Source organism: Escherichia sp. KTE96, from assembly GCF_000408525.1.
Lineage (GTDB): Bacteria > Pseudomonadota > Gammaproteobacteria > Enterobacterales > Enterobacteriaceae > Escherichia > Escherichia marmotae.
This window is the reverse complement of sequence record NZ_KE137146.1, coordinates 230,189-287,859: the sequence shown is the minus strand read 5'-3', so window position 1 is coordinate 287,859 and position 57,671 is coordinate 230,189. Positions and strand designations below refer to the sequence as shown.

Here is a 57,671-nt window from a genome sequence, read left to right as displayed (position 1 = left end):
TGATTTCTTTACCGTCAACAACGATGGTCAGAACTTCGCTGTAAAATTCAGCTTTAACTTGCATGTTCATGACTTTGTCGTGATCCAGCTCAATTGCCAGCGGCGCTTCGTTGCCACCGTAGATGATTGCCGGGAATTTGTTAGCGGCACGCAGGCGGCGGCTCGCACCCTTACCCTGCTCTTTACGTACTTCTGCGTTGATAGTAAACATTTCTTTCTCTCTTAATTGATTCCTGCTACAGGCGACCCAGCAACAGGTAAGTGATCTGCTTTGCGTATGCAAAAGCGGGCGAGATTCTATACTCAAACGCCTTTCACATCAATCAAAACTACCATTAACCGCGTAATTCGTGCGCCCGACGAAAACGGCCTTCGTAATCGAACACTTTTTCACGAACCTGCCAGTACTGGCCTTTCATTCGTGCAACGACAAAATCCGGGTGGCGCAGCAACGCTTGCTGGGCGAGGATATCGGCGGCGGTTATCCAGCGCAGAGGGATGCCCGGTGTGCGCGTATGCGGGCGGATAAAAAGCTGCTCGAAGGCGGTTCGCTGGGCGGGTGTTTGCAGACGGAAGCGCTCACTCACATCAGCACCATCTTCATCGTAATAGGTGATTTTCAGCCATTCGCCTTTTTCATCGTGCCCATGCTGTAAAGACATGCCGCTACAGCGTAGCACCAGAGCATCTTTCAACCGTAGCGCCGCTTTTAACATATCATCCGGATCAACCAGAATGGTGTCGCACTCGCGGCAGCGGCGCGCGGCAATGTCATTTTCTGCATTGCACTGGGGGCAGTTTTTAAAGCGGAAGCGAAAATCACACTGTTCGCGATGCCCGTCGTCATCTTCGAACCATCCCTGACAACGGCGACCAAAGTGTTCAATCAATGTGCCGTCGGCGGTTGTTTTACCCCAAAACGTGTTGGCAAAGCCGCAGGCAGGGCAGAAAACCTGCACCGGGACGTTGTCACTTTTGCCTTTCGGCGTACCTACTTCCGGGGCGTAGAGATCGTGAGGGTTACCTGCATAATCAAGAATTAAGCAATCTGTCTTACCCGGAGCCAGACGCAGACCACGCCCGACAATTTGTTGGTAAAGACTTACCGATTCGGTAGGGCGCAGAATGGCGATAAGATCGACATGTGGCGCGTCAAATCCGGTGGTCAGTACCGCAACGTTGACCAGGTAGCGAAAACGCTGGGCTTTAAAATCTTCAATTAATACATCACGTTCAGCGCCGGGCGTGTCGCCGGTAATAAGCGCGGCATCTTCGGCGGGCAGTAGACCAACGATCTCTTTTGCGTGTTCGACCGTCGCGGCGAAAATCATCACCCCTTTGCGCGTTGCGGCGAACTCCATAATCTGGCTAATAATGTGTGGCGTAATGCGTTGCTGTTTTTTCAGCTCGCGGTTGAGATCAGCTTCGCTGAACAGCCCGTTGCTCTGTGCCTGTAAGCGGCTGAAATCATATTGCACTACCGGCATATCCAGCCGTTCCGGTGGTGTCAGATAACCGTGTTTAATCATATAGCGCAGCGGTAACTCATAAATGCAGTCCCGGAAAAGGGCTTTCTCGTCGCCGCGCACCATGCCGTGATAATGAAACTGATAGATCCAGCCTTTCCCCAGCCGAAAGGGCGTGGCAGTCAGCCCCAGCAGGCGTAAGTGGGGATTCACTTTTGTCAGGTGAGTAAGGATTTGCTGATACTGGCTCTCTTCGTCGTCGCCAATACGATGGCATTCATCGACAATCAACAGTGAAAATTCACTCTGAAAGGCGTCGAGATTGCGGGCGACCGACTGTACGCTGCCAAATACTACTTTACCGAGGCTCTCTTTGCGCTTTAGTCCGGCAGCAAAAATATCCGCTTCCAGCCCCAGCGCCTGATATTTTGCATGGTTTTGCGCTACCAGTTCTTTGACGTGTGCCAGCACCAGCACGCGACCACGCGCCAGCCGTGCCAGTTCCGCTATCACCAGACTTTTACCCGCACCGGTAGGGAGTACGATAACGGCAGGAGTTTTATGACGACGAAAATGGTTGAGCGTGGCATCCACGGCTTCTTGCTGATATGGACGGAGTGTAAAAATCATGGTCTCGCGTAGGTAGATTATTCTGCTAATAGTATGCCACGGATCTTTTTCCCTTGAGGGAAGTTATTAGACCGCTATACTGGGCAGACAACAGTTCAGATTTTCGGGTCAATGCCCGACCTCCGTTTTTACAGGCAAAATCACACACATGCGACTTGATAAATTTATCGCACAGCAACTCGGCGTTAGCCGTGCTATTGCCGGGCGTGAAATCCGCGGCACTCGTGTCACCGTCGATGGCGAAATCGTCCGCAATGCAGCGTTTAAACTGCTTCCTGAACACAGTGTGGCTTACGATGGTAACCCGTTGGTACAGCAACATGGCCCACGTTACTTCATGCTCAATAAGCCTCAGGGCTATGTTTGTTCCACGGATGACCCGGATCACCCAACGGTGCTCTATTTTCTTGATGAACCTGTAGCATGGAAACTGCATGCGGCAGGGCGGCTGGATATCGATACTACCGGTCTGGTGCTGATGACCGACGATGGTCAGTGGTCGCACCGCATTACTTCTCCACGTCATCATTGCGAGAAAACGTACCTGGTGACGCTGGAATCACCCGTAGCGGACGACACGGCAGAGCAATTTGCTAAAGGTGTACAACTGCATAACGAAAAAGATCTCACTAAGCCTGCGGTGCTGGAAGTGATTACCCCAACGCAGGTTCGTTTGACCATTAGTGAAGGGCGTTATCATCAGGTGAAACGTATGTTTGCCGCTGTGGGTAACCACGTGGTTGAACTGCACCGTGAACGTATTGGCGGCATTACGCTGGATGCAGATTTAGCACCCGGTGAATATCGTCCGTTAACTGAAGAAGAAATTGCCAGCGTCGTTTAACACTTTAATGACTTTCAGGAGCCAGTTGTGACCACCCGACAGCATTCGTCGTTTGCTATTGTCTTTATCCTTGGCCTGCTGGCCATGTTGATGCCGCTGTCGATTGATATGTATCTGCCTGCGCTGCCGGTGATTTCTGCCCAGTTTGGTGTGCCTGCGGGCAGTACGCAGATGACTCTGAGTACTTATATTCTGGGGTTTGCGTTGGGGCAGTTAATCTACGGACCGATGGCGGATAGCTTCGGGCGCAAGCCGGTTGTCCTCGGTGGTACATTGGTGTTTGCCGCGGCGGCGGTGGCGTGCGCGCTGGCGCAAACCATCGATCAGTTGATTGTGATGCGTTTCTTTCACGGTCTGGCGGCGGCAGCGGCCAGCGTCGTTATCAATGCCCTGATGCGCGATATTTACCCGAAAGAAGAGTTCTCGCGGATGATGTCGTTCGTTATGCTGGTGACCACCATCGCGCCGCTGATGGCACCGATTGTTGGCGGCTGGGTGCTGGTGTGGTTGAGCTGGCATTATATTTTCTGGATCCTCGCTGTAGCGGCGATTCTGGCTTCGGCAATGATCTTCTTCCTGATCAAAGAAACCTTGCCGCCAGAGCGTCGCCAGCCGTTTCACATCCGTACCACCATTGGTAACTTTGCCGCGTTGTTCCGCCATAAGCGTGTCCTGAGTTATATGTTGGCCAGCGGTTTTAGCTTTGCCGGGATGTTCTCGTTCTTAAGCGCCGGACCGTTTGTCTACATTGAAATTAACCATGTCGCACCGGAAAACTTCGGTTATTACTTTGCGTTAAACATTGTTTTCCTGTTTGTGATGACCATTTTTAACAGTCGCTTTGTTCGCCGCATTGGCGCGCTGAATATGTTCCGCTCGGGGCTGTGGATTCAATTTATTATGGCGGCGTGGATGGTCATCAGCGCATTACTGGGGCTAGGATTCTGGTCGCTGGTAGTGGGTGTGGCGGCGTTTGTTGGCTGCGTATCGATGGTGTCTTCTAACGCGATGGCGGTAATTCTGGATGAGTTCCCTCATATGGCGGGAACCGCGTCGTCGCTTGCAGGAACTTTTCGTTTTGGCATTGGCGCAATTGTTGGCGCGCTGCTTTCGCTGGCGACCTTTAATTCCGCATGGCCGATGATTTGGTCAATCGCATTCTGTGCAACCAGTTCAATTCTCTTCTGTTTGTACGCCAGCAGACCCAAAAAACGGTGAACTATTGCTCAACAGGGAAGCTAAAAGGCTTCCTTTGTTGATGTATATCAACCACAAATCTATCAATCCCCCGTCATTTGTTTGTTTTATGTAAAATCAATTTATGTAAAAAGTCACATCATTGTAGTTAAAAAGGTTGAGTTAGATCTCAGAAACGGGTACATATAGCCCCGCAAACGTGACCACGCCCGCAGATATTATTTAAATCAGAGCCATAGAGGCCACGCAGGCGAGGCATCAATCTTTACGATCTGTTTAAAGACGGGTTGTTGATGATGTGTTAAAATTAATGTAAATAAATTGTGAATTAAATGTGCTTCCGGGGAAAATAAGTGACTTCATTACAACTCTCAATCGTCCATCGACTGCCGCAGAACTATCGTTGGTCTGCTGGTTTCGCAGGTTCAAAAGTTGAACCGATTCCGCAAAATGGACCGTGCGGTGACAACAGCCTGGTGGCGCTTAAATTGCTTAGCCCGGATGGCGATAACGCATGGTCGGTGATGTACAAACTCAGCCAGGCATTAAGCGATATTGAAGTTCCGTGCTCGGTACTGGAGTGTGAAGGTGAGCCATGTCTGTTTGTTAATCGGCAGGATGAGTTCGCCGCCACCTGTCGACTGAAAAATTTTGGTGTGGCAATTGCCGAACCTTTCTCAAACTACAATCCTTTTTAAGCATCAGCTCAACGCCAGTAGCTGACGCGTATACTCCTGTTGTGGTGCGGCAAACACGCGCGCGCACGGTCCTTGTTCCACTACTTCTCCCTGTCGCAGCACGATAACCTGATGACATAATGCGCGAACAACATGCAAATCATGGCTGATAAACAAATAGGCTAGTTGGTGCTTTTGTTGCAATGATTTCAATAGCGCCAATATTTGCGCCTGTACCGTTTTGTCGAGCGATGATGTTGGTTCATCAAGAATGATCAGCGAAGGTTTCAGAATCAATGCTCGGGCAATCGCAATACGTTGTCGTTGACCTCCCGAGAACTCCGCCGGATAACGGTGGCGCGTTGCAGGATCTAACCCCACTTCCTGCATTACGGCTTTCACTTGCTCTTCGCGTTGCGTGGCTGAAAGGGTGGGTTGATGCACACGTAACCCCTCCTCAATAATCTGCAACACGTTGAGTCGTGGGTTGAGTGAGGAGTTTGGATCCTGAAATACCACCTGAATGCGATGGCGAATGGGCAATAGCTGGCGACGAGTTAGATTTTGCAATGGCTGACCGTCAAAAACGATGCTGCCCTGAGAGTCAATTAATCGTAGCAACGCCAGTCCTGTGGTGCTTTTGCCGGAGCCGGACTCGCCCACTAAACCCAGCGTTTCACCCGCCCGAAGCGTAAAACTGACGCTTTTCACCACCACGTTATGATCGACGACGCGTTTCAGGAGTCCCTTACGAATGGGGAAAGCGACCTGAAGCTGTTCAACATCAAGCAACGTTGAGGCTGGCTCTGGCAACGGCACTGGATCGCCTGACGGTTCGCTGTTGAGTAGTTTTTGCGTGTAAGGATGAACGGGGGAGGCAAAGAGCGCAGTGGCGCGATTTTCCTCCACACAGCGACCGTTTTGCATCACTGCCACGCGGTGGGCCAGTTTTCTGACAATGCTGAGGTTATGAGTAATAAATAACATGCCCATATTCAGTTCATGTTGCAGTTCGCGTAATAATTGCAAAATCTGCGCCTGGACAGAGACGTCCAGCGCGGTAGTCGGTTCATCAGCAATCAATAATTCCGGTCGAGTGAGTAGCGCCATTGCAATCATCACCCGCTGACGTTCGCCGCCGGAGAGCTGATGCGGGTAGTCTGTCAGCCGTTTTGCTGCCTGGCGGATACCGACGCGATCGAGGCAATTAAGGATTTCACCACGCGCCGCTTCCCGACGCATCCCGCGATGCAGTGAAAGCACTTCATAAAGCTGTTTTTCCAGAGTATGCAATGGGTTTAACGATACCATCGGCTCCTGGAAAATCATGGCAATCTTATTTCCCCGCACACCACGCAACGTTTGCTCGCTGGCATGAAGCAGCGATTCGCCATGAAAACGAATATCGCCAGAGAGATATTCAACAGGCGGGGAAGGGAGAAGACGTAAAATCGACAGCGCAGTAACGCTCTTGCCGGAGCCAGACTCACCCACCAGCGCCAGCGTTTCGCCAGCTTCAATGCGTAGCGAAACATCATTCACTACGGTGCGAACGGTTTGCTGATGGCGAAAAACCACCGACAAATTTTCAATCGCTAACAGAGTTTGCGTCATGCTACACCGCCTTATTAGGATCAAATGCGTCGCGGACTGCTTCACCAATAAAGATCAGCAATGACAATAATATCGCCACCGACAAGAAGGCGGTGATCCCAAGCCACGGTGCCTGAAGGTTATTTTTCCCTTGTAACAGCAGTTCTCCGAGCGATGGTGAACCGAGTGGCAAGCCGAAGCCGAGGAAATCGAGCGAGGTCAGGGTGGTGATCGAGCTACATAAAATAAACGGTAAAAAGGTGAGGGTAGCGACCATTGCATTTGGCAACATATGACGCAGGATAATACTGCGATCGCTGACGCCAAGCGCCTGCGCCGCGCGGATGTAGTCGAAATTACGGGTACGCAAAAATTCCGCACGCACTACGCCCACCAGACCCATCCAGCCAAACAAGACGGTAATCGCCAGCAGCCACCAGAAGTTAGGTTGAACGACACTGGAAAGCAGAATTATCAGAAACAGCGTCGGCATCCCCGACCACACTTCAATGAAGCGCTGCCCCCAGAGATCCACTTTTCCGCCGTAATAACCTTGCAGCGCCCCCGCCAGCACGCCCATCACACTGGAACAGAGTGTCAGCATCAGACCAAACAGAACCGAGATCCGTGTGCCATACAGAATACGCGCCAGCACATCGCCGCCGTTGGCATCCGTCCCCAGCCAGTTTTGTGGTGAGGGTGGGGAGGGGAAGGGCTTATCGGTCGCAAAATTGATACTGGTAGCACCAAAGCGAATCGGTGCCCACAGTACCCAGCCTTTATCCTCCAGTCGTTGTTTTAGCCACGGATCCTGATAATCCGCCTGGCTTGCCAGCGGGCCGCCAAAATCACTTTCACTGTAGTTTTTCAGCAACGGGAAATACCAGCTACCGTCATAACGTACCAGCAACGGTTTATCGTTGGCGATCAGTTCAGAACACAAACTCAAACTGAATAAGAAGAGGAAAATCCATAACGACCAGTAGCCGCGACGATTATGACGAAAACGCGCCCAACGGGCCTGATTGACGGGGCTGAGTTGCGGCATTAGCGTCCCTCAAAATCAATACGAGGATCGACCAGTGTATAGCTGATATCACTGACGATATTCAGGAGCAGGCCAATCAGGGTGAAAATATACAAGGTGCCAAACATCACCGGATAATCGCGCGAGACGGTCGCTTCATAGCCCAGCAAACCGAGGCCATTGAGTGAAAACATCACCTCAATCAACAGCGAACCGGTGAAAAACATGCTGATGAAAGTCGCTGGAAAACCGGCAATCACCAGCAGCATGGCGTTGCGGAACACATGTTTCCAGAGAATGTTTTTCTCACTCACTCCTTTCGCGCGCGCGGTAACCACATATTGCTTGCGCACTTCATCAAGAAAGGCGTTTTTTGTCAGCATGGTGAGCGCCGCAAAGCCGCCAATCACCGTCGCCAGCACGGGTAGCGTGATGTGCCACAGATAATCGGTGATTTTCTGATACCACGGTAGTGAATCAAAATTAGCGGAAACCAGGCCGCGCAGAGGGAACAGGTCGAAATAACTGCCGCCCGCGAAGAAGACAATCAGCAGGATTGCAAACAAAAAGGCCGGAATAGCGTAGCCGATGATAATAAATGCGCTACTCCAGACATCAAAGCGACTACCGTTATAAACGGCTTTGCGAATACCCAGCGGAATTGACACCAGATAGATAATCAGCGTGCTCCACAATCCGAGGGTGATGGAAACCGGCAGACTGTCTTTAATCAATGTCAGCACTGAGGCGCTACGAAACAGGCTGTCGCCAAAATCAAAACAAATGTAGTCCCGGAGCATTTTGAAGTAACGTTCGTGGATCGGTTTATCGAAACCGTAGCGATGGGTGATCTCTGCGATCACTTCTGGATCCAATCCGCGTCCACCGCGGTAGTTGCTGTCGCTGATGTTGCCGACGCCCGTTTGTGCATGGCTGGCACGCACGCCTTCGCCGCCTGCACCCGGTAATACTCCGGCATTACCAAACTCAATGGCGGCGATGGCCTGGTCGACCGGACCGCCAGGCGCAATTTGCACGATAAAAAAGTTGATGGTGATAATCGCCCATAACGTTGGGATCACCAGCAACAGACGGCGAATCAGGTAAGCGCCCATCTACTCTCCCTGTTGTCTGGCTGACGGCAGTTTGGCCGCTTTATTGACGTCATACCACCAGGTATCAATACCGAGACTATAAACGGGACGCACTGCCGGGCGGGAGAATTTATCCCACCAGGCGAGACGGTCTTCCGCCATGTACCACATCGGCAACATGTAATAATTCCACGTTAATACGCGATCCAGGGCGCGCCCCAACGGCAGTAATTTTTCTTTATTTCCCTGGGCGGCAATAATTTGGTTGATCAGCGAGTCGATGACCGGACTTTGTACGCCGGGAGCATTATAAGTAGAGTTGATATATTCCGATGACCAGGAAATCTGTAAATCGGAGCTGGGCCACGGCATCGCCCGCCACACGCGTGGCATCATGTCATAGTCGCGGCTGCGCATTCGGTTGGTGATTTGTGAGTTATCCACCTTGCGAATGTCCATGTTGATACCAAGCCGTTGCAGGCTGTGCTGGAACGGCAATACCCACTGGCTATTACTGCTGGCTGGAAGCAATAATTCAAAGCTGAGAAGCTGACCCGTCGTAGCGTTAACGCGTTGCTGACCCTTCAGTACCCAGCCTGCTTCGTTGAGAAGTTTGTCGGCTTTTAACAGATTATCACGGTCGTAGCCATCGCCTTTGGATTCTGGCGGCTGGTAGATTTGTGTGAACACCTCTGGCGGTAGATCTTTTTTCATTGGTGCCAACAGCACCAGTTCCGCAGCGTCGGGGTAATTTCTGGCAGCGTATTCGGTATTCTGAAAATAGCTGTTAGTGCGACTCCAGGCATTGTAAAACAAGGCCTTGTTCATCCATTCAAAGTCGAAGGCGAGGGTGATGGCTTCCCTAACCCGGCGATCGTTGAATACCGGGCGCTGAATATTAAACGCCAGCCAGCGTGTATCCTGGGCTGATTCGTTCTTTTGCTCATCTTTGATAATGTATTTTTTGTCGAAATTTTTACCGGTATAGCGCGTGGCCCAGTTTTTGGCGTCGTTTTCCATGCGCAAATCAAAGGCACCAGCTTTAAATGCTTCAAAAGCGACGTTATCGTCAAGGTAATAATCGTAGCGAATGGTGTCGAAATTCCAGCGTCCACGGTTTACCGGTAAGTTTGCCGCCCAGTAATCTTTCACGCGGGAATAGACAATATTTTGCCCCATTTTCCAGGCCGTAATGCGATACGGACCACTGGCAAGTGGAGGCGTAGCGAGCGGGTCGCTCAGTTTGTGACCCTCCCAGTATTTTTCTGGAAATACCGGCAGTGAAAACAGGCTAAGCATATCTTCTTTGCCGGGTTTAGCTAATTCGATGCGCACGGTTAACGGCGCAATGGCTTTAACTGTGGTGCCTTTGTATACCAGGCGAAATTGCGGCACGCCTTCAGTCATAAACTTTTGAAAAGTGAACTCAACATCGCGGGCAGTAATGGGCGAACCATCATGAAAACGGGCGCGTGGATTAATAGCAACTTCAACCCAGGAATAATCGTCGGCATAGCGCGCGCTTTCGGCAATTAGCGGGTAATAACTGCCCGGCTCGTCATCGGAGGTGGTAAATAGTGTGTCGTACAACTGCTCGGTACGTGCACCGGGGTTTCCGCGTAGTGCATAGCGGTTGAAATTATCGAAGGTGCCAATGGAGGATAACGTTATCTGCCCGCCTTTTGGCGCGGCAGGATTAACATAATCAAAATTGTTGAAATTAAAGGCATATCTGGGTTCTCCCAGTACTGCAAAGGCATAGCTTTCCTTAATAGCCTGCGCCTGCACACCGAAGGTGAACAGGGTGATAAACACCAGCAGTATGCGCACAATCATCTGCAATGGATTTCCTTTTACTCATCATTAGCCGCAATCCGGCATGCTTTCTCTATGAATAATAAGGGACACAAGCACTCCTTACCACTGCGGCGTATGCGGTTTCTCCAACCAGCGGATAAAATCATCCAACGGCAGAGGGCGACTAATCCAGTAACCTTGCAGGAAATTAACACCACGTTCGCGTAACCAGCGTGCCTGTTCCGGCGTTTCAACCCCTTCAGCAACTGTCAGCATATTGAGACGCTTCGCCAGCGTCAGCACCGCGTCAAGCACTGGTGAGGTGACCGTTTCCGTACCTATGGCATTGATGAAACCGCGGTCAATTTTCAGGTAATCGAGCGTGAAACGTTCCAAATAGATAAGCGCGCTGTGTCCGGTGCCGAAGTCATCAATGGCAATTTCCACGCCGACAGAATGCAGCCATGCGAAGAGTTGTGACGCTTCATGTTCTTTCAACATATCGCGCTCGGTAATTTCCAGCACAATCTGGAAATGGTGAGCGGGCAGGGAGGCAAGCAGTCGATGTATATCGGCTTTAAAGCTCTCGTTGTGCAAATGGTCCGGCGCAATGTTAATACCAAACTTTACGCCCACCGGCAGTACGTTGTGTAATTCTGCCGCGTCACGAGCAATCAGCTCAAACAGGTGCTGGGTCAGTGGCACAATCATCTTTTGCGATTCGGCATAATGAATGAAGGCATCCGGGGGGATTTCACCCACTACCGGATGACGCCAGCGCAGTAACACTTCCAGACCCGTTACCCGCAGCGTTTGTGTATCAACCACCGGTTGATACACCACGTAAAACTGCTCACGCTTGATGGCCATCATAATCTCTCTGCCAGGGCGCATACGCACGCTCATCAGGTAATAGCAGAGCAGGCCAACGACAGTTCCACTCATTCCACCCAGTAAAAACGCGTACCACACATCACTCCATGTCCAGTCGTTAGCATAAAGTCGAACAGTCAGCGGAATGCCTGCGATTTTGGTTTCACGTACCGGCGTGCCGGTTAACTCGCGGACGTTCATCAAATGCGGCGTAAAGGTCGATATCGCAGTATTACCAATAATGAGTGCTATACCATCGAAATCTTGCTGGTGAGAGCTATAGAGAAGATACGGCGTCAGGTTCAGGTTCAATGCTGCAAAAACGCCGCTATTTTTTAATAAAGGATTGCGATACCAGATGACGATCGTGGGTTTGTTGGGCACCATCGGTGTGCCAGGCAACATTGCCATATCAATATTTTTACTAATGTCGAGCGCCGGAATCAGTTCATTGAGCGGAATGTCCATCTCACCAGTCGCAGAAGAACAGAAACTCTTTTTATCCTTTACCAGCACAAACGTTCGTACATTCATACTGAATGCCGCACGTGCAGTCAGTTCAGGGTTGGCTTGCTGACAGGTATCTAAGGTGAGTGGCTGGAGGTGATCAGTAGTGGACTTCAGCTCGGTGAAATAGGTGTCGAGATATTTTTGTACGTCGGTAATCAAGGTGTCGTATTTGACTTCATGTTTATGCCAGGCCACTAAAAACTGAAGGCAACTGACAAGTATCGCGATCATCACGCCCGCAATAATGCAGGTAAGCAGGATCTTACGTCCGGAAGAGGGAGCGCGTATGAACATAGTTCCGTTAATATTCCTGAGATTACGATAACGCTGAAGTAGAAGAGAATGACGGGACTATAGCCTGGATCAAGGCATGGAAACATCATTTTCTATAATGGATGAAAATAAAAAAGCACTGCTTAAGCAGTGCCTTCAGTTAACTCGTCAGGATAGCCAAGGGATTGCATCCAAACGGTTTATTAGCTGCGACTAAGAACCCGACGTGCTTCGTTGTAACGCTTTTTCCAGTACGGCTCATTCATGCTGGAAATAATAACACCACTGCTGGTGGAAGCATGAACGAACTGATTATTGCCGATATAAATACCGACATGGCGTCCCGTTGAACCGGCACGGAACAGAACTAAGTCACCTGTACGCAAATTACTGCGGGAAACTGACTTGCCCATTTCCTGTTGTTCATAAGTTGAACGAGGGAGTTCTAAGCCAAATTGTTCGCGGAATGTACGCTGTACGAAACCAGAACAATCGATACCTTTTTTGGTGCTGCCGCCCAGACGATAACGCACGCCTTTCCAGTCAGCATACTGATCCATAATTCGCGATTTTACGTCGACATTACGAACCAGGTTTTCAAATTCATCCTGAGAAGCTTGCAGTGATGATGTTTCACTACCCACTGCACGTGTCTCAGGATGCATATTCTTTGCGGTGTTGTTTGCACTACATGCAGAAAGCAGAACCGCTACTGCAATCGCGGGAATGCCGCGCAAGATATATCTCAAAATCGGTTGAGATTTGACCATGTTGTTTGTTTTCCCTTGAAGTCCTTAACGACAAATATCGTTATAAAAAAATGCCAAGCGAGACGAGACTAATTACCTGGGCATGTTGAAACAATTCCCTAAGGCCAAATCTGTGGACTAACACACAAAATTATATGCTGTGAGGATAATTTACCGCCGAGGCAAAACGAGTTCGAGATTACCCGATTGGCGCGGTCTTGGCGAGGGGTTTTACATGATTTTTTATAAGAAAAAGTGATACAGAAAGTTAATAACCGGGATTGGTCAATTAAAGAACGATTGAGCAAAAAGCATGCAATCCATTCATTTCGTTAGAGAATGACTATTTTACTCGATGAACGAAAGCAACGCAGTGCATCATCAGGATTATCCGGTCTATGAAAATAAACCTGATGATGTTAATTACTGTGAGTTATTTGTTTTAGGAATGTTTTCTTTTTCCTGGCAATGATTTGTCAAAGAAGGTGATTAATCGATCACTTAATGGCGTCATCAACCACCAGGGCAAACCAATCAATATCACAGTCAGGGAACCGACAATGATATCGGTAAACCAGTGTGCGCCAATCATCACTCTGGGAAATGCAAATACCACAAAAATAATAAGGGCGATGACGCCTGCGACTTTTCCGAAATAACGCCACATGAATGCAGAAAAAATAAGCAACATCATGCCATGATCGCCAGGAAAACTATCTCGCGAGGCATCTTTTGTTGGCACAGATAACAGTTCGCTGACGCGGTTAATATTCGCAAATGTTAATGTCGGGCTGGCTCGCTTTACCGGAATTAATGCCTGGCCCAACTGGTTTAATACCACTGCGGTTAACAGCATGACGAGACCGATAATCATGATATGGCGTCTGCCGGAGGCGTTTTCTTTCAGCCAGAAACTCAGCATCAGCAGTCCCATTGCCAGCAGTGAACAGCCGTCAAAAGCGCGATTATTGGTCAATGCGACCAGCCATAAAAAAGCCTTGCTTTCGACCAGTTTCTGATTAAAAAAATAGAAAATATCCGCGTCAATCGGCAACCAGAATCCATGATTGACGGGAATGTACCAGGAAAGAAACAGCGCGAGGCCGACAACGTTTAACAACGCTATTTGCGGCAAATTTTTAATCATATTTTCTCTAATCATCTTACTGAAAAACGCAAGCAACCTTACGCGTTGGTCACTAAACGAAGCTTCAACAGCGCGCTCTGTAAGGCATTCCAGTCAGTTTCGCTGCTGGAAATCAGCTCAACGCGACTGTCCGGTGGTGCCACGTTTTGCGTTTCAATGTGCAAGTCATCGCCCTGACGGTTGATTCGCACCAGTCCTTCAGGAATACGCATCACGCCTTTCACGCGTTCCACTGGTGCAAGCCGCGCCCATTCCAGAATGCCAACGGTGTCGAACACCGTATCAGCATCGAATATCCAACCGCAGGCCTGATGCCCTTGTCCGCTGTTGAGACTGCGACGCCAGCGTTGATGCTCTGGCAGGCTTAACGCGGCTAACCCTTTTTTCACGGTATGCTGATGTGAATGGGCGGCGCTGGCGGGTAATTTGATTAAATTGCGACGGGGTAAATCCAGAAGATGACCATCAATTTGCCCATGTTCGCTGTGAATTAATTGCCGATCGCCACCATTTTGTTGCCACCAGCGTTGCAACGCTTGCTCGCTTTCGGACGTCGCTCGGTCGGATTTATTGGCGACAATAATGTCTGCGGCAGCCAACTGGTCACGGAAATTTTCATTATTGACGCTTTTTTCATCCAGCAGCAGGCGAGGATCGAGAATACATAACGTGGCGCGCAGATCGATCCACGGTTCATAAACCGGAGCGGTTAACAGATCGAGGATCTGTTTTGGATGGCCCAGCCCTGTAGGCTCTATCAGCAAGCGGTCTGGTTTTCCCTGGCGCAGTAAGGTATTCAGCCCCACCTGCATCGGTAAGCCATTAACGCAGCACATGCAGCCGCCGGGGATCTCTTTTAGTAATGCACCGCTGTCAGCGAGCAAAGCACCATCTATCCCGACTTCACCAAATTCATTAACCAGCACCGCCCATTTTTCTTGCGGATCTTTGTGGGCTAATAAATGAAGAATTGACGTCGTTTTCCCGCTGCCGAGAAAACCGGTGATGAGGTTGGTCCTGGTCACAACGGCTCCGCAATAATCAGATTAGTTAACTGTGCGTTAATCCTGGCTAAAAAAGCTGGAAAAGAGAAGAGAAGGAGCGGACGAAGCATGCCTCCGTCCACCTTAACCGCAGAAATCGTTAAATTTTGAGGGTATTTAACAGTGCCTGATGCGCTCCAAACTGCGCTATTTGTTGCCAGGCATTTTTGATTGTCTGCACAAAATGCGGGTTATTGGGCAGGTCATCACCGAAAACTTCACGCAGAGAAAGCAGGGCGCTAACGCGTTGTTCATTGCTACTTTCCGCAACCAGATCGCGAATTTTATCGCTGAGCGGATCGCGAACATCAATGGCATTTCCGGCATCATCAACGCCGCTCACATAGTGCATCCAGCCTGCGACTCCTAACGCCAGTAACGGCCAGTTTGTTTCGCGCGCCAGATGAATGCGAATGCTCGCCAGCATGCGTTGCGGTAATTTCTGACTGCCATCCATCGCGATTTGCCAGGTTTTATGTTTCAGTGCGGGATTGGCAAAACGTTCAATTAACTTATCCGCATATTGCGTCAAATCGACATTTTTAATCCGTAGCGTCGGCGCTTGCTCATCCAGCATTAACGTTCTGGCGGCATGGCGAAATGCGCGGTCATGCATGCAATCACTGATATGGGCAAACCCTGCGAGATAACCCAGATAAGCGAGAAAAGAGTGGCTGCCATTAAGCATGCGCAGTTTCATCTCCTCCCAGGGCAAAACATCATCCACCAGTTGTACACCTGCGACTTCCCAGGCTGGACGTCCTGCAACGAAGTGATCTTCCACTACCCACTGGATAAACGGTTCGCAGCTAATCGCACAGGGATCATTCACGGCCAGATGCTGGCTAATTTCCGCCAGCGATTCGTCGGTTGCTGCCGGAACAATGCGATCAACCATCGTTCCCGGAAAGCTGACGTGTTCTTTTATCCATTCGGTGAGTTCTGGTGAGCGTTTTTCTGCCATTCCCAACACCGCATTTTTCACCACATGGCCATTGTCGGGAATATTGTCGCAGGAGAGCACGGTAAATGGCGCAAGGCCGCATTCACGGCGGCGTTTCAGTGCTTCGACAAGAATGCCTGGTGCGGAATGAGGTTCTTCCGGCGTTTGTAGATCGTGAATAATGCGCGAATTGCTGGTGTCGAGCGTGCCGGTGGCCGGGTCGATGCAATACCCCTTTTCGGTAATCGTCAGGGAAACTATCGCCACCTGCGGTTCGCAAAATTTCTCAATAATCGCTGCTAATGAATCCAGTTTTGCATTCAGGCATTCGTGAACGGCACCGACAATAATCGCCTGATTGCCGTCTGCACCTTTCTCTAACACAGTGTATAAATGGTCTTGTGCGCGAAGCTGGCTCATCAATTGCTCACCGCTGAACAGGCTGATTTCACAAATTCCCCAGTCGCCACCCTGCGCATTCAGCACACGATCGGTTAATAATGCCTGATGTGCGCGGTGAAAGGCTCCAAAGCCAAAATGAACGATACGGGATTTCAATTGCTGGCGATCGTAGCATGGAGTGTGTACGTGATGGGGGAGCGTAACGGAGGCAATAGTATTCATAGAGGTCACGTCTCAGTAACGATTAATTAACAATGGCAGTGTAAAGTTATATGACAGCAATTGAAATTGGTCTGGATTGTTAATGCAATGAAGTGTGAGGGCGATCAATCAACGAGTAAATTTTACGGGCGGAAGGCGTTCAGTAAGCACAAAATAGCAGATTGGTATAATAAATTAAAAAAGGGACAGCCTGAGCAGTCCCTTTTTGAATGTGGCTGAAGTTAGTCAGCACGCCCCATGTAACGGCGTTCTTCGATATGGATACGGATTTTTTCGCCCGGGCTTAAGTATTCTGGCACCTGAATCACCAGACCGGTGCTTAATGTTGCCGGTTTGTTACGTGCGCTGGCAGAAGCACCTTTAATGCCTGGTGCGGTTTCAACGATTTCCAGATCAACGGTCTGCGGCAGTTCAAGTGCCAGCAGTTGGCCGTCCCAGGTCAAAACCTGCATGTCAGGCATACCGCCTTCCGGCATAAACAGCAGTTCTTCTTCAATCTGATCTTTCGTGAAGGTATACGGCGTATAGTCTTCTTTATCCATAAAGACATATTCGTTGCCATCAACGTAGGAGAAGTCAACATAGCGGCGGGTCAGCGTCACGGTGTCAACGATATCATCACCTTTGAAACGCTCTTCTACTTTCAGCCCAGTACGGACATCAGAAAAGCGCATTTTGTACAGCGTAGCGGCACCGCGGGCAGTGGGGGACTGAATATCAATATCCTTAACCAGCAGCAATTTGCCGTTGTAATTCAGAACCATACCTTTTTTAATTTCGTTCGCTCTTGGCATCGAAAAATTCCTGTAGTCGAAAATGTCAAAAATATCGCGACAAACTACTCGCGACGGCCATTTCAGGCAAGAGGTATTCGCACTTTTGCTGGTGCAAAAAAGGTGGTACTGTGCGCGCTCATCAATCCGGTGGTTAACCTGAAGAGAACAATGTATGGAATGCCGTCCGGATTGCGGGGCGTGTTGTACCGCCCCCTCAATCTCCAGCCCTATTCCGGGTATGCCAGATGGCAAGCCCGCCAATACACCCTGCATTCAGCTCGATGAACAGCAACGCTGTAAAATTTTTACCTCGCCACTGCGCCCGAGAGTCTGCGCAGGCTTACAAGCCAGTGCAGAAATGTGCGGCAACACGCGTCAGCAGGCAATGACCTGGCTTATCGATCTGGAAATACTGACCGCGCCTTAAACATCTTTAATCCGCAGTAAGCAGAACAGGGTGGCGATAATCATCACCATCGCAAACCAGAACACTGCATGATAATTCCAGATCTCTGCGACTATTCCGGCTACTGAACCGGCGATAATCCAGCCCACACGTGATGTATTGGTATAGAGCGTGGTTGCTGAACCCGCCTGGCCGGGCATCAGATCCTGAAAATAGAGCATCCCAATACCGCCAAGAATACCGATAAAAATAGCATTCAGCATCTGTAAGCCCAACAGAATGACAGGTGAATGTGCCATCAGCATACCTGCGTAAAAACAGATGCCACCCACGGCTGCTACGCGCATCAAGAACCGCTTACCCAGACGTTTGGCAAAATAACCGGCAATTAACATCGTCGGGATTTCCAGCCCGGCGGCGGTCCCCATCATCACACCCGCCAGTTTTTCTGGAAGATGTAGTTCGTTAATAATAAATAGCGGCATGTTGATGATGTACAGGCTATTTGAACCCCACATCAACGTACAAATGACAAACAGCAATAGCGTATCGCGACGGTTACGCCGCGGTGCTTCAACCGTGCCGGTCGCCAGCGGAACCTCTTTTTGCATCGAGGGTAAAAACAGCCACACCATCACGCCGCAAACAATAAACGCTACCGCCGCGCTGAGATACATCACCGTAAAGCTGAAACCCATCGCTAAGGCATAAGCCAGCGGCGGGCCGATGACCCATGCCAGTGAAACCTGGGCGCGCAAAAAAGAGCTGAACATCACTGCTTCACGCCCGGTTTTATCGGCATGTTCACGGGCAAGAGCAAACATCTGCGGGTTGGCGGTAGAGCCAAAGCTGCTAAGAAAAACGCCGACAAACAACAGGATGAAGTAGTTGTGATTCCAGGCGAAAAGGGTGCAGGCCAGCACGCCTAACAGGCAGCAAAAGACAATCAGTGATTTACGATCGCCGCGCTTATCGGAGCGCCCGGCGAGAAACTGGCTGACCAGAATCCCGATGACGGCGCTGCCAGTAAAGAAGAATCCCACCATTGCCGGGCGGGCGTGTACCTCATCGGTAAGAAAAATACTGAGCGTTGGGGTTTGCAGAGCGCCTGCAATGCCGGTGAGAAAGGCAACAATTAAGAATGCCGTTGATGTCAGGTCAAACGATTTCGCGCTGGAGACTGCGGGGGAGTTATGCATGCTGGTCGATCACTGAAAGATGAAGACGCGGAGTTTACGCCGCTTGTCAGAAAATAAACAGTCAGTGAAATCAAACTCGCCATGAATAATCAAAATGCTATTTCACTCTTGTTGAACCTTTGCTGACGCTGCTGAAATGATCATGTTGATAACAAATTTCGCCATCAGCGATTCAGATTATCGGCAAAAAAATGTGCAGCACATCAAACTTTTGTACATAATTTAGCGCCATCCCTTGCGTGCTGAAACAGAAGTATTATGCTTTCTTGAAACGTTTCAGCGCGATCTTGTCTTTAACCCTAAGCCAGGTTAGCGCTTTTTTTCTCATAGAAGCTGAATCGTTTCAATTCAGCAAGAGAGGAGAACTATGTTCCAGTTATCCGTACAGGACATCCATCCGGGCGAAAAGGCCGGAGACAAAGAAGAGGCGATTCGCCAGGTCGCTGCGGCGCTGGTGCAGGCCGGTAATGTCGCTGAAGGCTACGTCAATGGCATGCTGGCGCGCGAACAGCAAACCTCAACGTTCCTCGGCAATGGTATTGCTATTCCACACGGCACCACCGACACCCGCGATCAGGTACTGAAAACCGGCGTTCAGGTGTTTCAGTTCCCGGAAGGCGTGACATGGGGTGAAGGTCAGGTGGCATATGTTGCTATCGGTATTGCCGCCAGCTCGGATGAACATCTGGGGCTGTTGCGTCAACTGACGCACGTCCTGAGCGATGATTCCGTTGCTGAACAACTGAAATTAGCCACCACTGCAGAAGAACTGCGCGCACTGCTGATGGGCGAAAAGCAGAGTGAACAGTTGAAGCTTGATAACGAAATGCTGACGCTGGATATCGTCGCCAGCGATTTGCTGACTCTTCAGGCGCTGAATGCTGCTCGTCTGAAAGAAGCGGGCGCGGTTGATACCGCTTTTGTTACCAAAGCCATCAATGAACAGCCGTTGAACCTCGGGCAGGGGATCTGGCTGAACGATAGTGCCGAAGGCAACCTGCGCAGCGCCATTGCGGTAAGCCGTGCGGCAAATGCTTTTGATGTTGAAGGCGAAACGGCAGCCATGCTGGTGAGTGTGGCGATGAATGACGATCAGCCAGTCGCGGTACTTAAGCGTCTGAGCGACCTGCTGATCGACAATAAGGCTGAACGTCTGTTGAAAGCTGATGCAGCAACGTTGCTGGCGCTGCTGACCAGCGATGATGTGCCGACCGACGACGTGTTAAGCGCGGAGTTTGTGGTGCGCAATGAACACGGCCTGCATGCCCGCCCAGGCACCATGCTGGTCAATACCATTAAACAATTTAACAGTGATATTACCGTGACAAACCTTGATGGCACCGGCAAACCGGCAAATGGACGTAGTCTAATGAAAGTTGTAGCACTTGGCGTTAAGAAAGGTCATCGCCTACGCTTTACCGCCCAGGGAGCAGATGCTGAACAGGCGCTGAAAGCCATTGGCGACGCCATCGCCGCCGGTCTTGGGGAGGGCGCGTAATGAGCAGACGTGTTGCTACGATCACCCTCAATCCGGCCTATGACCTTGTCGGTTTCTGCCCGGAAATTGAACGCGGCGAAGTGAACCTGGTGAAAACCACCGGTCTGCATGCAGCGGGTAAAGGCATCAACGTGGCCAAAGTTTTAAAAGACCTGGGGATTGATGTCACCGTTGGCGGCTTCCTCGGCAAAGACAATCAGGACGGTTTTCAGCAACTGTTCAGCGAGCTGGGCATTGCCAACCGTTTCCAGGTTGTCCAGGGGCGTACCCGCATTAACGTCAAGCTGACAGAAAAAGACGGTGAAGTCACCGATCTCAACTTCTCTGGTTTCGAAGTTACTCCAGCCGACTGGGAACGCTTTGTGACGGATTCTTTAAGCTGGCTTGGTCAGTTCGATATGGTCTGTGTCAGCGGTAGTTTACCGTCAGGTGTCAGCCCGGAAGCATTCACCGACTGGATGACTCGTCTGCGTAGTCAGTGTCCTTGCATTATCTTTGATAGTAGCCGTGAAGCGTTAGTGGCTGGTTTGAAAGCGGCACCATGGCTGGTGAAACCTAACCGCCGTGAGTTGGAAATCTGGGCGGGTCGTAAACTGCCTGAAATGAAAGATGTCATTGAAGCTGCACATGCGCTACGTGAACAAGGTATCGCGCATGTTGTAATTTCACTGGGTGCCGAAGGCGCGCTTTGGGTTAATGCCTCCGGCGAATGGATCGCCAAACCACCGGCAGTCGATGTCGTAAGCACCGTTGGCGCAGGGGATTCTATGGTTGGTGGCCTGATTTATGGCTTGCTAATGCGTGAATCCAGTGAACACACACTGCGTCTGGCGACGGCTGTTGCAGCCCTGGCGGTAAGTCAAAGTAATGTAGGTATTACCGATCGTCCGCAGTTGGCCGCAATGATGGCGCGCGTCGACTTACAACCTTTTAACTGACAGCAGGAGAGGCATAATGAAAACGCTGCTGATTATTGACGCTAATCTCGGTCAGGCACGCGCCTATATGGCGAAGACCCTGCTGGGCGCGGCGGCGCGAAAAGCAAAACTGGAAATCATCGATAATCCTAACGACGCTGAAATGGCGATTGTTCTTGGTGATTCCATCCCGAACGATAGCGCGCTGAACGGTAAAAATGTCTGGCTGGGCGATATTTCCCGGGCCGTCGCGCATCCGGAGCTGTTCCTGAGCGAAGCCAAAGGCCATGCGAAACCTTACACTGCGCCGGTAGCTGCTACAGCACCGGTTGCAGCCAGCGGCCCGAAACGCGTGGTTGCGGTTACTGCTTGCCCAACCGGCGTGGCACACACCTTTATGGCGGCTGAAGCTATTGAAACTGAAGCGAAAAAACGCGGTTGGTGGGTGAAAGTTGAAACCCGTGGCTCTGTTGGTGCGGGGAATGCCATCACGCCTGAAGAAGTGGCGGCAGCGGATTTGGTGATTGTGGCGGCAGACATTGAAGTCGATCTGGCAAAATTTGCCGGTAAACCCATGTACCGCACTTCTACCGGACTGGCGCTGAAGAAAACGGCGCAGGAGCTGGATAAAGCGGTTGCTGAAGCGACGCCTTATGAGCCAGCAGGTAAAGCCCAAACGGCAAGCTCTGAAGCTAAGAAAGAGAGTGCAGGCGCGTATCGTCACCTGTTGACGGGCGTTTCTTACATGTTGCCGATGGTGGTTGCTGGCGGTCTGTGTATCGCGCTTTCTTTTGCTTTTGGTATTGAAGCATTTAAAGAGCAAGGGACGCTTGCTGCGGCGCTGATGCAGATTGGCGGCGGTTCAGCTTTTGCGCTGATGGTTCCGGTACTGGCGGGTTATATTGCCTTCTCTATTGCCGATCGTCCGGGGCTTACTCCGGGTCTGATTGGCGGTATGCTGGCGGTCAGCACCGGTTCTGGCTTCATTGGCGGTATTATTGCGGGTTTCCTGGCCGGTTACATTGCGAAGTTAATCAGTACGCAACTGAAACTGCCACAGAGTATGGAGGCGCTAAAACCGATTCTGATCATTCCGCTAGTTTCCAGTCTGGTGGTGGGTCTGGCGATGATCTACCTGATCGGTAAACCGGTTGCTGGCATCCTCGAAGGCCTGACCCACTGGCTGCAAACTATGGGGACTGCGAATGCGGTTCTGCTGGGGGCGATCCTCGGTGGAATGATGTGTACTGACATGGGCGGTCCGGTAAACAAAGCGGCGTACGCGTTTGGTGTGGGTCTGCTGAGTACTCAAACCTATGGCCCGATGGCGGCGATTATGGCGGCAGGTATGGTGCCACCGCTGGCAATGGGGCTGGCTACGATGGTGGCACGTCGCAAATTCGACAAAGCGCAGCAGGAAGGCGGTAAAGCGGCTCTGGTTCTGGGACTGTGCTTTATTTCTGAAGGTGCAATTCCGTTTGCCGCCCGCGATCCGATGCGAGTACTGCCGTGCTGTATCGTTGGTGGGGCGCTGACTGGTGCAATCTCTATGGCGATTGGTGCGAAACTGATGGCGCCGCACGGTGGTCTGTTTGTTCTGCTGATCCCTGGCGCAATTACGCCGGTTCTGGGATACCTGGTGGCAATCATTGCCGGTACGCTGGTGGCAGGTTTGGCCTATGCTTTCCTGAAACGTCCGGAAGTGGACGCTGTAGCGAAAACAGCATAATAAAACGTGAACTGCAGGGCAGGAATTTTCTGCCCTGTATCCGTTGATGACCGCAAGATAAGTGAAAAGTGTTTGAAATTAATTCTATGAATTTAAATGGTTTTTACTTCAAATAGAAACCTGAACCTCTCATCAAACAGCAACGTCATTTTCTCAAGGGCAGATTAATTTCTGCCCTTTTTTATTGTTTCAGTTCTGTGCATTACTTCACAATTTCTTCGCTTTTTCTAAAACCGCCAATAATAGAGTTTTGTGAGCCTGCTCAAATCTGCTCATTTTGCCCCTCTGGCAGTAATTTACTTTAAGTAAAACAAGCATACTATGAGCACATGTTTAAATATGAACATATGTTTAAACGGTCTTTGCAGTACCTATATTCTTGTGGATTGACAGGGTTGGTAATTTTTTACCAGAGGACGTGCTATGCGCGAAAAGGAATATGTCGTAATTATAGGTTCGGCTAATATTGATGTCGCCGGATATTCACATGGATCATTAAATTATGCGGATTCAAATCCTGGGAAAATAAAATTTACCCCCGGTGGCGTAGGGCGCAATATTTCACAAAACCTGGCGTTGCTGGGGAAAAAATCCTGGCTACTGAGCGCCGTAGGAAGTGATTTTTATGGTCAATCGCTCCTGACACAAACTAATCAGTCCGGTGTTTATGTCGATAAATGCCTTATTGTGCCAGGGGAAAATACCTCAAGTTATTTATCTCTACTCGATAATACCGGCGAAATGCTGGTTGCTATAAATGATATGAATATTAGCAACTGTATTTCAGCGGAGTTCCTCTCACAGCACCGTGATTTTATTCAAGGGGCAAAGGTCATTGTCGCAGACTGTAATATCAGTGAAGAGGCGCTGATCTGGCTCCTGGATAACGCCGCCGACGCACCTGTATTTGTCGATCCTGTTTCAGCATGGAAATGCGTCAAAGTACGCGAACGGTTAAAGCAGATCCATACACTGAAGCCAAACCGTCTGGAAGCGGAAACCCTGAGCGGTATTGCCCTTTCGGGGCGTGAAGATGTGGCGAAAGTTGCCGCCTGGTTCCATCAAAATGGCCTGAACCGACTGGTTCTGAGCATGGGCGGTGACGGTGTTTATTACAGCGATATCCGCGGTGAAAGCGGCTGGTCTGCGCCGATTAAAACCAATGTCGTCAATGTTACCGGAGCGGGCGATGCCATGATGGCGGGACTTGCTTCGTGCTGGGTAGACGGGATGCCGTTTGCCGAATCCGTTCGTTTTGCACAGGGATGTTCGTCAATGGCGCTCTCCTGTGAATACACCAATAACCCTGATTTATCGGTTGCCAACGTTATATCGTTAGTGGAGAACGCAGAATGTCTGAATTAAAAATTTCCCCGGAGTTATTACAGATTTCCCCGGAAGTGCAGGATGCTTTAAAAAACAAAAAACCGGTTGTGGCGCTGGAGTCGACCATTATTTCTCACGGTATGCCGTTTCCACAAAATGCCCAGACTGCAATTGAAGTAGAAGAAACTATTCGTCAACAGGGAGCCGTACCAGCCACTATCGCTATTATTGGCGGTGTGATGAAAGTAGGCTTAAGCAAAGAAGAAATTGAATTACTGGGGCGTGAAGGACATAACGTAACCAAAGTTAGCCGTCGCGATTTACCTTTTGTTGTTGCGGCCGGAAAAAATGGCGCTACTACTGTTGCTTCAACCATGATTATTGCGGCGCTTGCCGGAATTAAGGTATTTGCCACCGGCGGTATTGGTGGGGTACATCGTGGCGCGGAACAGACATTCGATATTTCTGCCGATTTACAGGAATTGGCGCATACCAATGTTACCGTGGTTTGTGCCGGAGCGAAATCTATTCTCGATTTAGGTTTAACCACCGAATATTTAGAAACCTTCGGTGTGCCGTTAATTGGTTATCAGACCAAAGCATTACCGGCATTTTTCTGCCGCACCAGTCCGTTTGAGGTCAGCATCCGTCTCGATAGCGCCAGCGAAATTGCCCGTGCGATGGCAGTGAAATGGCAAAGTGGTCTGAACGGTGGCCTGGTGGTGGCGAACCCGATCCCGGAACAGTTTGCGATGCCGGAAGAAAGTATTAACGCTGCAATTGATCAGGCCGTTGCCGAAGCTGAAGAGCAAGGTGTAATCGGTAAAGAGAGTACGCCGTTCCTGCTGGCGCGAGTTGCTGAACTGACCGGCGGCGATAGCCTGAAATCTAACATCCAGTTGGTGTTTAACAATGCCATTCTGGCGAGCGAAATTGCCAAAGAATATCAACGTCTCGTGGGTTAATTTCTGACGGGTAGAAAGCCGTCGCCCGTACTTATCATACATACCGAAACCTGGCGTTGACGCCGGGTTTACTGGCATGAAGGGAAATCATTATGGATATAATGAGAAGTGTTGTGGGGATGGTGGTATTGCTGGCAATCGCGTTTTTGTTGTCAGTGAATAAAAAAAGCATCAGTTTACGCACCGTAGGTGCCGCGCTGCTGCTGCAAATCGCCATTGGCGGCATTATGCTCTATTTTCCGCCGGGAAAATGGGCGGTAGAGCAGGCGGCGTTAGGCGTACATAAAGTCATGTCCTACAGTGACGCCGGCAGCGCCTTCATTTTTGGCTCGCTGGTGGGGCCGAAAATGGATGTCCTGTTTGATGGCGCAGGCTTTATTTTCGCCTTTCGCGTACTTCCGGCGATTATTTTCGTTACCGCACTCATCAGTTTGCTGTACTACATTGGTGTGATGGGACTGCTGATCCGTATTCTTGGTAGTATCTTTCAGAAAGCCCTTAACATCAGCAAAATCGAATCATTTGTTGCGGTCACCACCATTTTCCTCGGGCAAAATGAGATCCCGGCGATCGTTAAACCGTTTATTGATCGCATGAATCGCAACGAGTTGTTTACCGCAATTTGTAGCGGCATGGCATCTATTGCCGGTTCGATGATGATTGGTTATGCCGGAATGGGCGTGCCGATTGACTATCTGTTAGCAGCATCGCTGATGGCTATCCCTGGCGGGATCTTGTTTGCGCGTATTCTTAGCCCGGCGACGGAATCTTCGCAGGTGACATTTGAAAACCTGTCATTCAGCGAGACGCCGCCAAAAAGCTTTATCGAAGCGGCGGCGAACGGTGCGATGACCGGGTTGAAAATCGCCGCAGGTGTGGCGACGGTAGTAATGGCATTTGTCGCAATTATTGCGCTGATCAATGGCATTATCGGCGGTATTGGCGGCTGGTTTGGTTTTGCCAATGCCTCTCTGGAAAGTATTTTTGGCTATGTGCTGGCACCGCTGGCGTGGATCATGGGGGTTGACTGGAGTGATGCCAACCTTGCGGGGAGTTTGATTGGGCAGAAACTGGCGATTAATGAATTTGTCGCTTACCTGAGTTTCTCGCCCTATCTGCAAACGGGCGGCACGCTGGACGTGAAGACCGTGGCGATTATCTCCTTTGCGCTTTGTGGTTTTGCTAACTTCGGCTCTATCGGTGTTGTCGTTGGGGCGTTCTCGGCTATTTCGCCAAAACGTGCGCCCGAAATCGCTCAGCTTGGTTTACGGGCGCTGGCAGCCGCGACGCTCTCCAACCTGATGAGTGCGACAATTGCCGGGTTCTTTATTGGCCTGGCGTAATGCTCGATTCGTAGGCCGAATAATACGCATCAAGCGTCGCATCCGGCAATCGCGCAGCATTCAAATAATTTTTACTGCATCATCCCGGAGAGTTTATTCTCCGGGTCCATCTCCCGCGCCAGCTCTAACAACTGCTTTCTGTTTTTAATTAAATATCCTTTCTTATTTTTAATTAATAAACCATCGTGAATGAATTGTGCGAGAACATATAACAGGTGTCGATAAGAAACACCCAGATACTCTGCCGCCTGGGTATGCTTTTCGTGATAAAGATCACCTTCCTGCGAGAGTAATATAAATGCGGCCAAGCGATTCACTAACGGAAATGATTGATTCTGCGTTAAAGAAACAATATTGCGATAATTTTTATGGCTTAAGCTGACGCAGAGTTTTCGTAAAAATAGTGTGTCGTTTAATAACAGCGGACGGTAATTTTTCATGGGAAGCGCAATACACCAACACTCTTCAATAGCCTGCACCGCGCGCGGTTTATGGTCTTTATCGATTAACTCAATCTCGCCAATAAAACAGGGTGCGGCAAAGAAATCGATCAGCGACACCCGACCATTAGCAAGCGTGGCGTAGAGTCTGGCGCGGCCTCGCGTCAGGTAAAACAGCCATGACGGCTGTTGTCCTTCCTGCACAATGTAGTCACGCGCTAAAAAATGAAACAGCCGCGTGTCCACTGAAACATCCGTTGCAAAGCACACCTTAAATGCGGATTCGTCAATTAATTGCTGCTTAAGATCATTATTGTGGATTTCTTTCACGATGTTTACTCGCTATGAGATTTCTCATATTTAGCATACGTACGCTGTTGTTAAGATTCAATTATCGGCCCGATTGAATTTTCTTTGCTGTAGAAAAAATAACGCAACTTGAAACAGAGGGAATAAACAATGGAAAAAAGAAAAATTATCCTGGATTGTGATCCGGGTCATGATGACGCTATTGCAATAATGATGGCAGCGAAACATCCGGCGATTGATTTATTAGGTATTACCATTGTGGCCGGTAATCAAACCCTCAATAAGACATTAATTAATGGTCTGAATGTTTGTCAGAAACTGGAGATTAATGTTCCGGTTTATGCGGGGATGCCGCAGCCGATTATGCGCAAACAAATCGTTGCCGATAATATTCACGGTGAAACCGGACTGGATGGCCCGGTATTCGAGCCGCTGACCCGTAAAGCTGAAAGCACCCATGCGGTGAAATACATCATCGATACCCTGATGGCAAGCGATGGCGATATCACTCTGGTGCCGGTTGGTCCACTTTCAAACATCGCGGTGGCAATGCGGATGCAGCCTGCAATTCTGTCGAAAATCCGTGAAATTGTGCTAATGGGCGGCGCTTACGGTACAGGTAACTTTACGCCGTCTGCCGAGTTCAACATCTTTGCTGATCCGGAAGCCGCACGCGTAGTGTTCACCTCCGGCGTTCCGTTGGTGATGATGGGCCTCGATCTCACTAACCAGACCGTTTGCACCCCGGATGTGATTGCGCGGATGGAAAGGGCAGGTGGCCCTGCCGGTGAACTGTTCAGTGACATCATGAATTTCACCCTCAAAACTCAGTTCGAAAATTATGGTCTGGCTGGTGGCCCGGTGCATGACGCCACCTGCATTGGCTATCTGATTAACCCTGATGGCATTAAAACCCAGGAAATGTATGTCGAAGTAGACGTCAACAGCGGCCCTTGTTACGGGCGTACCGTCTGCGACGAACTGGGTGTTCTCGGCAAGCCCGCTAATACCAAAGTCGGCATCACAATTGATACCGACTGGTTCTGGGGATTAGTCGAAGAATGCGTTCGCGGCTACATCAAAACCCATTAAGTGTTGATAGCAAGTCGGGCCTGTATCGCAAGGTGCAAGCCCGGCTATTTATAATGGGCAGAAAGCCGTCGCCCAAAATGACATGAAGAGATAATAACTATGGATGTCATGAGAAGTGTTCTGGGAATGGTGGTATTGCTGACGATTGCGTTTTTGCTGTCGGTGAATAAGAAGAAGATCAGCCTGAGAACCGTCGGCGCGGCGCTGGTATTACAGGTCGTGATTGGCGGTATTATGCTTTGGCTTCCGCCTGGACGTTGGGTTGCAGAAAAGGTCGCTTTTGGTGTCCATAAAGTGATGGCGTACAGCGATGCGGGTAGTGCCTTCATCTTCGGTTCTCTGGTTGGGCCGAAAATGGACACCCTGTTTGATGGCGCAGGATTTATCTTTGGTTTCAGGGTATTACCGGCAATTATCTTCGTTACTGCACTGGTGAGTATTCTTTACTACATTGGCGTGATGGGGATCTTAATTCGTATTCTTGGCGGTATATTCCAGAAAGCTTTACATATCAGCAAGATTGAGTCATTTGTTGCTGTCACCACCATTTTCCTCGGGCAAAACGAAATTCCGGCGATCGTGAAGCCATTTATTGATCGTCTGAATCGCAATGAATTATTTACGGCGATTTGTAGTGGCATGGCCTCAATTGCCGGTTCGACGATGATTGGGTACGCTGCACTGGGCGTGCCAGTGGAATATCTGCTGGCGGCATCGTTAATGGCGATCCCCGGCGGGATCTTGTTTGCTCGCTTGTTAAGCCCGGCTACGGAATCTTCGCAAGTTTCCTTTAATAACCTCTCTTTCACCGAAACACCGCCAAAAAGCATTATTGAAGCCGCTGCTACAGGGGCAATGACCGGGCTGAAAATCGCCGCAGGTGTAGCGACTGTGGTGATGGCATTTGTCGCCATCATTGCGTTGATTAACGGTATTATCGGCGGTGTTAGCGGTTGGTTTGGTTTTGAAAATGCCTCGCTGGAGTCCATTTTAGGTTACCTGCTGGCTCCGCTGGCGTGGGTGATGGGGGTTGACTGGAGTGATGCCAACCTTGCGGGAAGTTTGATTGGGCAGAAACTGGCGATTAACGAATTTGTCGCTTACCTGAGTTTCTCACCGTATTTGCAAACCGCAGGCACTCTGGATGCTAAAACCGTAGCGATTATTTCTTTTGCGCTGTGCGGTTTCGCTAACTTTGGTTCTATCGGCGTGGTGGTTGGCGCATTTTCTGCGGTTGCGCCGCACCGTGCGCCGGAAATCGCCCAACTTGGTTTACGGGCGCTGGCGGCGGCGACGCTCTCCAACCTGATGAGTGCGACCATTGCCGGGTTCTTTATTGGTTTAGCTTGAGTGTCATTGCCTGATGCGCAAGCTTATCAGGCCTACATTTACTTGCTGAAATTGCCTGATTTGTAGGCCGGATAAGACGCGTCAAGCGTCGCATCCGGCAACATTGTTACACCATTGGCACTAATGAAAGCGCGTTATCGGCAGACAGAGTCGGGTTGTTTATGTTGCCGCTGGCGCGCGAAATTGCCGCGCAGGCCATCGCAAAACGGGCGCTATCGCGAAAACTGCTTCCTTCCAGAAAGCTATACACCAGTCCCGCCATAAAACCATCGTCGGCGCCAAAACTGTCTACCGTCGTATGTTTTGGTGCAGTCAGTAAAAATTGCTCGCCATCCTTTTCGCTGCAATAAACTGACTCATCGGGCAAATAAACAAACAGTTTCTGAACACCTTGCTGATGCAACGCATTCACTGCGGCATTACGGTCAGCATCGCTGGTGATCGCCTGTCCCCATAAAATTTCCAGTTCCTGCAAAGTCGGTTTCAGGGTGTGAATATGTGCCAGCCAGTGTTTGATTTTTCCTGCTTTAAATTCCGAAACGGTATCGACAAACACCGGAATTTCATCGGCAAGGGTAAAGACCCACTCCAGCGCCTCAGCAGTCAGGTTACAATCAGCCAGTACCACGCCCGCATGGCGAAGTAAATCACGCGACCCGTTCAGTAATTGCGGCGTCAATTGATCCAGAAGATGGGTATCGTTTATCGCCAGCACGGTTTCATCGTCTTGATTGGCAATCGCGAGATACGTTGACGTACTTTGACCGTGTAAACGAACGCAGCCTGAGACATTCACTCCGGCACGGCGCGTCTCTTCTAAGAGCATTTCGCCATAAAAGTCATCGCCAATCACCGAGAGTAAATGCACGTCACGGCCCAGTAGTGCCAGATTGTGGGCGATATTGCGCCCGACGCCGCCAGCCGAGCAATGAATTGTACCGGGATTAGAGGCCGCTTGCGGATAACGGATATCCGCCATCCCGCGAATATCCATATTGATTGTCCCCACCACCACACAGTATTCCTGCTCGGTGAGAATGTAACCTTTGCCTTTAATCAGGCCTTTGCGCATTAAATCCATAATATGCGCCGCTACGCGCGAACGGCTGATTTGCAGCATATCAGCAATTTCATTCTGTTGGATCAGCGGGTTACGCCGCAAAATTGCAAGGATCTCCTTCTCCCGGTTATTCATTTTCAGGCTACCGCTTTTTCAGTTTGTTGCGCTTTCAGCCAGGCGATTTCTTCCGCCCAGATATCCGGGTTAATGGTTTCGAGGATCAGCGGAATACCGTCGAAGCGATCATCCTGCATGATCCAGCGGAAAGCATCATGGCCAATATTACCTTCACCAAGACTGTGATGGCGGTCAACGCGGCTACCAAAGGTGCTTTTCGCATCGTTGAGGTGCATCCCGCGCAGATACTTAAAGCCGACAATACGGGCAAAATCTGCGAACGTTTTCTCGCATTCGGCAGGGGTACGCAAATCATATCCGGCAGCAAAAGCATGGCAGGTATCAATGCAAACGCCGACGCGGGATTTATCTTCCACGCCGTCGATAATCGCCGCGAGATGTTCGAACTTAAATCCTAAGTTGCTGCCCTGACCGGCGGTATTTTCTATCACCGCCGTCACACCTTGTGTTTTATCCAGCGCAATGTTGATAGATTCGGCAATGCGCGCCAGGCAATCCTCTTCTGAAATTTGCATCAGGTGACTACCGGGGTGGAAGTTGAGCAAAGAGAGACCCAGTTGTTCGCAACGCTGCATTTCATCTATAAACGCATCGCGCGACTTTTCCAGGGCTTCTGCGACCGGATGGCCAAGGTTAATCAGATAACTGTCGTGGGGAAGAATTTGCGCCGACGTGTAGTGATACTTTTCGCAGGCGGCTTTGAATTCATCGATGGTTTGCGTCGTGAGCGGTGCAGCACGCCACTGACGTTGATTTTTGGTGAACAAGGCAAACGCGGTTGCGTCGATTTCGGCGGCGCGAATTGCGGCATTTGCCAGACCGCCAGCAGCACTAACGTGCGCTCCAATGTATTTCATGCGAGGACTCCTGTTAAACCCGCTGGAGGAAAACGGTAATCATAGCGGGTTAACAGGAGCAAGATGTAGTGGTTTATGCGATGACGCTTTGAATCACATAGTTAATTGCACCACCACCAACAATCAGCCAGGCAAACAGTACCAGTGCCATCAGCAGAGGTTTCGCCCCGGCTTTTTTCAGCGCGCTGACGTGAGTGGTCAGACCCAGCGCCGCCATCGCCATTGCCAGCAGGAAGGTATCCAGCGTTACCAGCATGTTCACCACGCTCTGCGGTAACAGGTGGAACGAGTTAAAGATGGCAACTACGATGAACAAGATGGCAAACCACGGAATGGTGATTTTGCTTTTCTCGCCGCTGTTCGCCCCAGATAGCTGTTTAACACGTGCAGCCAGCAGAATAAGGAACGGAGCCAGCATCATCACGCGCAGCATTTTGGAAATAACTGCTGCGTTTTCTGCATCCGGGCTGATGGCATGACCTGCCGCCACCACCTGCGCCACTTCGTGCACAGTAGAACCAATGTAGATACCGAAAGTTTCCGGGCTAAACCATTGAGACATCAGCGGATATATCGCCGGGTAGAGGAAAATCGCGACGGTCCCGAAGATAACAACGGTTGCAACAGCCACGGTTACTTTACTGGCTTCCGCTTTCACTACCGGCTCAGTTGCCAGTACCGCAGCGGCACCACAAATACTGCTACCGGCACCAATCAACCAACTGGTGTGCTTATCCAGGCCAAACACTTTCTGCCCCAGGAAGCAAGCCAGCAGGAAGGTACTGGACAGCGTCAGCACGTCAATGATGATCCCACTGATACCGACATCGGCAATTTGCGAGAACGTCAGACGGAAGCCATAAAGAATGATACCCAGACGTAATAAATATTGCTTGGCAAACAGCACGCCACCGTCACAGCTTTTCCAGATGTGCGGATAGATGGTGTTGCCTAAAACCATCCCCAACAAGATTGCGAGGGTGAGGGCACTAAACCCGGCACCCGCAACGGCGGGAATGGAACCACCCCACAGGGCGACCCCGGTGATAACTGCACTCAGGGCTAACCCCGGAATAAAATGCCACAGTGTACGATGTTGTTTCTGTAAGGTGATATTCGTCATAACCCTCTCCTTTAACCGGGCATAAGGTTACGTCTAACTGGTTTAAAAATAAAATTGATTATATATTTATAATTAATCTTTATAAGTGGTAAGCGACTATGCACATCACCCTCCGACAGTTGGAAGTTTTTGCAGAAGTATTGAAAAGTGGATCCACCACCCAGGCGTCGGTGATGCTGGCGTTGTCGCAATCAGCAGTGAGCGCAGCCTTGACCGACCTGGAAGGGCAGCTTGGCGTGCAACTGTTTGATCGCGTGGGGAAAAGACTGGTTGTTAATGAACACGGACGGCTGCTTTATCCGCGCGCGCTGGCGCTGCTGGAACAGGCTGTTGAAATTGAACAACTGTTTCGCGAAGACAACGGCGCGATTCGTGTCTATGCCAGTAGCACCATCGGCAATTACATTTTACCCGCTGTTATCGCCCGTTATCGCCATGATTACCCGCAGTTGCCGATTGAACTTAGCGTTGGTAACAGCCAGGACGTGATGCAGGCGGTGCTGGATTTCCGCGTTGATATTGGCTTTATTGAAGGGCCGTGCCACAGCACTGAAATCATTTCTGAACCTTGGCTGGAAGACGAACTGGTGGTTTTCGCTTCGCCAACCTCGCCGCTTGCTCATGGTCCGGTCACCTTAGAACAGCTTGCTGCCGCACCGTGGATCCTGCGTGAACGCGGTTCTGGTACGCGGGAGATTGTCGACTATCTGTTACTGTCGCATCTGCCGAAGTTTGAGATGGCGATGGAGTTGGGAAACTCCGAGGCCATCAAACATGCTGTGCGTCACGGACTGGGGATTAGCTGCCTGTCGCGACGGGTGATTGAAGAGCAATTACAGGCTGGCTCTTTACGTGAAGTTGCTGTCCCGCTGCCGCGCCTGATGCGCACGCTGTGGCGTATTCATCATCGGCAAAAACACCTTTCCAACGCGTTAATGCGCTTTCTGGACTACTGCAATCCTGCCAATTTACCGCGTTAAGTTGCTGTACAGGAACATGCTGGCGCTGTGTCGATTTCGTGACGCAGCGCCAGCGTCAGGCATTCGCCAGAAAAGAGATTGGCTGCTTTACTTATAATTCCTGGGCGATCATGAAGGTCTCTTATAAAAGCGCATTTCTATCGGAAGGATTGCAAATCGTCTGCTACAATCGCGCCTCATTTTTAATGATGGATAGCATTTTCGTATGGTTTCCGAAACTAAAACCACAGAAGCGCCGGGCTTACGCCGTGAATTAAAGGCGCGTCACCTGACGATGATTGCCATTGGTGGCTCCATCGGTACGGGTCTTTTTGTTGCCTCTGGCGCAACGATTTCTCAGGCAGGTCCGGGCGGGGCGCTGCTCTCGTATATTTTGATTGGCCTGATGGTCTACTTCCTGATGACCAGTCTTGGCGAACTGGCGGCGTATATGCCAGTTTCTGGTTCGTTTGCGACTTACGGTCAGAACTATGTAGAAGAGGGCTTTGGCTTCGCGCTGGGCTGGAACTACTGGTACAACTGGGCGGTAACTATCGCTGTTGATCTGGTGGCCGCGCAGTTGGTAATGAGCTGGTGGTTCCCGGATGTCCCTGGTTGGATCTGGAGTGCGCTGTTCCTCGGCGTTATCTTCCTGCTGAATTACATTTCGGTCAGAGGCTTTGGTGAAGCGGAGTACTGGTTCTCACTGATCAAAGTTACGACCGTGATTATCTTTATCGCCGTTGGCGTGATGATGATTTTCGGTATCTTCAAAGGTGCACAGCCTGCTGGCTGGAGTAACTGGACGATAGGCGAGGCACCGTTTGCCGGTGGTTTTGCGGCGATGATCGGTGTGGCGATGATTGTCGGCTTCTCCTTCCAGGGAACCGAACTGATTGGTATTGCGGCGGGTGAATCTGAAGAGCCGGGGAAAAATATTCCGCGTGCGGTACGTCAGGTGTTCTGGCGAATTCTGCTGTTCTATGTATTCGCGATCCTGATCATCAGCTTGATCATTCCGTACACCGATCCAAGTCTGTTACGCAATGATGTGAAAGACATCAGCGTCAGCCCGTTCACGCTGGTGTTCCAGCACGCAGGACTGCTTTCTGCGGCGGCGGTGATGAACGCGGTTATTCTGACAGCAGTACTGTCAGCGGGTAACTCCGGTATGTACGCGTCTACCCGTATGCTGTACACCCTGGCGTGCGATGGCAAAGCGCCGCGTATTTTCTCTAAACTGTCGCGCGGCGGTGTACCACGTAATGCGCTATATGCCACGACGGTGATTGCCGGTCTGTGCTTCCTGACCTCCATGTTTGGTAACCAGACGGTGTATCTGTGGCTGCTGAATACCTCCGGGATGACCGGCTTTATCGCCTGGCTGGGGATTGCTATCAGTCACTATCGTTTCCGTCGTGGCTATGTATTGCAGGGACACGATATTAACGACCTGCCGTATCGTTCGGGCTTCTTCCCGCTGGGACCGATCTTCGCCTTTGTGCTGTGCCTGATTATCACTCTGGGCCAGAACTACGAAGCGTTCCTGAAAGATACCATCGACTGGGGCGGCGTAGCGGCAACGTATATCGGTATCCCGCTGTTCCTGGCCATCTGGTTTGGTTACAAGTTGATTAAAGGAACTCACTTCGTGCGTTACAGCGAAATGAAGTTCCCACAGAACGACAATAAATAAGCGTTATCTCTTCCTTATTAAGCCCTCTCACCTGAGAGGGCTTTTTCAATTCTATTTCCCATATAAATCATAAGGATATAAAATTTAACAATTGAATTGATAATTGTTATCGTTTGCATTATTGTTACGCGAAATGAAAAAGGCTGACAAATCAGAGGCTGTTCAGGCGCTCTGGGATGATCACCTGCATACAAAAAAAGTCCACTGCGATGCTGCCGTGCGCAAGAGGACGTGAAGAAGATGTGAGCGATAACCCATTTTATTTTCGTAGTTACCTCATGGAGATATGGAATGTTTAGGTTGAACCCCTTCGTACGGGTCGGGCTGTGTTTGTCCGCGATTTCTTGTGCATGGCCTGTGTTAGCGGTTGATGATGATGGCGAAACGATGGTTGTCACCGCCTCTTCCGTTGAACAAAACCTCAAAGACGCACCTGCCAGTATCAGCGTCATTACCCAGGAAGACTTGCAGCGTAAACCGGTACAGAACCTGAAAGATGTCCTCAAAGAAGTGCCAGGCGTACAACTGACTAACGAAGGGGACAATCGCAAGGGCGTCAGCATTCGTGGTCTGGACAGCAGCTATACCCTGATTCTTGTCGATGGTAAACGCGTGAACTCCCGCAATGCTGTCTTCCGTCATAATGACTTCGATCTGAATTGGATCCCGGTTGATTCCATCGAACGTATTGAAGTGGTACGTGGCCCGATGTCCTCGTTATATGGTTCTGATGCGCTCGGCGGGGTGGTCAACATTATCACCAAAAAAATTGGCCAGAAATGGTCAGGAACCGTTACGGTCGATACCACCATTCAGGAGCATCGCGATCGCGGCGACACCTACAACGGTCAGTTTTTTACCAGTGGGCCACTAATTGACGGCGTGCTGGGAATGAAAGCCTACGGCAGCCTGGCGAAACGTGAAAAGGATGACCCGCAGAACTCAACCACCACCGATAGCGGAGAAACGCCGCGCATTGAAGGATTCTCCAGCCGCGATGGCAATGTCGAATTTGCCTGGACGCCGAATCAAAATCACGATTTTACCGCTGGTTACGGTTTCGACCGTCAGGATCGTGATTCCGACTCGCTGGACAAAAACCGCCTGGAACGCCAGAACTACTCTGTCAGCCATAATGGTCGCTGGGATTATGGCTCCAGTGAGCTGAAATACTATGGCGAGAAAGTCGAAAACAAAAACCCTGGTAACAGCAGCCCGATTACCTCAGAAAGTAATACTGTTGATGGCAAATACACGTTACCGCTGACGGCGATTAATCAGTTTGTCACGGTCGGCGGTGAATGGCGTCACGACAAACTTAGCGATGCGGTAAACCTGACCGGGGGCACCAGCACCAAAACATCTGCCAGCCAGTATGCACTGTTTGTGGAAGACGAATGGCGGATCTTCGAGCCGCTGGCGCTGACGACCGGCGTGCGTATGGACGATCACGAAACCTACGGCGATCACTGGAGCCCGCGTGCCTATCTGGTCTATAACGCCACCGATACCGTAACGGTGAAAGGCGGCTGGGCGACGGCTTTTAAAGCACCTTCTTTACTGCAACTTAGCCCTGACTGGACGACTAATTCCTGCCGTGGCGCATGTAAGATTGTTGGTAGCCCGGATCTGAAGCCAGAAACCAGCGAAAGTTGGGAGCTGGGGCTTTACTACATGGGGGAAGAAGGCTGGCTGGAAGGCGTTGAATCCAGCGTGACTGTTTTCCGTAACGATGTGAAAGATCGCATCAGTATCAGCCGCACGTCCGACGTCAACGCTGCACCGGGCTACCAGAACTTTGTAGGTTTTGAAACCGGGGCTAATGGTCGACGTGTACCGGTATTCAGCTACTACAACGTTAACAAAGCGCGCATTCAGGGCGTGGAAACCGAGTTGAAAATCCCGTTCAGTGACGAATGGAAACTGTCACTCAACTACACCTATAACGATGGTCGTGATGTCAGCAATGGTGAAAACAAACCGCTTTCCGATCTGCCGTTCCATACCGCCAACGGTACGCTGGACTGGAAACCACTGGTGCTGGAAGACTGGTCATTCTATGTTTCTGCTCATTATACCGGGCAGAAACGTGCCGATAGCGATACGGCTAAAACGCCGGGTGGCTATACGATCTGGAATACCGGTGCGGCATGGCAGGTGACCAAAGACGTCAAACTGCGCGCGGGCGTGCTGAACCTGACAGATAAAGATCTCAGCCGTGATGACTACAGCTATAACGAAGACGGACGTCGTTACTTTATGGCGGTGGATTATCGCTTCTGATGAGAAGATGCCCGGCGAACCGGGCGGACTGTCACTTCAGTAAATACTGCGCATGGAAGCGCAGATGATCCTCTATAAAAGAAGCAATGAAGTAATAGCTGTGATCATAACCCGGCTGAATACGCAGCGTCATCGGCCACGCTTTCTGGCGCGCGGCTTCTGCCAACACGGCGGGTTGTAACTGGTCGGCAAGAAACTGATCGTTATCACCCTGATCAATCAGCGTCGGGATCGCATCCTGCGCATTGCTGGCGTACATCAGCGCACAACTGTCCCATGCCACCCAGTCATTTTTATCCTCACCCAGATAGGTGCTAAATGCTTTGATTCCCCACGGAACGCTGCACGGATTCACAATCGGCGCAAAGGCGGAAACGCTGGTATATTTGCCCGGATTTTTCAGCGCCATAATCAGAGCACCATGACCTCCCATCGAATGGCCGCTGATGGCGCAGCGATTGCTGACGTTAAATTGCGACTGAATCAGTGCTGGTAATTCATCACGCAGATAATCATACATCCGGTAATGTGCCGCCCACGGCGGTTGCGTGGCGTTAAGATAAAACCCGGCACCCTGGCCTAAATCATAGCCGTCGTCATTGGCAACATGTTCGCCACGCGGGCTGGTGTCTGGCATTACCAGTACAATCCCCAGTTCTGCCGCCATGCGCTGGGCACCTGCTTTGGTGGCGAAGTTTTCATCATTACAGGTTAAGCCTGAAAGCCAGTACAGCACCGGCGGCGGGGCGTTATCGCGGGGCGGTGGGAGAAAGATACTGAACGTCATCGGGCAGTTTAAGGTACTGGAGTCATGTCGCCAGCGTTGCTGCCAGCCTTCAAAACAGCGATGCTCTTCGAGCATTTCCATGCGTGGCTCCTTGTTATGTTGTTTGCAATTTTTTCATCATACCGTTTATTCAGTGTGTTGTGAGTAACTTTCACTTCCGCATATGCATAACGATGTTTTAACATCTACGGCTGAAAGGCAGCGGCAATTACAATAATTATCGCTGTGAATACTGGATTATGTGCGCCACCTCACGCACAATAATCAGGCTGCGAATCAGCTTAATAACTTTGCCCCCACGCAGGGCGGAGGCGTCACACCTGCAGGAGAAATCATAAATGCCATCACTCAGTAAAGAAGCGGCCCTGGTTCATGAAGCGTTGGTTGCGCGAGGACTTGAAACACCGCTACGCCCGCCCGTGCATGAAATGGATAACGAAACGCGCAAAAGCCTTATTGCCGGTCATATGACCGAAATCATGCAGTTATTGAATCTCGACCTGGCTGATGACAGTTTGATGGAAACGCCGCATCGTATCGCCAAAATGTATGTCGATGAAATTTTCTCCGGTCTGGATTACGCCAACTTCCCGAAAATCACCCTCATTGAAAATAAAATGAAGGTCGATGAAATGGTCACCGTGCGCGATATCACCCTGACCAGCACTTGTGAACACCATTTTGTCACTATTGATGGCAAAGCGACGGTGGCCTACATCCCGAAAGATTCGGTCATCGGCCTGTCGAAAATTAACCGCATTGTGCAGTTCTTTGCCCAGCGTCCGCAGGTACAGGAACGTCTGACCCAGCAAATTCTCATTGCGCTACAAACGCTGCTGGGCACCAATAACGTGGCGGTCTCTATCGACGCGGTGCATTACTGCGTAAAAGCGCGTGGTATTCGCGACGCGACCAGCGCCACGACAACGACTTCCCTCGGTGGTTTGTTCAAATCCAGTCAGAATACGCGCCACGAATTTTTGCGCGCTGTGCGTCATCACAACTGATTAAAAGGCAGGAACCATGGAGCGCAACGTCACGCTCGATTTTGTTCGCGGCGTCGCCATTCTGGGGATCCTGCTTCTCAACATCAGCGCCTTTGGACTCCCAAAGGCGGCTTATCTCAATCCCGCCTGGTACGGCACCATTACACCGCAGGATGCCTGGAGCTGGGCTTTTCTCGATCTTATCGGCCAGGTGAAATTCCTCACGCTTTTTGCGTTGCTGTTTGGTGCCGGTCTGCAAATGTTGCTGCCGCGTGGCAGACGTTGGATCCAGTCACGTCTAACACTGCTGGTCTTGCTGGGCTTTATTCACGGTTTATTATTCTGGGACGGCGATATCCTGCTGGCTTACGGGTTGGTGGGCTTAATCAGTTGGCGACTGGTGCGCGATGCGCCATCGGTAAAAAGCCTGTTTAACACTGGCGTCATGCTTTATCTGATAGGGCTTGGTGTTTTGCTGTTGTTGGGGGTGATTTCCGATAGCCAGACCAGCCGTGCCTGGACACCGGATGCATCCGCCATTTTGTATGAAAAATACTGGAAACTTCACGGCGGCGTTGAAGCCATCAGTAACCGCGCCGACGGGGTAGGGAACAGTTTGCTGGCCCTGGGAGCGCAGTATGGCTGGCAACTGGCGGGGATGATGTTGATTGGCGCGGCATTGATGCGTAGTGGTTGGCTGAAAGGGCAGTACAGCCTGCGCCACTATCGCCGTACCGGTTTTGTGCTGGTGGCAATTGGGGTGATGATTAACCTTCCTGCTATCGCACTACAATGGCGGCTGGACTGGGCATATCGCTGGTGCGCCTTCTTACTCCAGATGCCACGAGAACTGAGTGCGCCATTTCAGGCGATTGGCTATGCCTCGTTACTGTTCGGCTTTTGGCCGCAATTAAGCCGCTTTAAGCTGGTGCTGGCGATTGCTTGCGTTGGGCGGATGGCGCTGACCAACTACCTGCTGCAAACGCTGATTTGTACCACACTGTTTTACCACCTCGGTTTGTTTATGCAGTTTGACCGTCTGGAACTGCTGGTGTTTGTTATTCCAGTATGGCTGGCGAATCTGCTTTTCTCTGTTATCTGGTTGCGTTACTTCCGCCAGGGGCCGGTAGAATGGTTATGGCGTCAGTTAACCTTGCGCGCTGCCGGACCTGCATTATCCAAAACATCCAGATAACGATCTGGATCACATTCATTAACAAAATGGTTGTAACCGTTTCCATTGCTGTGACTCGATTCACGAAGTCCTGTATTCAGTGCTGACAAAATAGCCGCCAGCAAGCAGTAACTTACTGCAATCTCACAACAGGTAGTGAATATGATCACCATTCGTGATGTAGCGCGTCAGGCTGGCGTCTCTGTGGCAACGGTTTCCCGGGTGCTAAATAACAGCGCTCTGGTAAGTGCGGACACGCGTGAAGCGGTTATGAAAGCAGTGAGCGAGTTGGACTACCGACCAAACGCCAATGCCCAGGCGCTGGCAACTCAGGTGAGCGAGACTATTGGCGTGGTAGTGATGGATGTCTCCGACGCCTTTTTCGGTGCGCTGGTGAAAGCCGTTGATCTTGTCGCCCAGCAACACCAGAAATATGTGCTAATCGGCAATAGCTATCATGAAGCGGAAAAAGAGCGGCACGCCATTGAGGTGTTAATCCGCCAGCGTTGTAATGCGTTGATCGTTCACTCAAAAGCGTTAAGTGACGACGAACTGGTGCAGTTTATGGACAACATTCCCGGCATGGTGTTAATCAATCGCGTTGTGCCGGGTTACGCCCATCGCTGCGTTTGCCTGGATAATATCAGCGGTGCCCGAATGGCGACGCGCATGTTACTGAATAACGGTCATCAGCGTATCGGTTATCTTTCTTCCAGCCACGGTATTGAAGATGACGCGATGCGCAAAGCCGGTTGGATGAGCGCGCTGAAAGAGCAGGATATTGTTCCGCCAGAGAGTTGGATCGGCACCGGTACGCCAGATATGCCCGGCGGCGAAGCTGCGATGGTTGAACTGCTGGGGCGTAATCTGCAACTCACCGCGGTGTTCGCCTATAACGACAATATGGCCGCTGGCGCACTGACAGCGTTAAAAGACAATGGTATTGCTATCCCGTTACATCTCTCGATCATCGGTTTTGATGATATCCCCATCGCCCGTTACACCGACCCGCAGTTAACAACCGTACGTTATCCCATTGCTTCAATGGCGAAAATGGCCACCGAACTGGCATTACAGGGGGCCGCAGGCAACATTGATCTGCGTGCCAGTCACTGTTTTATGCCGACGTTAGTGCGTCGTCATTCTGTTGCTATACGCCAGAATGCGGCGGCGATCACTAACTCAACAAATCACGCGATGTAACCGCTTTCAATCTGTGAGTGATTTCACAGTATGTTAACAATGCAGTAGTTATGATTGCACCGTTTTAACGTTGTAACCTATGTGTAACAGTGGAAATTCACTTTTATCGAGGTATAGCGTCATAACAACAATTAAAGCTGTTTTCTGGAGCGTTACCGGACATGGAAGAACGAATTTTAAAACGTGAGCTTCGGCGTTCAGTAACACTTCATTAACCATACTGCCCCGCCGAGCATTTATCTCAAGCACTACCCTGCATAAGAAAAACCGGAGATACCATGAATAAGAAGGTGTTAACCCTGTCTGCTGTGATGGCCAGCATGTTATTCGGTGCCGCTGCACACGCTGCTGATACCCGTATTGGTGTGACGATTTATAAATATGACGATAACTTTATGTCTGTAGTGCGTAAGGCTATCGAACAAGATGCGAAAGCCGCGCCAGACGTCCAGTTGCTGATGAATGATTCACAGAATGATCAGTCCAAGCAGAACGATCAGATTGACGTGCTGTTGGCGAAAGGGGTGAAGGCGCTGGCAATCAACCTGGTTGACCCGGCTGCTGCGGGTACGGTGATTGAGAAAGCGCGCGGACAAAACGTGCCAATCGTTTTCTTCAATAAAGAACCTTCCCGTAAGGCGCTGGATAGTTACGACAAAGCCTACTACGTTGGCACCGATTCGAAAGAATCCGGGATTATTCAGGGCGATTTGATTGCTAAACACTGGGCGGCGAATCAGGGTTGGGATCTCAACAAAGACGGTCAGATTCAGTTCGTACTGCTGAAAGGCGAACCGGGTCATCCGGATGCAGAAGCGCGCACTACGTATGTCATCAAAGAGCTAAACGACAAAGGCATTAAAACTGAACAGTTACAGTTAGATACCGCAATGTGGGATACCGCTCAGGCGAAAGATAAGATGGACGCCTGGCTGTCTGGCCCGAACGCCAACAAAATCGAAGTGGTTATCGCAAACAACGATGCGATGGCAATGGGCGCGGTTGAAGCTCTGAAAGCACACAACAAGTCCAGCATTCCGGTGTTTGGCGTCGATGCGCTGCCAGAAGCTCTGGCACTGGTGAAATCTGGTGCACTGGCTGGCACCGTGCTGAACGATGCTAACAACCAGGCGAAAGCGACCTTTGATCTGGCGAAAAATCTGGCTGATGGCAAGGGAGCCGCTGACGGCACCAACTGGAAAATCGACAATAAAGTTATCCGCGTTCCTTATGTTGGCGTAGATAAAGACAATCTGGCTGAATTCAGCAAGAAATAAGACTGATTGGGCGCAGTCATTCACTGCGCCCTTATTGTATGGCCAACAAGGTAAAATTATATGGTCAGCTCAACGACTCCGTCATCAGGAGAATACTTGTTGGAAATGAGCGGTATCAACAAGTCTTTTCCAGGCGTTAAGGCACTTGATAACGTTAATTTAAAAGTGCGACCACACTCCATTCATGCGTTAATGGGGGAGAATGGCGCAGGAAAATCGACATTATTAAAATGCCTGTTTGGTATCTATCAAAAAGACTCCGGCACTATTTTATTCCAGGGTAAGGAAATCGATTTTCACTCAGCCAAAGAAGCCCTGGAAAATGGTATTTCGATGGTACACCAGGAGTTAAACCTGGTATTACAGCGTTCGGTCATGGACAACATGTGGTTGGGGCGATATCCCACCAAAGGGATGTTTGTCGACCAGGATAAAATGTACCGCGAAACCAAAGCGATATTTGACGAACTGGATATTGATATCGATCCGCGTGCGCGCGTTGGTACGTTGTCCGTTTCACAAATGCAGATGATTGAAATCGCCAAAGCATTTTCCTATAACGCGAAAATAGTCATTATGGATGAACCAACTTCTTCATTAACTGAAAAAGAAGTCAATCATCTGTTTACCATTATTCGTAAATTAAAAGAACGCGGCTGCGGTATTGTCTATATCTCGCATAAAATGGAAGAGATATTCCAGTTATGTGATGAAGTCACCGTACTGCGCGACGGACAGTGGATCGCTACCGAGCCGCTGGCGGGGCTGACGATGGACAAGATCATCGCCATGATGGTTGGCCGTTCTCTTAATCAGCGTTTCCCGGATAAGCAAAACAAACCTGGCGAAGTGATCCTTGAAGTGCGTAACCTGACGTCACTGCGTCAGCCGTCAATTCGCGATGTCTCGTTTGATCTGCATAAAGGGGAGATCCTCGGTATTGCCGGGCTGGTAGGTGCGAAACGTACCGATATTGTCGAAACCTTGTTTGGGATCCGTGAGAAATCTTCCGGCACCATTACACTGCACGGCAAAAAGATTAATAACCATAATGCCAACGAAGCCATTAACCATGGGTTCGCGCTGGTCACCGAAGAGCGCCGCTCAACGGGGATTTATGCTTACCTGGATATTGGCTTTAACTCGTTAATTTCTAATATTCGCAACTACAAAAACAAAGTGGGGCTGCTGGATAATTCGCGGATGAAAAGCGACACCCAGTGGGTCATTGATTCGATGAGGGTAAAAACGCCGGGTCATCGTACGCAAATTGGTTCACTCTCCGGCGGTAATCAGCAAAAAGTCATTATTGGGCGCTGGCTGCTAACGCAACCGGAAATATTAATGCTCGACGAACCGACGCGTGGCATTGATGTTGGCGCGAAGTTTGAAATTTATCAATTAATTGCCGAGCTGGCGAAAAAAGGCAAGGGGATAATTATTATCTCCTCTGAAATGCCAGAGTTGTTAGGGATAACGGACCGTATTCTGGTAATGAGCAATGGTCTCGTTTCCGGCATTGTCGATACAAAAACAACAACGCAAAACGAAATTCTGCGTCTTGCGTCTTTGCACCTTTAAGATTAGGGGCTTCCCATGAGTGCGTTAAATAAGAAAAGTTTTCTTACTTACCTGAAAGAAGGTGGTATTTACGTCGTTCTTTTAGTTTTGCTGGCTATTATTATTTTCCAGGACCCAACATTCTTAAGCCTGTTGAACTTAAGTAATATTCTTACCCAATCATCGGTGCGTATTATTATTGCGCTCGGCGTGGCAGGGTTAATTGTCACCCAGGGAACTGACCTTTCTGCTGGTCGTCAGGTAGGGCTGGCGGCGGTGGTGGCGGCTACCTTGTTACAATCGATGGATAACGCCAACAAAGTATTCCCCGAAATGGCGACCATGCCGATTGCGCTGGTTATTCTGATAGTCTGTGCCATTGGCGCGGTTATCGGTTTGATCAACGGTCTGATTATCGCTTACCTCAACGTGACGCCGTTCATTACCACGCTCGGCACGATGATTATCGTCTACGGTATCAACTCGCTCTATTACGACTTTGTTGGTGCGTCACCGATTTCCGGTTTTGATAGCGGCTTCTCCACCTTTGCCCAGGGGTTTATTGCGCTGGGGAGTTTCCGGCTATCTTACATCACCTTCTACGCGCTGATTGCCGTGGCGTTTGTCTGGGTGCTGTGGAACAAAACCCGTTTCGGCAAGAATATTTTTGCTATTGGCGGCAACCCGGAAGCGGCGAAAGTTTCGGGTGTTAACGTCGGCCTGAATCTGCTGATGATTTATGCGTTGTCTGGCGTGTTCTATGCCTTTGGTGGGATGTTAGAAGCCGGACGTATCGGCTCTGCCACCAACAACCTCGGCTTTATGTATGAGCTGGATGCTATCGCGGCGTGCGTGGTGGGCGGTGTATCGTTTAGCGGCGGCGTGGGTACGGTCATTGGCGTGGTGACCGGGGTCATTATCTTTACGGTCATCAACTACGGTCTGACCTATATCGGCGTCAACCCGTACTGGCAGTACATCATCAAAGGGGCGATCATTATCTTCGCCGTGGCGCTGGATTCCCTGAAGTACGCGCGTAAGAAGTGATGTGAATTTGGGCATTACCGGATGCGACGTTTACGCCGCATCCGGCAGTTGGTGTCAAATGTCGGATGCGACGCTGGTGCGTCTTATCCGTCCTACTATCCGTCCTACAACGTTACCGGATGTTCTTTCTCTCCCTTCTTAAACTTCACTTCCCCGAGATCAATACAGCTAACCGGGCAAACGTGACCGCAAAGCAAACAACCGACGCATTTCTCGGTATTACAATGCGGCGTGCGTGTTTTCTCATCCCATTCCATCGCCTGGTGACCACCGTCGTAGCAGGAAATATAACAGCGCCCGCAGCCGACACACTTATCAAGATTGATATGGGGATAGACGATATAACTGCGGTCTAAATCTTCCGCCGGGACAATATTGTGATTCGCCAGACCCACCATCTCCTGTAACGAGTCAAATCCCTGATCGGCAAGATAATGCGATAACCCGCTCGCCATATCTTCCACAATCCGATAACCGTACTGCATAATTCCGGTGGTCACCTGCAGTGTAGCCGCGCCGAGCAATAAAAACTCTGCCGCGTCTTCCCAGGTTTCAATGCCGCCAATACCGCTGATCGGGAAATCGCGCAGCTCCGGATGCGTGCGCATTTGCTGAATAAAGCGCAGGGCGATCGGTTTCACCGCTTTACCGGAATAACCGGAAATACTCGATTTACCGTTAACGATCGGCATACCGATTTTCTGATTCAGATCGATATTGGTGATGGATTTAACGGTGTTAATCGCTGCAATGCCATCTGCACCGCCACGCTTAGCCGCCAGCGCCACTTCGCACATATCACCGATATTCGGCGTCATCTTCGCCAGCATCGGCAGCGTTGAACCACGTTTCACCGCCCGACAATATTTCTCTACCAGTTCCGGGCTTTGCCCGACATCGCTACCCATCGCATGAGAAGTCATCTGCGGGCAGGAGAAATTACATTCGATCATATCCGCGCCAGCTTCTTGCACCAGACGCGCCAGATCTTCCCATTGTTGCTCATTTTCCCCCATGATCGAGGCGATCAGCACTTTGTCCGGGTAATCCTCTTTCAGCCGACGCAGAGCGGTCAGATTCTCTTCCAGCGGATGTTCGGCAATCTGCTCCATATTTTTGAAGCCAATAAAACCGGTATCTTCTTTCACCAGATGATCAAAACGTGGCGAAACCTCGTTAGCGATAAAAAAGCCAATAGTTTTGAATACCACGCCGCCCCAGCCGGTGTCGTAGGCTTTGGCACACATCTCATAGCAATTGCCTACTGGCGAAGAAGAGAGGCAGAACGGGTTGGGAAACTTCACGCCGCAAAAGGTAATAGAAAGATCTTTCGTTAACATGAGCAAGCTCCCTCTAAATAGTGATGGATCGCCTCGGCGGCTTCTTTCCCGGTCTTCACGGCATAGACCACGGTTTTATCACCCTCAACAATATCGCCAGCGGCAAACAGTTGCGGGTCACGGGTCTGGTAATTTTTCGTTTCGATAGTGTTACGTTGGGGTTCCAGTGTAGCAAAAGCGGTAAGTTCGGCATGTTGACCGATGGCGAGAATAATTTTGTCTGCCGCCATCGTCAGCTCGCCCGGTAAACGAACATGTTTAAACGTCACTTTATTGCCATCTACCGCCACAGGCGTAAAGCCATCGATAATCGATACCCCCAATTTCTGAGCACCGGTGAACTCTTTCTTGCTTGCCGGAAACACATCTAACTCTTCACGCGCCACGCAGGTCACCGCCGGACAACCGAGAACTTTCAGCGTACTGGCAACGTCCATCGCGACATCGCCGCCGCCAATAATTAATGCGCTTTGTGGAATGCTGATATCGCCTTGTGCCAGGCGTGCGCGTTGCAGGAAATCGACGGCAATCTCAACGTCGCTATGCTCAAACAGCGGCAGGGTGGAACCACGCGATAACCCCACGGTTACCAGCACCGCGCGGTTTTCTGCTTTCAGTTGCTCCAGCGAGAGCGTTTTGCCAATTTCACAGTTGCACTTAATAGTCACACCCATTTTTTCGATGCGGGTGATTTCCGCATCCAGCACCGACTGCGGCAAACGGAATTGTGGAATGCCGTTACGCAACCAGCCGCCTGGTTGTACTTCTTTTTCGTAAACCGTGACGTCGTAACCCAGGTTGGTTAGCGTCACGCTGGCCTGCAGCCCAGCAGGGCCAGCACCGATAACCGCTACTTTACCAAGCGTCTTACTGCCCGGTTGATAAATTTCCATTCCGGTTTGTTGTTCGAAATCAGTAACAAAACGCTGTAAGCGAGCAATATCAATCGGATCATCGACACCTGCGCGGGTACAACCGCTCTGGCATAATTTTTCTGTGGGGCACACTCTGGCACAAACGGCACCGAGGGCATTATTTTCGCGAATAGTCTCGGCAGCGCCTTTAAAATTACGAAAATAGATTGAGCGAATAAATTTTCCCGGATCGGTTTGCGCCGGGCACGCCTGGCTGCAAGGGGCGTCGTGGCATAATAAACAACGAGAGGCTTCTTTAATCGCCAGTAAAGGCGTAAAAGCCGGAGCGAGTTCATCCAGATAATTTTGTTGCGGCATGTGATCTTCCTTAATGCTATGGGTAATTAAGGCGAACGTATAGTAAATATAACGTGCTGATATTAAGGCTAAGCGTGCGGGGGAATTTAAACTGTGAAAAGATTCACAAATAGCTGCGGTTCAGAATGTTATATCCGCAGCTTAGCGGGGGAAATAATAATTATTCTCAATAGTTAACAGTGGGCGAGAAATAATATTATCGGTAAAAAATAAGATAAATAATCATACCGATGGATAAAATACCGAAGCCGCTATACGCCACTATATAAGCAAAGAAGAGAGCGGGATTTTTTTCACGCCAGACATACACCGGTTCCGGCACATTTTTAACCCGTTTATCAATTGCGCCAGCACGCCAGCCTTTCCATGCTTCGCGAAAACAAAATACCGGGATAAGGAAAAAAACGGCAATGACAAAAAACTGCTGAACATCCATAACTACTTTCCTTGTTTCTTTTGTAATTCAAGTAACTGTTCTGGCGTGACGGCGGGATAACCCTGCGCATCTTCGGGCACCTGGTGCATTGCCGGAATAGGGACCAGTGGTCCTAAAAAGCGCGGTTCACGTTTAAAAATATAAAGGTCAGCCAGCGCACCGAAGCGGGCGGCAAATTCGCGAATACGTACTGACCACATATCTTTTGGTGACGGTACGGCATAACACTGCGCCTGAATACCCATATGCAGAGCGATAAATAATGCCCGCTCACAGTGGAAGCGCTGAGTAATAATAATGAAGTCGTTGGTATCGAACACCTTGCGTGTACGCACGATGGAATCCAGGGTACGAAAACCGGCGTAGTCGAGAACAATATCAGCCGGATCGACGCCAGCGGCAATTAAATCTTTGCGCATGGTCATCGGTTCGTTATAACTCTGTAATGCGTTATCACCGCTAAGTAATAGATAATTCACCTTACCGCTGTTATAGGCATTTATTGCACCCTGAATACGGTAGCGGTAATACTGATTAATCACCCCAGTACGATAATATTTTGCCGTGCCAAGTACCACGCCGACCTGGCGGTAGGGGAGATCCTGCAATTCATCGTAGATATAAGGCGCAGTTTTCCAGCTCATCCAGCGGTCGAGGCCGAGCACTGTCAACAGCAGCAAGCCGATCAGGACTAACAGGCTGTAGAACACGCGCTTTAACATGCTGAAAACTCGATCTTGGGGAATTTCAATCAGGCTACTTTACCTGTGGGCTTTGCGCAAGAAACGGCAAACTGTTTGCCGGGATTTTCGACACCAGGGTGAGTAGAAATGCCGGATGCGCTACGCTTATCCGGCCTACGAAATTTTGCACTCTGTAGGCCGGATCAAGCGTTCACGCCGCATCCGGCACCGGGCTTAAGCGAGAAGCACGCGGTCGATATTGTGACAACCGAGAGCTTTCAGCGTTGCCGAGGTTGCATCCCACTGAACCAGCGGCGCATCGGCTTTTTCTGCCAGAATCGCCCGCTGAATATCCGGGTAATCATAACCTTTGAGATTTAACAGAATTAATGCGCCCTGCAACGGCGGTAGAGTTGGGTTGAATGCGGCGTTTTCAGCATAGCTACCACTGAAAATACGACCGTCTTTGCATTCCAGCGCCACGCCGCTTGGAGACTTGCTGTAAGGCATGTGCGAACGGTTGGCCGCGGCAATTGCCGCCTGAGAAAGCGCATCGCCAGTCAGCGCATAGCCGTGATCCTGCTCGTCCATCAGCAGTGTCTTAATCTCCAGATCTTTCGGCCCAAAGGCATCCGGCAAATAGTCACGCAGCGCATGCGCTTCGCGGCCCGGCAGATGAATGCGTAGATCCAGCCCGCTGTTCAGTTCGTTCATAAACTGACGGCAGTGACCACAAGGTGTGTAGTTAACGGTGATGGCCGCGAGCGCTTTCTCACCGCTCAGCCAGGCGTGGCTGATTGCGCTTTGTTCGGCATGAACGGTTTGCTGCATTGTTGCGCCAATAAATTCCATATTGGCACCAAAATACCAGGTTCCACTCACGCCGCGCGCAATGGCACCAACATTAAAATTCGACAATGGCGTGCGGGCACAGGCCGCCGCCAGTGGTAGCAGTGCGAAAGCCAGCGCGTCTTCGTCCAGCCCCGTTGCGCTCTTCAGCGAAGAGACCTGCTCTCTGGTCAACAACGCGGGGAAATACTTATCTGCCAGAATGGGTTCCAGTGCAGATTGCAAGTTATCCGCAAGTTGGGCAAAAGCAGTTTGAAAACGTGGATGCATGGCGTTGCCTCATAATCATGTAATGGGATAACAGTTTACGAACCCATTATGGCTTTATATGTGATCTGAATCTCATTAATTATGCAACGCGTGAAACTTACATCAAAAATGCGCGACGCATCGCAAATTTTAGCCCATTACTGCCAGAATAATCGGGAAAAGAAATGGTGCAACCAGCGAGGTAATAATCCCGCATAACACCAACGCCAGCGAACTAAATGCGCCTTCCTGATAATCCAGCTCGGCACAGCGCGCTGTTCCGAGGGCGTGAGAGGCCGTCCCCATCGCCAGGCCACGCGCTGCTTTGGTACGAATACGCATCGCATTGAGTAGCGTATGACCAAACACCGCACCCAAAATACCGACAAAAATCACACAAACCGCGCTGATTGCCGGAATACCGCCAATACTGCCACCAACGGCCATCGCAATTGGTGTGGTAACCGATTTCGGTAATATTGATGCAGCGATTTCCGGTGAAGCGCCCATCAACAATGCTACGCAAGTCCCCGTCACCATCGCGACCACGCTACCGATAAAACAGATAGTGATGATGGATTTCCAGCGCGCGCGGATCTGGTGCAGTTGTTCATATAAAGGATAGGCCAGTGCGACCACCGCCGGTTGCAACAGATCGTTTAACACTTCGCTACCTTTAAAGTAGCTGTCGTAAGAGATGCCGGTCAGCATTAAAAAAGGAATGATCACCACCATTGCCACCAGCAACGGGTTAAGCAACGGAAACTTATACCGTGTTGCCAGTTTGCGGGCGGCAAAAAAGACAATCAATGTCAACGGTAATGACCACCAGATATTCGCCATCATTTTTCTGATCCTTTCTGACCTATGACTTTACGTTCACCGTGTACCAGGTGCGAACTCCAGCTCACCACCAGAAAAACCACCAGCGTACTAATGGCACAGGAAACCACCACCGGGCCAAACTGTGCGCGTAGCAAATCAAAATATTGCATTACGCCTACGCCAATTGGCACAAACAACAGTGCCATATAGCGAATCAGTACGTAACACCCCGGATTGACCCACTTCGCCGGAAGAATTTGCAAGGCCAGCAGGACAAACAGGATTAGCATCCCGATGATGCTGCCCGGAATGGTTACCGGTAGCAGGGAAGCAATGAAAATGCCTGCATACAGGCAGGCATAAATCAGGACAAAAGCGCGTAAATATTGCCAGATAATGTTCAGTGTCTTACTCATAATCAACACCCCAGATGAGATGGATTCATCATACAATTAATCTATAAAATGTGCTACCGATCACATTAAGAAAACATCGCTTATTTTTCGCGCCAGGGCATGACGATGTGAGCAGCGAACTCAGGCATACCATACTTTTGCAGATCAGAAAGCGCGCCAGCCATACATCAAGCATAGAGAGGGATTGTAGTTTGCAGCAATCCCTCTCTGCAGACCTTTAATCCGTTGACCGGAGGCGCTACCATAGCGCCTCATTTTTTTGCGGGTGATGATATGCGTGTGTTACTGGCACCGATGGAGGGTGTGCTTGACTCCCTGGTGCGTGAATTACTGACCGAAGTTAATGACTACGATCTGTGCATCACCGAATTTGTCCGCGTGGTGGATCAACTGCTGCCGGTAAAAGTTTTTCATCGCATTTGTCCTGAGCTGCAAAACGCCAGTCGAACGCCTTCCGGGACACTGGTGCGGGTACAACTGCTGGGTCAGTTCCCGCAATGGTTAGCAGAGAACGCCGCCCGTGCGGTGGAGTTGGGTTCCTGGGGCGTGGATCTCAACTGCGGTTGCCCGTCGAAAACGGTTAACGGCAGTGGCGGCGGGGCAACGTTACTCAAAGATCCTGAACTTATCTATCAGGGGGCAAAAGCGATGCGCGAAGCTGTACCGGCGCATTTACCCGTCAGTGTGAAAGTGCGGCTTGGTTGGGACAGCGGTGATAAGAAGTTTGAAATTGCCGATGCTGTCCAGCAGGCTGGGGCTACGGAACTGGTCGTTCATGGGCGGACAAAGGAGCAGGGTTACCGTGCAGAGCATATCGACTGGCAGGCGATAGGCGATATTCGTCAGCGATTGGCCATTCCGGTTATTGCCAACGGAGAAATCTGGGACTGGCAGAGTGCGCAACAATGTATAGCTATCAGCGGTTGTGACGCGGTGATGATTGGGCGTGGGGCGCTTAATATTCCTAACCTGAGCCGAGTGGTGAAATATAACGAACCGCGGATGCCGTGGCCGGAGGTCGTTGCATTGCTGCAAAAATATACCCGTCTGGAAAAACAGGGCGATACCGGGTTATATCACGTCGCACGGATTAAGCAGTGGTTGAGTTATTTGCGTAAAGAATATGATGAAGCAACGGATTTATTTCATCATGTTCGGGTGTTGAATAATTCCCCTGATATTGCAAGGGCTATTCAGGCGATTGATATAGAAAAACTCTAAAAATCATCGACCCGATAGTCATAAGGGATAAGCCGGGGGGCAGGGGGAGGAGGTGATTATCCACCCCCTGCGTGCTCCTTGCGCCAGTGATTATATGAAGCAATGTACATGACAGGGGCGCAACAGGATGAGAGACTGAAATATCCTCATTATTTTCGGAGCTGATGACATTAATTAATTTTAAAATATCATCTTAAATACGCCAGTCACCACCAGTAGCCCAATCAGGAAAATAATCAATACTGCCCAGAGTATAATTTTCATTGGCGTTCCTTTATTTGTGAGTGCTAAATAAGTATAGGAAAAAACAAAACCCTTTGCCGCCATTCATAAAGAATTAAGATAAATCGGAGAATATCATTCACTTACTTTATATTTTTCTGAATATGTCGCTTTATTGCCACTGATGTATTGCCACGCGAAACTAAAAAATATATCGCAACACACGGTAATCTCCGCGCACCTTTTCTTACCTGATTACTCCCCCATGAATCGTGATTCCTTTTATCCGGCAATCGCCTGTTTTCCGTTGTTACTTACTCTGGCCGGGTGTGCGCCTATGCATGAAACACGCCAGGCTTTAAGCCAGCAAACGCCCGCCACACATGTTGACACCGCATTACCGGTATCTCTGAAAAACGGCTGGCCGGACAGTCAGTGGTGGCTGGAACATCACGATAATCAACTCACTTCCTTAATTAATAATGCCATACAGAACGCGCCGGATATGCAGGTTGCTGAACAGCGCATTCAACTGGCTGAAGCACAGGCGAAGGCCGTCGCCGTCCAGGATGGTCCACAGCTCGATTTTTCTGCGGATATGGAACGGCAAAAAATGTCGGCAGAAGGGTTAATGGGACCGTTTGCCCTGGACGATCCTGCCGCAGGCACTACCGGCCCCTGGTACACCAACGGCACCTTTGGTTTAATGGCGGGCTGGCATCTCGATATCTGGGGAAAGAATCGGGCGGAAGTGACTGCGCGCCTCGGTACGGTAAAAGCGCAGGCGGCAGAACGCGAGCAGACCCGGCAATTGCTGGCAGGCAGTGTGGCTCGTTTGTACTGGGAGTGGCAAACCCTGGCAGCTTTAAACACTGTCTTGCAGCAAATCGAAAAAGAGCAGAACACGATTATCGCGACCGACCGCCAGTTATATCTGCGCGGCATTACCTCGTCGGTTGAAGGTGTCGAAACCGATATCAATGCCAGCAAAACCCGGCAACAGCTCAACGATGTCGCGGGGAAAATGAAAATTATTGAGGCGCGGCTAACTGCGCTGACTAACAGCCAGACGAACGCCTTAAAACTGCATCCGGTTGCGCTGCCCAAAGTGGAAAGCAAACTTCCTGACGACCTGGGCTATTCTTTGCTGGCTCGCCGGGCAGACTTACAGGCGGCACACTGGTACGTTGCATCATCCTTAAGCACCATCGATGCGGCAAAAGCTGCCTTTTACCCCGACATCAACCTGATGGCCTTTCTGCAACAAGATGCGCTGCACTTAAGCGATTTGTTCCGTCATTCTGCGCAGCAAATGGGCGTTACGGCAGGTCTGACGCTACCTATTTTCGATAGTGGTCGTCTTAACGCCAACCTTGATATTGTGAAAGCCGAAAGCAATTTGTCGATCGCCAGTTACAACAAAGCGGTGGTTGAAGCGGTGAATGACGTGGCGCGGGCAGCAACTCAGGTTCAGACACTGGCGGAGAAAAATCAGCATCAGGCGCAAATTGAGCGCGATGCCCTGCGGGTAGTTGGTCTGGCGCAGGCGCGTTTTAACGCAGGTATCATCGCAGGTTCTCGCATCAGCGAAGCCCGAATCCCGGCGCTCCGTGAACGGGCGAACGGTCTGCTTTTGCAAGGGCAATGGCTGGATGCGTCCATTCAGCTCACCGGTGCGCTGGGTGGTGGTTATAAACGTAGCTGATGAGTATGCCTGTGGGGACGTTAGGTTTATCCAGCGTTTCTCTTCCCACGCCGTTTCAGCCACCAGCGCACGCCAACCACCAGAACCACGACCAGAATCAACCAAATCCAGTGTTTCAAATGCTGATCGAGATTGTGCAGCCACGGCGCAATCACCTGGCCTCCCGCGTAACCAATAGCGGTAAAAATCAGCGCCCAGGCCAGCGCGCCGAGAATATTCAGTGGCAGAAAGATTTTCGGTGGGAGCTGGCTGGCACCAATTAGCGTTGGGCCAATCACCCGAAAGCCGTACATAAAACGCGTGCCGATGACAAACAGATAAGGATGACGCTGGATCAGCTTTTGTGCGCGCTCAATTTTGTCCTGATGTTTTGATAAACGGCGTAACAGTTTGCCGCCAAATCGCCGTCCGCACAGATAAAGCACCTGGTCGCCAATCATGCCGCCAAGCGCCACAGAAAGAACCACCAGTGGGAATTTTAATAATCCCTGATGTGCCGCAACGCCTCCCAGCAATGTCACGGTTTCACCCTCTGCCAGACTACCGAGCACCAGCGCGGCATAACCATATTGTGAGATGAGTGTATTGAGATCCATAGGTCGGTCTGTCTCCGTTTGATTGTCTGTAAGCATACACCCTGTGAATTGTTTACGCAGGAGAAGGCGTTTTATCACGCGACGCAAATTTTGCGTCAGAACAAAAAATAACCACAAGCTGACTTATACTTGAACTGTCAGGTTCATGAACTCACAACAAGGGGGCGGTATGAGCCATGTCTGGGGACTGTTTTCCCATCCCGATCGTGAAATGCAGGTGATTAATCGTGAAAACGAAACGATTTCTCATCACTACACCCACCACGTTCTGCTGATGGCGGCGATCCCGGTGATCTGCGCCTTTATTGGCACTACACAAATCGGCTGGAATTTTGGCGATGGCACTATCCTGAAGTTATCCTGGTTTACCGGACTGGCGCTGGCTGTCTTGTTTTATGGCGTTATGCTGGCTGGGGTGGCAGTGATGGGACGAGTCATCTGGTGGATGGCACGCAATTACCCACAGCGCCCGTGGCTTGCGCACTGTATGGTTTTCGCGGGCTACGTTGCAACACCGCTGTTTTTAAGCGGCCTGGTGGCGCTTTACCCGTTGGTCTGGCTGTGTGCGCTGGTGGGAACGGTGGCGCTGTTTTACACCGGCTATCTGCTTTATCTCGGTATTCCAAGCTTCCTGAATATCAACAAAGAGGAAGGTCTTAGCTTCTCCAGTTCGACACTGGCGATTGGCGTGCTGGTGCTGGAAGTGCTGCTCGCCATTACCGTTATTCTGTGGGGTTACGGTTATCGCCTGTTCTAGAAAGTTCTTTTGTGCTGCATTGTTGGCGTAAATATCAGCAATGCAGCATTTCCTCACGATTCTCCTTTGACGATCGCACTTTTTGCTCGTTATGATGGCCTCGCCAGCCTCAGTAAATCCTTACTCCGGCGGTGCGCAACCCATGCGCGTGAACCACTATCTGAATGCTCATCATGCCGAAATTTCGAGTTTCTTTATTTAGCCTGGCCCTGATGCTGGCTGTGCCTTTTGCGCCTCAGGCCGTTGCCAAAACGGCAGCCGCGACTACAGCTTCGCAGCCGGAAATTGCCTCCGGTAGTGCGATGATTGTTGATCTCAATACCAACAAAGTGATCTATTCGAACCACCCGGATTTGGTGCGTCCGATTGCTTCAATTACCAAATTAATGACTGCGATGGTGGTGCTTGACGCACGATTGCCGCTGGATGAAAAACTGAAAGTGGATATCAGCCAGACGCCAGAGATGAAAGGCGTTTATTCGCGCGTGCGACTGAACAGCGAAATCAGCCGCAAAGAGATGCTGTTGTTGGCGCTGATGTCTTCAGAAAACCGCGCAGCGGCAAGCCTGGCGCACCATTATCCTGGTGGCTATAACGCATTTATTAATGCGATGAATGCGAAAGCGAAATCTCTCGGAATGAACAACACGCGCTTCGTTGAACCGACCGGATTGTCGGTGCATAACGTTTCAACTGCCCGTGATTTAACCAAACTGCTGATTGCCACCAAACAGTATCCGTTGATTGGTCAGTTAAGTACCACTCGCGAAGAGATGGCGACCTTCTCAAACCCGGCTTATACCTTGCCATTCCGTAATACTAACCACCTGGTGTATCGCGATAACTGGAATATCCAGTTAACCAAAACCGGTTTTACTAATGCGGCGGGGCATTGCCTGGTAATGCGTACGGTCTTCAATAATAAACCGGTGGCGTTGGTGGTGATGGATGCATTTGGCAAATATACCCATTTTGCCGATGCGAGTCGTTTACGCACGTGGATTGAAACCGGCAAAGTGATGCCTGTTCCGGCAGCGGCGTTGAGCTATAAAAAACAAAAAGCCGCCCAGATGGCGGCTGGGCAGATGGCTCAGAACGATTAAGGGTAGGCAGGATAAGGCGTTCACGCCGCATCCGGTATTAGGTGCCCGTG

At 50.3% G+C, this 57,671-nt stretch carries 52 protein-coding genes (1 of these 52 cut by a window edge); 25 read left to right on the top strand and 27 right to left on the bottom strand.

The genetic code is table 11. The annotated features are described in order from the left end of the window. Positions 1–211 carry the 5' portion of a 50S ribosomal protein L25 gene (gene rplY / locus A1WG_RS19885; RefSeq protein WP_000494188.1) on the bottom strand. 74 nt of this gene lie to the left of the window's left edge, so 211 of the gene's 285 nt are visible here — the first part of the coding sequence; its start codon is at positions 209–211; its stop codon lies beyond the left edge, outside the window. Between the two features lie 124 nt (positions 212–335). After that, entirely contained in the window at positions 336–2,096 is a 1,761-nt protein-coding gene (locus A1WG_RS19890) for a DNA repair helicase RadD (RefSeq protein ID WP_001516728.1), read from the bottom strand. A 148-nt stretch (positions 2,097–2,244) separates the two neighbouring features. On the opposite strand from A1WG_RS19890, the gene rsuA reads away from it, so the two are divergent. The 3 genes from rsuA to A1WG_RS19905 all read left to right on the top strand — a co-directional run bounded on the left by rsuA (position 2,245) and on the right by A1WG_RS19905 (position 4,835). Continuing rightward, positions 2,245–2,940 (top strand): 16S rRNA pseudouridine(516) synthase RsuA, encoded by a 696-nt coding sequence (rsuA, locus tag A1WG_RS19895; RefSeq protein ID WP_001234858.1) that lies wholly within the window; start codon positions 2,245–2,247, stop codon positions 2,938–2,940. A 27-nt stretch (positions 2,941–2,967) separates the two neighbouring features. Then, positions 2,968–4,158 carry a multidrug efflux MFS transporter Bcr gene (bcr, locus tag A1WG_RS19900; RefSeq protein ID WP_000213385.1) on the top strand — a complete coding sequence of 397 codons (1,191 nt, stop codon included), beginning with the start codon at positions 2,968–2,970 and terminating at the stop codon, positions 4,156–4,158. A 332-nt stretch (positions 4,159–4,490) separates the two neighbouring features. Further along, positions 4,491–4,835, top strand: a complete 345-nt coding sequence (locus A1WG_RS19905) for a YejG family protein (RefSeq protein ID WP_000202798.1) — start codon at positions 4,491–4,493, stop codon at positions 4,833–4,835. Between the two features lie 3 nt (positions 4,836–4,838). Here A1WG_RS19905 and yejF read toward each other — a convergent pair whose 3' ends face one another. The 10 genes from yejF to yeiP all read right to left on the bottom strand — a co-directional run bounded on the left by yejF (position 4,839) and on the right by yeiP (position 17,281). Next, the gene (yejF, locus tag A1WG_RS19910) at positions 4,839–6,428 is read right to left on the bottom strand and encodes a microcin C ABC transporter ATP-binding protein YejF (RefSeq protein WP_001516727.1); all 1,590 of its coding nucleotides are present in this window, start codon (positions 6,426–6,428) and stop codon (positions 4,839–4,841) included. A gap of 1 nt (position 6,429) precedes the next feature. After that, entirely contained in the window at positions 6,430–7,455 is a 1,026-nt protein-coding gene (locus A1WG_RS19915; RefSeq protein ID WP_001516726.1) for an ABC transporter permease, read from the bottom strand. Further along, complete coding sequence (locus A1WG_RS19920) at positions 7,455–8,549, bottom strand: microcin C ABC transporter permease YejB (protein ID WP_000501591.1); 1,095 nt, start codon at positions 8,547–8,549, stop codon at positions 7,455–7,457. Before A1WG_RS19920 ends, A1WG_RS19915 begins: the two co-directional genes overlap by 1 nt. Beyond that, a complete protein-coding gene (locus A1WG_RS19925; RefSeq protein WP_001516725.1) occupies positions 8,550–10,364 on the bottom strand; it encodes an extracellular solute-binding protein in 1,815 nt (604 codons plus the stop codon). Positions 10,365–10,445: 81 nt separating this feature from the next. After that, entirely contained in the window at positions 10,446–12,002 is a 1,557-nt protein-coding gene (locus A1WG_RS19930) for a cyclic di-GMP phosphodiesterase (protein ID WP_000470617.1), read from the bottom strand. Positions 12,003–12,184: 182 nt separating this feature from the next. Then, on the bottom strand, positions 12,185–12,751 hold the full coding sequence (mepS, locus tag A1WG_RS19935) for a bifunctional murein DD-endopeptidase/murein LD-carboxypeptidase (RefSeq protein WP_000241011.1): 567 nt from the start codon (positions 12,749–12,751) through the stop codon (positions 12,185–12,187). Positions 12,752–13,172: 421 nt separating this feature from the next. Further along, positions 13,173–13,877, bottom strand: coding sequence for a Kdo(2)-lipid A phosphotransferase (gene lpxT, locus A1WG_RS19940; protein WP_001516724.1), 705 nt, complete (start codon positions 13,875–13,877; stop codon positions 13,173–13,175). A 38-nt stretch (positions 13,878–13,915) separates the two neighbouring features. Continuing rightward, entirely contained in the window at positions 13,916–14,902 is a 987-nt protein-coding gene (gene yeiR, locus A1WG_RS19945; RefSeq protein ID WP_000198840.1) for a zinc-binding GTPase YeiR, read from the bottom strand. A gap of 118 nt (positions 14,903–15,020) precedes the next feature. Further along, a complete protein-coding gene (locus tag A1WG_RS19950; protein WP_001516723.1) occupies positions 15,021–16,487 on the bottom strand; it encodes a mannitol dehydrogenase family protein in 1,467 nt (488 codons plus the stop codon). A 221-nt stretch (positions 16,488–16,708) separates the two neighbouring features. Next, positions 16,709–17,281: an elongation factor P-like protein YeiP gene (gene yeiP, locus A1WG_RS19955; RefSeq protein WP_001136827.1), complete on the bottom strand. Its 573-nt coding sequence runs from the start codon at positions 17,279–17,281 to the stop codon at positions 16,709–16,711. A gap of 154 nt (positions 17,282–17,435) precedes the next feature. Between yeiP and A1WG_RS19960 the strand changes: the two genes are divergently transcribed. Continuing rightward, entirely contained in the window at positions 17,436–17,690 is a 255-nt protein-coding gene (locus A1WG_RS19960; RefSeq protein ID WP_001516722.1) for a YkgJ family cysteine cluster protein, read from the top strand. Here A1WG_RS19960 and setB read toward each other — a convergent pair. Further along, a complete protein-coding gene (setB, locus tag A1WG_RS19965; protein ID WP_001516721.1) occupies positions 17,687–18,868 on the bottom strand; it encodes a sugar efflux transporter SetB in 1,182 nt (393 codons plus the stop codon). The two genes, A1WG_RS19960 and setB, sit on opposite strands and share 4 nt — an antisense overlap. A gap of 367 nt (positions 18,869–19,235) precedes the next feature. Between setB and fruB the strand changes: the two genes are divergently transcribed. From fruB to A1WG_RS19995, 6 genes are all read left to right on the top strand, one after another. After that, a complete protein-coding gene (fruB, locus tag A1WG_RS19970) occupies positions 19,236–20,366 on the top strand; it encodes a fused PTS fructose transporter subunit IIA/HPr protein (protein WP_001516720.1) in 1,131 nt (376 codons plus the stop codon). After that, positions 20,366–21,304 carry a 1-phosphofructokinase gene (gene fruK, locus A1WG_RS19975; protein ID WP_001516719.1) on the top strand — a complete coding sequence of 313 codons (939 nt, stop codon included), beginning with the start codon at positions 20,366–20,368 and terminating at the stop codon, positions 21,302–21,304. The genes fruB and fruK overlap by 1 nt, the downstream gene beginning before the upstream one ends. 16 nt (positions 21,305–21,320) lie before the next feature. Continuing rightward, complete coding sequence (fruA, locus tag A1WG_RS19980; protein WP_001516718.1) at positions 21,321–23,012, top strand: PTS fructose transporter subunit IIBC; 1,692 nt, start codon at positions 21,321–21,323, stop codon at positions 23,010–23,012. A 423-nt stretch (positions 23,013–23,435) separates the two neighbouring features. After that, entirely contained in the window at positions 23,436–24,377 is a 942-nt protein-coding gene (locus A1WG_RS19985; protein ID WP_001516717.1) for a pseudouridine kinase, read from the top strand. Further along, entirely contained in the window at positions 24,365–25,303 is a 939-nt protein-coding gene (gene psuG, locus A1WG_RS19990) for a pseudouridine-5'-phosphate glycosidase (RefSeq protein ID WP_001516716.1), read from the top strand. The genes A1WG_RS19985 and psuG overlap by 13 nt, the downstream gene beginning before the upstream one ends. A gap of 92 nt (positions 25,304–25,395) precedes the next feature. Next, positions 25,396–26,646, top strand: coding sequence for a NupC/NupG family nucleoside CNT transporter (locus A1WG_RS19995; RefSeq protein ID WP_001516715.1), 1,251 nt, complete (start codon positions 25,396–25,398; stop codon positions 26,644–26,646). Positions 26,647–26,717: 71 nt separating this feature from the next. Here the strand turns inward: A1WG_RS19995 and A1WG_RS20000 are convergent, their stop codons facing one another. Then, the gene (locus tag A1WG_RS20000) at positions 26,718–27,416 is read right to left on the bottom strand and encodes a transcriptional regulator YeiL (protein WP_001516714.1); all 699 of its coding nucleotides are present in this window, start codon (positions 27,414–27,416) and stop codon (positions 26,718–26,720) included. A gap of 129 nt (positions 27,417–27,545) precedes the next feature. Here A1WG_RS20000 and rihB point away from each other — a divergent pair, with 129 nt between their 5' ends. Together rihB and A1WG_RS20010 are read left to right on the top strand one after the other, a co-directional pair. Continuing rightward, positions 27,546–28,487 carry a ribosylpyrimidine nucleosidase gene (gene rihB / locus A1WG_RS20005; RefSeq protein WP_001516713.1) on the top strand — a complete coding sequence of 314 codons (942 nt, stop codon included), beginning with the start codon at positions 27,546–27,548 and terminating at the stop codon, positions 28,485–28,487. Between the two features lie 99 nt (positions 28,488–28,586). Beyond that, positions 28,587–29,837, top strand: coding sequence for a NupC/NupG family nucleoside CNT transporter (locus A1WG_RS20010; RefSeq protein WP_001516712.1), 1,251 nt, complete (start codon positions 28,587–28,589; stop codon positions 29,835–29,837). 106 nt (positions 29,838–29,943) lie between these two features. Here the strand turns inward: A1WG_RS20010 and A1WG_RS20015 are convergent, their stop codons facing one another. The 3 genes from A1WG_RS20015 to A1WG_RS20025 all read right to left on the bottom strand — a co-directional run bounded on the left by A1WG_RS20015 (position 29,944) and on the right by A1WG_RS20025 (position 33,015). Then, a complete protein-coding gene (locus A1WG_RS20015; protein ID WP_001516711.1) occupies positions 29,944–31,032 on the bottom strand; it encodes a sugar kinase in 1,089 nt (362 codons plus the stop codon). A gap of 2 nt (positions 31,033–31,034) precedes the next feature. Next, the gene (gene nfo / locus A1WG_RS20020; RefSeq protein ID WP_000873880.1) at positions 31,035–31,892 is read right to left on the bottom strand and encodes a deoxyribonuclease IV; all 858 of its coding nucleotides are present in this window, start codon (positions 31,890–31,892) and stop codon (positions 31,035–31,037) included. A gap of 73 nt (positions 31,893–31,965) precedes the next feature. Beyond that, the gene (locus A1WG_RS20025; RefSeq protein WP_000182053.1) at positions 31,966–33,015 is read right to left on the bottom strand and encodes a YeiH family protein; all 1,050 of its coding nucleotides are present in this window, start codon (positions 33,013–33,015) and stop codon (positions 31,966–31,968) included. Positions 33,016–33,113: 98 nt separating this feature from the next. Here A1WG_RS20025 and yieE point away from each other — a divergent pair, with 98 nt between their 5' ends. From yieE to cirA, 3 genes are all read left to right on the top strand, one after another. After that, on the top strand, positions 33,114–33,995 hold the full coding sequence (gene yieE / locus A1WG_RS20030) for a DNA-binding transcriptional regulator YeiE (protein WP_000548304.1): 882 nt from the start codon (positions 33,114–33,116) through the stop codon (positions 33,993–33,995). A 205-nt stretch (positions 33,996–34,200) separates the two neighbouring features. Beyond that, the gene (lysP, locus tag A1WG_RS20035) at positions 34,201–35,670 is read left to right on the top strand and encodes a lysine-specific permease (RefSeq protein WP_000253267.1); all 1,470 of its coding nucleotides are present in this window, start codon (positions 34,201–34,203) and stop codon (positions 35,668–35,670) included. Positions 35,671–35,961: 291 nt separating this feature from the next. After that, positions 35,962–37,953, top strand: a complete 1,992-nt coding sequence (gene cirA, locus A1WG_RS20040) for a catecholate siderophore receptor CirA (RefSeq protein WP_001516710.1) — start codon at positions 35,962–35,964, stop codon at positions 37,951–37,953. Positions 37,954–37,984: 31 nt separating this feature from the next. Here the strand turns inward: cirA and yeiG are convergent, their stop codons facing one another. Continuing rightward, positions 37,985–38,821: an S-formylglutathione hydrolase gene (gene yeiG / locus A1WG_RS20045; RefSeq protein WP_001516709.1), complete on the bottom strand. Its 837-nt coding sequence runs from the start codon at positions 38,819–38,821 to the stop codon at positions 37,985–37,987. Positions 38,822–39,078: 257 nt separating this feature from the next. Here yeiG and folE point away from each other — a divergent pair, with 257 nt between their 5' ends. The 6 genes from folE (at position 39,079) to mglC (ending at position 45,987) form a co-directional block, all read left to right on the top strand. After that, entirely contained in the window at positions 39,079–39,747 is a 669-nt protein-coding gene (gene folE / locus A1WG_RS20050; RefSeq protein ID WP_001139613.1) for a GTP cyclohydrolase I FolE, read from the top strand. Between the two features lie 16 nt (positions 39,748–39,763). Continuing rightward, positions 39,764–40,921: a DUF418 domain-containing protein YeiB gene (gene yeiB / locus A1WG_RS20055; protein ID WP_001516708.1), complete on the top strand. Its 1,158-nt coding sequence runs from the start codon at positions 39,764–39,766 to the stop codon at positions 40,919–40,921. Between the two features lie 141 nt (positions 40,922–41,062). Further along, positions 41,063–42,103, top strand: coding sequence for an HTH-type transcriptional regulator GalS (gene galS / locus A1WG_RS20060; protein WP_000628623.1), 1,041 nt, complete (start codon positions 41,063–41,065; stop codon positions 42,101–42,103). Positions 42,104–42,381: 278 nt separating this feature from the next. After that, positions 42,382–43,380, top strand: a complete 999-nt coding sequence (mglB, locus tag A1WG_RS20065) for a galactose/glucose ABC transporter substrate-binding protein MglB (protein WP_001516707.1) — start codon at positions 42,382–42,384, stop codon at positions 43,378–43,380. Between the two features lie 60 nt (positions 43,381–43,440). Beyond that, complete coding sequence (gene mglA, locus A1WG_RS20070; protein WP_000255047.1) at positions 43,441–44,961, top strand: galactose/methyl galactoside ABC transporter ATP-binding protein MglA; 1,521 nt, start codon at positions 43,441–43,443, stop codon at positions 44,959–44,961. Between the two features lie 15 nt (positions 44,962–44,976). Beyond that, positions 44,977–45,987 (top strand): galactose/methyl galactoside ABC transporter permease MglC, encoded by a 1,011-nt coding sequence (gene mglC / locus A1WG_RS20075; RefSeq protein ID WP_001275110.1) that lies wholly within the window; start codon positions 44,977–44,979, stop codon positions 45,985–45,987. Positions 45,988–46,091: 104 nt separating this feature from the next. On the opposite strand, the gene preA is transcribed toward mglC, so the two are convergent. The 7 genes from preA to A1WG_RS20110 form a co-directional block, all read right to left on the bottom strand. Next, complete coding sequence (preA, locus tag A1WG_RS20080) at positions 46,092–47,327, bottom strand: NAD-dependent dihydropyrimidine dehydrogenase subunit PreA (RefSeq protein WP_000956081.1); 1,236 nt, start codon at positions 47,325–47,327, stop codon at positions 46,092–46,094. Next, complete coding sequence (locus tag A1WG_RS20085; RefSeq protein ID WP_001516706.1) at positions 47,321–48,559, bottom strand: NAD(P)-dependent oxidoreductase; 1,239 nt, start codon at positions 48,557–48,559, stop codon at positions 47,321–47,323. The genes preA and A1WG_RS20085 overlap by 7 nt, the downstream gene beginning before the upstream one ends. 196 nt (positions 48,560–48,755) lie before the next feature. Then, positions 48,756–48,995 (bottom strand): DUF2542 family protein, encoded by a 240-nt coding sequence (locus tag A1WG_RS20090; protein WP_001516705.1) that lies wholly within the window; start codon positions 48,993–48,995, stop codon positions 48,756–48,758. A gap of 2 nt (positions 48,996–48,997) precedes the next feature. Next, on the bottom strand, positions 48,998–49,717 hold the full coding sequence (gene sanA / locus A1WG_RS20095; RefSeq protein ID WP_000920076.1) for an outer membrane permeability protein SanA: 720 nt from the start codon (positions 49,715–49,717) through the stop codon (positions 48,998–49,000). Between the two features lie 195 nt (positions 49,718–49,912). Next, the gene (gene cdd / locus A1WG_RS20100; RefSeq protein WP_000553575.1) at positions 49,913–50,797 is read right to left on the bottom strand and encodes a cytidine deaminase; all 885 of its coding nucleotides are present in this window, start codon (positions 50,795–50,797) and stop codon (positions 49,913–49,915) included. Positions 50,798–50,926: 129 nt separating this feature from the next. Further along, positions 50,927–51,622, bottom strand: a complete 696-nt coding sequence (locus A1WG_RS20105) for a CidB/LrgB family autolysis modulator (RefSeq protein WP_000968214.1) — start codon at positions 51,620–51,622, stop codon at positions 50,927–50,929. Further along, positions 51,619–52,017: a CidA/LrgA family protein gene (locus A1WG_RS20110; protein WP_001516704.1), complete on the bottom strand. Its 399-nt coding sequence runs from the start codon at positions 52,015–52,017 to the stop codon at positions 51,619–51,621. Before A1WG_RS20110 ends, A1WG_RS20105 begins: the two co-directional genes overlap by 4 nt. Before the next feature lie 273 nt (positions 52,018–52,290). On the opposite strand from A1WG_RS20110, the gene dusC reads away from it, so the two are divergent. Further along, complete coding sequence (dusC, locus tag A1WG_RS20115) at positions 52,291–53,238, top strand: tRNA dihydrouridine(16) synthase DusC (protein ID WP_001264859.1); 948 nt, start codon at positions 52,291–52,293, stop codon at positions 53,236–53,238. Positions 53,239–53,418: 180 nt separating this feature from the next. Here dusC and yohP read toward each other — a convergent pair whose 3' ends face one another. After that, a complete protein-coding gene (gene yohP, locus A1WG_RS25050) occupies positions 53,419–53,502 on the bottom strand; it encodes a small membrane protein YohP (RefSeq protein WP_000691708.1) in 84 nt (27 codons plus the stop codon). Positions 53,503–53,725: 223 nt separating this feature from the next. Between yohP and mdtQ the strand changes: the two genes are divergently transcribed. Beyond that, positions 53,726–55,165 carry a multidrug resistance outer membrane protein MdtQ gene (gene mdtQ / locus A1WG_RS20120; protein WP_001516703.1) on the top strand — a complete coding sequence of 480 codons (1,440 nt, stop codon included), beginning with the start codon at positions 53,726–53,728 and terminating at the stop codon, positions 55,163–55,165. Between the two features lie 26 nt (positions 55,166–55,191). Here the strand turns inward: mdtQ and A1WG_RS20125 are convergent, their stop codons facing one another. Beyond that, positions 55,192–55,761 carry a DedA family protein gene (locus A1WG_RS20125; RefSeq protein ID WP_000365434.1) on the bottom strand — a complete coding sequence of 190 codons (570 nt, stop codon included), beginning with the start codon at positions 55,759–55,761 and terminating at the stop codon, positions 55,192–55,194. A gap of 169 nt (positions 55,762–55,930) precedes the next feature. On the opposite strand from A1WG_RS20125, the gene A1WG_RS20130 reads away from it, so the two are divergent. Then, positions 55,931–56,518, top strand: a complete 588-nt coding sequence (locus A1WG_RS20130) for a Yip1 family protein (RefSeq protein ID WP_001516702.1) — start codon at positions 55,931–55,933, stop codon at positions 56,516–56,518. A 173-nt stretch (positions 56,519–56,691) separates the two neighbouring features. Further along, on the top strand, positions 56,692–57,621 hold the full coding sequence (gene pbpG, locus A1WG_RS20135; protein ID WP_001516701.1) for a D-alanyl-D-alanine endopeptidase: 930 nt from the start codon (positions 56,692–56,694) through the stop codon (positions 57,619–57,621). Positions 57,622–57,671: the final 50 nt, after the last annotated feature.

Excerpts from the sequence above, each read along its gene's own strand:
- mepS (WP_000241011.1), bottom strand. The coding sequence starts at position 12,751 with ATGGTCAAATCTCAACCGATTTTGAGATATATCTTGCGCGGCATTCCC.
- yohP (WP_000691708.1), bottom strand. The coding sequence starts at position 53,502 with ATGAAAATTATACTCTGGGCAGTATTGATTATTTTCCTGATTGGGCTA.
- cirA (WP_001516710.1), top strand. The coding sequence starts at position 35,962 with ATGTTTAGGTTGAACCCCTTCGTACGGGTCGGGCTGTGTTTGTCCGCG.
- A1WG_RS20130 (WP_001516702.1), top strand. The coding sequence starts at position 55,931 with ATGAGCCATGTCTGGGGACTGTTTTCCCATCCCGATCGTGAAATGCAG.
- nfo (WP_000873880.1), bottom strand. The coding sequence starts at position 31,892 with ATGAAATACATTGGAGCGCACGTTAGTGCTGCTGGCGGTCTGGCAAAT.
- folE (WP_001139613.1), top strand. The coding sequence starts at position 39,079 with ATGCCATCACTCAGTAAAGAAGCGGCCCTGGTTCATGAAGCGTTGGTT.
- A1WG_RS19915 (WP_001516726.1), bottom strand. The coding sequence starts at position 7,455 with ATGCCGCAACTCAGCCCCGTCAATCAGGCCCGTTGGGCGCGTTTTCGT.
- mdtQ (WP_001516703.1), top strand. The coding sequence starts at position 53,726 with ATGAATCGTGATTCCTTTTATCCGGCAATCGCCTGTTTTCCGTTGTTA.
- fruA (WP_001516718.1), top strand. The coding sequence starts at position 21,321 with ATGAAAACGCTGCTGATTATTGACGCTAATCTCGGTCAGGCACGCGCC.
- cdd (WP_000553575.1), bottom strand. The coding sequence starts at position 50,797 with ATGCATCCACGTTTTCAAACTGCTTTTGCCCAACTTGCGGATAACTTG.
- mglC (WP_001275110.1), top strand. The coding sequence starts at position 44,977 with ATGAGTGCGTTAAATAAGAAAAGTTTTCTTACTTACCTGAAAGAAGGT.
- lpxT (WP_001516724.1), bottom strand. The coding sequence starts at position 13,877 with ATGATTAAAAATTTGCCGCAAATAGCGTTGTTAAACGTTGTCGGCCTC.
- A1WG_RS19950 (WP_001516723.1), bottom strand. The coding sequence starts at position 16,487 with ATGAATACTATTGCCTCCGTTACGCTCCCCCATCACGTACACACTCCA.
- A1WG_RS20010 (WP_001516712.1), top strand. The coding sequence starts at position 28,587 with ATGGATGTCATGAGAAGTGTTCTGGGAATGGTGGTATTGCTGACGATT.
- yejF (WP_001516727.1), bottom strand. The coding sequence starts at position 6,428 with ATGACGCAAACTCTGTTAGCGATTGAAAATTTGTCGGTGGTTTTTCGC.
- yeiB (WP_001516708.1), top strand. The coding sequence starts at position 39,764 with ATGGAGCGCAACGTCACGCTCGATTTTGTTCGCGGCGTCGCCATTCTG.
- A1WG_RS20025 (WP_000182053.1), bottom strand. The coding sequence starts at position 33,015 with ATGACGAATATCACCTTACAGAAACAACATCGTACACTGTGGCATTTT.
- A1WG_RS19985 (WP_001516717.1), top strand. The coding sequence starts at position 23,436 with ATGCGCGAAAAGGAATATGTCGTAATTATAGGTTCGGCTAATATTGAT.
- dusC (WP_001264859.1), top strand. The coding sequence starts at position 52,291 with ATGCGTGTGTTACTGGCACCGATGGAGGGTGTGCTTGACTCCCTGGTG.
- A1WG_RS20085 (WP_001516706.1), bottom strand. The coding sequence starts at position 48,559 with ATGCCGCAACAAAATTATCTGGATGAACTCGCTCCGGCTTTTACGCCT.
- rsuA (WP_001234858.1), top strand. The coding sequence starts at position 2,245 with ATGCGACTTGATAAATTTATCGCACAGCAACTCGGCGTTAGCCGTGCT.
- rihB (WP_001516713.1), top strand. The coding sequence starts at position 27,546 with ATGGAAAAAAGAAAAATTATCCTGGATTGTGATCCGGGTCATGATGAC.
- mglB (WP_001516707.1), top strand. The coding sequence starts at position 42,382 with ATGAATAAGAAGGTGTTAACCCTGTCTGCTGTGATGGCCAGCATGTTA.
- pbpG (WP_001516701.1), top strand. The coding sequence starts at position 56,692 with ATGCCGAAATTTCGAGTTTCTTTATTTAGCCTGGCCCTGATGCTGGCT.
- setB (WP_001516721.1), bottom strand. The coding sequence starts at position 18,868 with ATGCATAACTCCCCCGCAGTCTCCAGCGCGAAATCGTTTGACCTGACA.
- A1WG_RS19890 (WP_001516728.1), bottom strand. The coding sequence starts at position 2,096 with ATGATTTTTACACTCCGTCCATATCAGCAAGAAGCCGTGGATGCCACG.
- lysP (WP_000253267.1), top strand. The coding sequence starts at position 34,201 with ATGGTTTCCGAAACTAAAACCACAGAAGCGCCGGGCTTACGCCGTGAA.
- yieE (WP_000548304.1), top strand. The coding sequence starts at position 33,114 with ATGCACATCACCCTCCGACAGTTGGAAGTTTTTGCAGAAGTATTGAAA.
- psuG (WP_001516716.1), top strand. The coding sequence starts at position 24,365 with ATGTCTGAATTAAAAATTTCCCCGGAGTTATTACAGATTTCCCCGGAA.
- A1WG_RS20105 (WP_000968214.1), bottom strand. The coding sequence starts at position 51,622 with ATGATGGCGAATATCTGGTGGTCATTACCGTTGACATTGATTGTCTTT.
- A1WG_RS20015 (WP_001516711.1), bottom strand. The coding sequence starts at position 31,032 with ATGAATAACCGGGAGAAGGAGATCCTTGCAATTTTGCGGCGTAACCCG.
- fruK (WP_001516719.1), top strand. The coding sequence starts at position 20,366 with ATGAGCAGACGTGTTGCTACGATCACCCTCAATCCGGCCTATGACCTT.
- A1WG_RS19995 (WP_001516715.1), top strand. The coding sequence starts at position 25,396 with ATGGATATAATGAGAAGTGTTGTGGGGATGGTGGTATTGCTGGCAATC.
- A1WG_RS19930 (WP_000470617.1), bottom strand. The coding sequence starts at position 12,002 with ATGTTCATACGCGCTCCCTCTTCCGGACGTAAGATCCTGCTTACCTGC.
- A1WG_RS20090 (WP_001516705.1), bottom strand. The coding sequence starts at position 48,995 with ATGGATGTTCAGCAGTTTTTTGTCATTGCCGTTTTTTTCCTTATCCCG.
- yeiG (WP_001516709.1), bottom strand. The coding sequence starts at position 38,821 with ATGGAAATGCTCGAAGAGCATCGCTGTTTTGAAGGCTGGCAGCAACGC.
- A1WG_RS19960 (WP_001516722.1), top strand. The coding sequence starts at position 17,436 with ATGGAATGCCGTCCGGATTGCGGGGCGTGTTGTACCGCCCCCTCAATC.
- mglA (WP_000255047.1), top strand. The coding sequence starts at position 43,441 with ATGGTCAGCTCAACGACTCCGTCATCAGGAGAATACTTGTTGGAAATG.
- A1WG_RS19920 (WP_000501591.1), bottom strand. The coding sequence starts at position 8,549 with ATGGGCGCTTACCTGATTCGCCGTCTGTTGCTGGTGATCCCAACGTTA.
- fruB (WP_001516720.1), top strand. The coding sequence starts at position 19,236 with ATGTTCCAGTTATCCGTACAGGACATCCATCCGGGCGAAAAGGCCGGA.
- A1WG_RS20125 (WP_000365434.1), bottom strand. The coding sequence starts at position 55,761 with ATGGATCTCAATACACTCATCTCACAATATGGTTATGCCGCGCTGGTG.
- A1WG_RS19925 (WP_001516725.1), bottom strand. The coding sequence starts at position 10,364 with ATGATTGTGCGCATACTGCTGGTGTTTATCACCCTGTTCACCTTCGGT.
- A1WG_RS20110 (WP_001516704.1), bottom strand. The coding sequence starts at position 52,017 with ATGAGTAAGACACTGAACATTATCTGGCAATATTTACGCGCTTTTGTC.
- galS (WP_000628623.1), top strand. The coding sequence starts at position 41,063 with ATGATCACCATTCGTGATGTAGCGCGTCAGGCTGGCGTCTCTGTGGCA.
- preA (WP_000956081.1), bottom strand. The coding sequence starts at position 47,327 with ATGTTAACGAAAGATCTTTCTATTACCTTTTGCGGCGTGAAGTTTCCC.
- sanA (WP_000920076.1), bottom strand. The coding sequence starts at position 49,717 with ATGTTAAAGCGCGTGTTCTACAGCCTGTTAGTCCTGATCGGCTTGCTG.
- yeiP (WP_001136827.1), bottom strand. The coding sequence starts at position 17,281 with ATGCCAAGAGCGAACGAAATTAAAAAAGGTATGGTTCTGAATTACAAC.